General features: G+C 52.7%; 35 protein-coding genes (1 of these 35 only partly in view). 21 read left to right on the top strand and 14 right to left on the bottom strand.

Features of this window, described 5'->3' with window-relative positions; translation table 11 throughout:
- The first annotated feature begins 592 nt into the window (after nt 1–592).
- Nucleotides 593–9,178 carry an autotransporter-associated beta strand repeat-containing protein gene (locus QET40_RS06210; protein ID WP_280126309.1) on the top strand — a complete coding sequence of 2,862 codons (8,586 nt, stop codon included), beginning with the start codon at nt 593–595 and terminating at the stop codon, nt 9,176–9,178.
- Nucleotides 9,179–9,254: 76 nt separating this feature from the next.
- Here QET40_RS06210 and QET40_RS06205 read toward each other — a convergent pair whose 3' ends face one another.
- The 4 genes from QET40_RS06205 to QET40_RS06190 form a co-directional block, all read right to left on the bottom strand.
- Entirely contained in the window at nt 9,255–10,073 is an 819-nt protein-coding gene (locus QET40_RS06205; RefSeq protein WP_280126308.1) for a nitrilase-related carbon-nitrogen hydrolase, read from the bottom strand.
- A gap of 29 nt (nt 10,074–10,102) precedes the next feature.
- Complete coding sequence (locus tag QET40_RS06200) at nt 10,103–10,633, bottom strand: hypothetical protein (protein ID WP_280126307.1); 531 nt, start codon at nt 10,631–10,633, stop codon at nt 10,103–10,105.
- A gap of 28 nt (nt 10,634–10,661) precedes the next feature.
- Nucleotides 10,662–13,490 carry a DNA polymerase I gene (polA, locus tag QET40_RS06195; protein WP_280126306.1) on the bottom strand — a complete coding sequence of 943 codons (2,829 nt, stop codon included), beginning with the start codon at nt 13,488–13,490 and terminating at the stop codon, nt 10,662–10,664.
- A 100-nt stretch (nt 13,491–13,590) separates the two neighbouring features.
- Nucleotides 13,591–15,216 carry a beta-N-acetylhexosaminidase gene (locus QET40_RS06190; protein ID WP_280126305.1) on the bottom strand — a complete coding sequence of 542 codons (1,626 nt, stop codon included), beginning with the start codon at nt 15,214–15,216 and terminating at the stop codon, nt 13,591–13,593.
- 129 nt (nt 15,217–15,345) lie between these two features.
- On the opposite strand from QET40_RS06190, the gene serS reads away from it, so the two are divergent.
- Nucleotides 15,346–16,614, top strand: coding sequence for a serine--tRNA ligase (gene serS / locus QET40_RS06185; protein WP_280126304.1), 1,269 nt, complete (start codon nt 15,346–15,348; stop codon nt 16,612–16,614).
- Between the two features lie 166 nt (nt 16,615–16,780).
- On the opposite strand, the gene QET40_RS06180 is transcribed toward serS, so the two are convergent.
- The 3 genes from QET40_RS06180 to carA all read right to left on the bottom strand — a co-directional run bounded on the left by QET40_RS06180 (nt 16,781) and on the right by carA (nt 19,970).
- A complete protein-coding gene (locus QET40_RS06180; RefSeq protein ID WP_280126303.1) occupies nt 16,781–17,374 on the bottom strand; it encodes a type 1 glutamine amidotransferase family protein in 594 nt (197 codons plus the stop codon).
- 104 nt (nt 17,375–17,478) lie between these two features.
- Nucleotides 17,479–18,753: an adenylosuccinate synthase gene (locus QET40_RS06175; RefSeq protein WP_280126302.1), complete on the bottom strand. Its 1,275-nt coding sequence runs from the start codon at nt 18,751–18,753 to the stop codon at nt 17,479–17,481.
- A gap of 56 nt (nt 18,754–18,809) precedes the next feature.
- Nucleotides 18,810–19,970 carry a glutamine-hydrolyzing carbamoyl-phosphate synthase small subunit gene (gene carA / locus QET40_RS06170; protein ID WP_280126301.1) on the bottom strand — a complete coding sequence of 387 codons (1,161 nt, stop codon included), beginning with the start codon at nt 19,968–19,970 and terminating at the stop codon, nt 18,810–18,812.
- Between the two features lie 152 nt (nt 19,971–20,122).
- Here carA and rpoN point away from each other — a divergent pair, with 152 nt between their 5' ends.
- On the top strand, nt 20,123–21,556 hold the full coding sequence (rpoN, locus tag QET40_RS06165) for an RNA polymerase factor sigma-54 (protein WP_280126300.1): 1,434 nt from the start codon (nt 20,123–20,125) through the stop codon (nt 21,554–21,556).
- Between the two features lie 21 nt (nt 21,557–21,577).
- Here rpoN and gmk read toward each other — a convergent pair whose 3' ends face one another.
- From gmk to QET40_RS06150, 3 genes are read right to left on the bottom strand one after another with little or no spacing between them, the layout of a single operon-like run.
- Nucleotides 21,578–22,174, bottom strand: coding sequence for a guanylate kinase (gene gmk, locus QET40_RS06160; RefSeq protein ID WP_280126299.1), 597 nt, complete (start codon nt 22,172–22,174; stop codon nt 21,578–21,580).
- 31 nt (nt 22,175–22,205) lie between these two features.
- Complete coding sequence (locus QET40_RS06155; protein WP_280126298.1) at nt 22,206–23,084, bottom strand: YicC/YloC family endoribonuclease; 879 nt, start codon at nt 23,082–23,084, stop codon at nt 22,206–22,208.
- Nucleotides 23,085–23,104: 20 nt separating this feature from the next.
- On the bottom strand, nt 23,105–24,382 hold the full coding sequence (locus QET40_RS06150) for a valine--pyruvate transaminase (RefSeq protein ID WP_280126297.1): 1,278 nt from the start codon (nt 24,380–24,382) through the stop codon (nt 23,105–23,107).
- Between the two features lie 158 nt (nt 24,383–24,540).
- Here QET40_RS06150 and QET40_RS06145 point away from each other — a divergent pair, with 158 nt between their 5' ends.
- The 6 genes from QET40_RS06145 to QET40_RS06120 all read left to right on the top strand — a co-directional run bounded on the left by QET40_RS06145 (nt 24,541) and on the right by QET40_RS06120 (nt 35,735).
- The gene (locus QET40_RS06145) at nt 24,541–24,885 is read left to right on the top strand and encodes a hypothetical protein (RefSeq protein WP_280126296.1); all 345 of its coding nucleotides are present in this window, start codon (nt 24,541–24,543) and stop codon (nt 24,883–24,885) included.
- A 19-nt stretch (nt 24,886–24,904) separates the two neighbouring features.
- Nucleotides 24,905–26,326 carry a hypothetical protein gene (locus QET40_RS06140; protein WP_280126295.1) on the top strand — a complete coding sequence of 474 codons (1,422 nt, stop codon included), beginning with the start codon at nt 24,905–24,907 and terminating at the stop codon, nt 26,324–26,326.
- Nucleotides 26,327–26,378: 52 nt separating this feature from the next.
- On the top strand, nt 26,379–27,332 hold the full coding sequence (locus QET40_RS06135; protein ID WP_280126294.1) for a hypothetical protein: 954 nt from the start codon (nt 26,379–26,381) through the stop codon (nt 27,330–27,332).
- A 116-nt stretch (nt 27,333–27,448) separates the two neighbouring features.
- On the top strand, nt 27,449–28,771 hold the full coding sequence (locus QET40_RS06130; protein WP_280126293.1) for a hypothetical protein: 1,323 nt from the start codon (nt 27,449–27,451) through the stop codon (nt 28,769–28,771).
- On the top strand, nt 28,768–34,104 hold the full coding sequence (locus tag QET40_RS06125; RefSeq protein WP_280126292.1) for a hypothetical protein: 5,337 nt from the start codon (nt 28,768–28,770) through the stop codon (nt 34,102–34,104). Before QET40_RS06130 ends, QET40_RS06125 begins: the two co-directional genes overlap by 4 nt.
- Before the next feature lie 5 nt (nt 34,105–34,109).
- A complete protein-coding gene (locus tag QET40_RS06120) occupies nt 34,110–35,735 on the top strand; it encodes a hypothetical protein (RefSeq protein WP_280126291.1) in 1,626 nt (541 codons plus the stop codon).
- 7 nt (nt 35,736–35,742) lie between these two features.
- Here the strand turns inward: QET40_RS06120 and QET40_RS06115 are convergent, their stop codons facing one another.
- Nucleotides 35,743–36,972: a PA14 domain-containing protein gene (locus QET40_RS06115; RefSeq protein ID WP_280126290.1), complete on the bottom strand. Its 1,230-nt coding sequence runs from the start codon at nt 36,970–36,972 to the stop codon at nt 35,743–35,745.
- A gap of 163 nt (nt 36,973–37,135) precedes the next feature.
- Between QET40_RS06115 and QET40_RS06110 the strand changes: the two genes are divergently transcribed.
- From QET40_RS06110 to QET40_RS06065, 10 genes are all read left to right on the top strand, one after another.
- Nucleotides 37,136–37,612: a hypothetical protein gene (locus QET40_RS06110; protein WP_280126289.1), complete on the top strand. Its 477-nt coding sequence runs from the start codon at nt 37,136–37,138 to the stop codon at nt 37,610–37,612.
- Nucleotides 37,613–37,693: 81 nt separating this feature from the next.
- Nucleotides 37,694–38,311: a TetR/AcrR family transcriptional regulator gene (locus QET40_RS06105; RefSeq protein WP_280126288.1), complete on the top strand. Its 618-nt coding sequence runs from the start codon at nt 37,694–37,696 to the stop codon at nt 38,309–38,311.
- Nucleotides 38,308–39,318: an HlyD family secretion protein gene (locus tag QET40_RS06100; protein WP_280126287.1), complete on the top strand. Its 1,011-nt coding sequence runs from the start codon at nt 38,308–38,310 to the stop codon at nt 39,316–39,318. Before QET40_RS06105 ends, QET40_RS06100 begins: the two co-directional genes overlap by 4 nt.
- Nucleotides 39,319–39,348: 30 nt before the next feature.
- The gene (locus QET40_RS06095; RefSeq protein ID WP_280126286.1) at nt 39,349–40,890 is read left to right on the top strand and encodes an MFS transporter; all 1,542 of its coding nucleotides are present in this window, start codon (nt 39,349–39,351) and stop codon (nt 40,888–40,890) included.
- Nucleotides 40,887–42,329: an efflux transporter outer membrane subunit gene (locus QET40_RS06090; RefSeq protein WP_280126285.1), complete on the top strand. Its 1,443-nt coding sequence runs from the start codon at nt 40,887–40,889 to the stop codon at nt 42,327–42,329. Before QET40_RS06095 ends, QET40_RS06090 begins: the two co-directional genes overlap by 4 nt.
- A 133-nt stretch (nt 42,330–42,462) precedes the next feature.
- A complete protein-coding gene (hisS, locus tag QET40_RS06085) occupies nt 42,463–43,734 on the top strand; it encodes a histidine--tRNA ligase (RefSeq protein ID WP_280126284.1) in 1,272 nt (423 codons plus the stop codon).
- Nucleotides 43,735–43,776: 42 nt separating this feature from the next.
- Complete coding sequence (gene aspS, locus QET40_RS06080) at nt 43,777–45,597, top strand: aspartate--tRNA ligase (RefSeq protein ID WP_280126283.1); 1,821 nt, start codon at nt 43,777–43,779, stop codon at nt 45,595–45,597.
- Nucleotides 45,598–46,208: 611 nt separating this feature from the next.
- Entirely contained in the window at nt 46,209–47,339 is a 1,131-nt protein-coding gene (locus QET40_RS06075; RefSeq protein ID WP_280126282.1) for a radical SAM protein, read from the top strand.
- 4 nt (nt 47,340–47,343) lie between these two features.
- Complete coding sequence (locus tag QET40_RS06070; RefSeq protein WP_280126281.1) at nt 47,344–48,309, top strand: hypothetical protein; 966 nt, start codon at nt 47,344–47,346, stop codon at nt 48,307–48,309.
- 145 nt (nt 48,310–48,454) lie between these two features.
- The gene (locus QET40_RS06065) at nt 48,455–50,524 is read left to right on the top strand and encodes a glycoside hydrolase family 3 C-terminal domain-containing protein (protein ID WP_345783058.1); all 2,070 of its coding nucleotides are present in this window, start codon (nt 48,455–48,457) and stop codon (nt 50,522–50,524) included.
- A gap of 102 nt (nt 50,525–50,626) precedes the next feature.
- Here the strand turns inward: QET40_RS06065 and QET40_RS06060 are convergent, their stop codons facing one another.
- A complete protein-coding gene (locus QET40_RS06060) occupies nt 50,627–52,741 on the bottom strand; it encodes a glutamine synthetase III (protein ID WP_280126279.1) in 2,115 nt (704 codons plus the stop codon).
- Between the two features lie 220 nt (nt 52,742–52,961).
- Nucleotides 52,962–55,973: a beta-galactosidase GalB gene (gene galB / locus QET40_RS06055; protein WP_280126278.1), complete on the bottom strand. Its 3,012-nt coding sequence runs from the start codon at nt 55,971–55,973 to the stop codon at nt 52,962–52,964.
- Between the two features lie 140 nt (nt 55,974–56,113).
- Here galB and thiM point away from each other — a divergent pair, with 140 nt between their 5' ends.
- Together thiM and thiE are read left to right on the top strand one after the other, a co-directional pair.
- Complete coding sequence (gene thiM, locus QET40_RS06050; RefSeq protein ID WP_280126277.1) at nt 56,114–56,938, top strand: hydroxyethylthiazole kinase; 825 nt, start codon at nt 56,114–56,116, stop codon at nt 56,936–56,938.
- Nucleotides 56,922–57,554 (top strand): thiamine phosphate synthase, encoded by a 633-nt coding sequence (thiE, locus tag QET40_RS06045; protein ID WP_280126276.1) that lies wholly within the window; start codon nt 56,922–56,924, stop codon nt 57,552–57,554. Before thiM ends, thiE begins: the two co-directional genes overlap by 17 nt.
- A gap of 78 nt (nt 57,555–57,632) precedes the next feature.
- On the opposite strand, the gene QET40_RS06040 is transcribed toward thiE, so the two are convergent.
- Nucleotides 57,633–57,671, bottom strand: the end of a protein-coding gene (locus tag QET40_RS06040) for a sulfide-dependent adenosine diphosphate thiazole synthase (RefSeq protein WP_345783057.1). Its footprint extends 729 nt past the window's final position; 39 of the gene's 768 nt are visible here — the last part of the coding sequence; the start codon falls outside the window, past its right edge; it ends in the stop codon at nt 57,633–57,635.

Here is a 57,671-nt window from a genome sequence, read left to right as displayed (position 1 = left end):
ATTCTTCTTCTTATGAGAAGAATGATTGACAGCGGATGATCAAATCGATGGTTTTGCACCAGATTCTCTGTGAAAGTTCTGTCGTAGCTTAAGGAAGAGATAGGGGATGTCGAAGAGTTCCGCATACATTCTGGCTGTGACAAAGCGAAACATATCGGAGAACAGTCTCATAACATCATCCTATGGAAAGACGAATTTATGAAGGAGGTCGGTATGAGATTTGCCGCATAAGGGAACTAGCATCCTGCTTTTACCAGCAAATCTGAATTACAGGTCGAGAAAGATCCTGGAGTTTAAAATATTTGCTGAAGAGAAATTTCTCTCGTATTTGATAAAATTTTGTATTATTTTGATAATGCAAAAAACGAAAGATGTATAGCGGATTACTCATCCGCTCAAATTCAGTACCACATATTGATAATAATCATGTAAAATGAATGATGATAGATTTATTTTTTATGCCTGTAAAAACAATCCGTTTTGTAAAATACTTATTATCATATAATTATACTTTTGTTTCATTGTAAGAAGAATAGTTGACAGCGGATGAGTAAATCGATAGATTGAGATACTACCATCTTCTCTTACTCCTATGAAACTGAGACTTCCTGTTTACCTTCTATCGTCTCTTCTCTCCTGCTTATCTGTCACCTATGCAGCTGATAAGTCATTGGACTTAAGTGGTAATACCAAGACGGCTACTTGGAATACTACGACTGACTGGAACGATGGCGCCGCCTGGGCTGATAGTGATTCTGCAACGGTCAAGGCGGCTGCGGACGGTTCTACTCTCAGCATTACGGATGAGACGGCCATTGCCGGTACCAATTTGACATTGTCCGAAGGAAAACTGACTGTCGATTCGACGGGAACATCCGAGACTACCCTCCTGAATTTGACGGGGGCGCTCACCCTGACCACAGGAGAATTGATTTTTAACAATGTCAAGACGACTGCCGCTACCGCCACTATGTCAGGGGCGACGTTGTCTCTCTTTGCCGGGTCGACGATTACGACAATGAATCTCACATCGGGAACCAACGTTCTCAATACGGCTGGTACTACGATCACGACATTGAATTTGAATGGCGGCTCGGCGCAATTGAATAATGGAACTTTCGGGGGGATTTACGTAAGAACGGCAAATGCGACGACGGCGTTTGACCTGACCGGGAGCGCAACGGTGAACGGCTCGATGACTATGCACACCGGAACTCTGAATTTTTCGGAGAATACGGATGTGTCCCTGAAGACTTATTTAGGTTTGGGACAGAATGGGGGAGGAGCGATGACGCTTAATATGAACGGAGGGAAGCTGACTGTCCTGGGGCATGATTCCCACACTAACAGTGGTACGACGTTTTCGATTCAATTGGGCAATTGGGGGAAAACTTCCACATTGAATTTGGTATCGGGGAGTATCCTTCTGGAGGATATGGTGATTTTAGCGCAGGGCGCGTGTACCGGAACGTTACATGTATCCGGCGACGGTTTTATGGGGGCCAAGGGCATTTATGTCAATCGCGATACAAATGGTTCTGATGGCGTGTTCAAGCTGGACGGAGGAACGGTCGTTCTTGGCGCTAATGGGATCCGGTATGCCCCCAAAAATTCAAAATCATCCTATGCCCTCAATCTTTCAGGAGGCACTCTGGCTGCCTCTGCCGATTGGGAATGCGCCTTGAATATCAATCTTGTGGAAGGAAGCGGAGCTCCCGTCAATTTCGACACGACGAAATATGATGTCAACAGTGAGACTCAGGAACGTACGCAAACCGCGGCGACAGCTGCTCAGATTACTCTTTCCGGAGTTTTGTCAGGTTCGGGCTGGTTGAGTACCAGCGGTGCGGGATCCCTTGTTTTGACGAGTGAGAACAAGCATACCGGCGGTACGATCGTCAGATCCGGTGGTACTCTCAAAATAGCCTCCGTAGCAGCTTTGGGAAATGGAGTAACGACGATTTACCGGGGAGGAAATCTTGCCGCGACCGAGAGCTTTGCCAGTCCTGTTCTATCGCTTGATGCCGGTAAGAGGCTTGATATTACCGGGACGGCTGGAAGTGCCAATCTCTCGATGGGATTGGCGTTGAATACGGGAAGCATGCTTACCGTCGATGTCGATGCTCTAGCCGGGTTGAAAGGAACCGATACGGCCTTGCTGGCCGTGTCGGGCAACATTACTTCTTCCGGAGTATCCAGTTTCAGCCTGAGCGGAGATTTTGACCCGCTGGTTCATACGGATCTGGATGGTACTTACGTTCTGGCCACCGGGACACTTGACGTTGCATCGTGGGCGTCCGGCGCATTGTCTACGGCGTTCCTGAATTCGTCGATTGCCCAGAACTACACATATTCGGTGACTCCGGAGGCCAACAAATTGGTTCTAACCGTGGAAAAAAACAGCGGAAGCCTGTTCTGGAATCTCGATGGGGGAACCGGAATCTGGGATACGACAACTTCCAATTGGCGAGATTCGTCGGGAACGGCCGTTCAGTTCCAGAACGGCAATGTCGTGACATTCGGCGATGTCGGTACGCTGCCTGCTGCCAATACGGTTGAAGTGGCATCGAATATTGCGCCAGGAATCGTCACCTTCGACAATAACCAGGATACTTACGTGCTCAATCAGAAGAGCGGAACGAACGGAGCATTGTCCGGGAGTTTTACCATGTATAAGAATGGAACCGGCACGGTTGAGATCAATATGTCGAATCCCGATTATACCGGTTCCGTCGTTCTTTCCGACGGTAAACTTGTCCTTGGTGCAGCCAATGCGTTGGGAACCCACGCCAGTATCAACTTTTCCGGCGGAATTCTCGGATTGAAGAATGATTTATATCTGGGTAAGACGGAAGGTACGGGGGATGTCCTCGTCGAAGTGGGATCCGGATTGAGCGTTACTTTGGAATCGACGGACGAAACGCTTTATACACATAACATTACGAAGTCCGGTGACGGGAATCTGACATTGAACGGTACGTCGTATTCCGGTGTTCTGACGAGCAGTACCGGATCGATCATTCTCAATACCAGTGCGGCAACGACATTGACGGCTACTTCCAAGTTGGCCGGTTCGTTCGTCAAGACGGGGGATGAGACGCTCAATTTGACTTCCGCCGCTTTTAGTAATTCATCCGGTTCCACGCTGACCGTCGAGAAGGGAACTGTTGTCTTGGGAGAGGGTGCTACTTATTCCGGGACGTTGAATATCCACCTGAAAGGAGAGGGTACGCGATTGAGCGTTACAGGATCAGCAACGAACATTAGCGGAACGGGAACGTTGACGATGGGAGACCAGACTCGCCTTTCCCTGGTGAATGGCAATGGTTCTTCCCGCAGCAACAATCTTTCGATCGTTCTAGATGCCGGAACCGGCGGAACCGTCCGTATTGACGGATTGACATACGGTACGATCAATTACGACAAAACGATTACGGGAACTGGCAATCTCCATATCGTCAATGACCAGGGAAATAACACTTTCCGGCAACGGGGAGGCTGGATCACCAACTCTTATGTAGGCGATACCAGTTTCTACTCCGAAAACGACAAGGTTAGTTTGGTCGAATATAATGTAAACAATGTTGTTTTGACGGAGGGGCAGACGTTGACGCCCTGGGGGACGGGGAATGTCTATATCGGAGGTACGGATTCTACATACAATGCGAAGAATTGTGCGGTCAATTTTTCCGGTCTGCCCGCTGCCCAGACAACTTTCGGCTTTGTGATCAACAATGATATTTTCCTGAAAGCCAGTGCCTCGGCTACGACGCTTCAGATTTTTTCGGGGGCTTCCTCCTCCATGACTTTGAGTGGGCGTGTAACGGCGGATTTTGGCGGTGAGGGAGGCTCCCTGACATTAAAGGGCTCCAGGGAATTGATTTTTGCCGGCGGGCTTGCCGGAAACGGTCCATTGGCGATCTCTCTCAATGCTTCGGCAACGGGTACGCGAGTGATGGCATTTACCGGTGATTCATCGGAGTACACCGGGCAGCTGACTCTGACCGATGTCCAGAAGGTGCGCTTTGCATCCCAAGTGGGCTCTAGGACTTTCGGAGGCAGTATCAATGCCGGGAATGCGGATTTCGTCGTGGCGGAATCCCTGCAGGTTATTGACGGTTCTCTGTCGACGGGGACAGGCAATTTGAGTATTTCCTCCTCGTCCCTGATGTCCGGCTCCAACGGCGCCGCTCTGACGATCAACGGTTCCTTGAGCGTTGGAGAAGGATTTACGGTGACGCTGGATAATTCCGGAGAAGGAGCCGTGATCCCTTCGTCCGACGGGAAGTATATCCTCTTGAGCGGACAGTTGAACGGTACAACATATGATGCGTTGGCCGCGTCCGCTTCATGGGCGACTGCTCTGGATGAAAGTATCCGGAAGTACTATACGTTTTCCAGTATCAACGACACTCTTTATCTGAGTGTTCGCGGCCTGACGTCGCTGAGCTGGACGGGAGATGCGTCCGGAAATGGGACATGGAGTACCAATGTTGCAGGTTGGATGGATGGTTCCGAGCAGTTCGCCAATTCCAAAGAAGCGTATTTTGCGGATATAGCCGGAGTGGCTTCCTCCGAGATTACGATCGGAACCGGGGCGGGGGACAGTGTCTCCCCAGGAAAAATCATTATGGATGCCGAATCCACCGATTATACGTGGACGGGGGAAGGAACTATTGCCGGAACAGGCATGCTCGACAAGAGCGGTACGGGAAAACTCACTATTGATCAGAAGGCTGCCAATACTTTCTCCGGCGGAGTTACTCTTGGCGGCGGGGAAATCGTTCTTGTTTCTTCCGGCGGTTTGGGAACCGGCTCCATTGTCCTGAATGATGGGACATTGACGCTAGGTTCTGCCGGTGATCATATGCTGACGCTGGGTAACAACCAGAAGATATCGTTCAATGGAGGAGTCCTCGATTATGGAACTACCGGCAATCAGGATATTTCCGGGATCCTGGGCACCCTTTCCAAGAGCGCGGTAAAAATCTGCGTTGGCGGCGATGTCTTGCATAACGTCGTCTGGGCAACCGGGCTTGCCGAGTCGGGACTTGCTTTGGAGAAGACGGGGGCGGGCATGTTATCGATTATGTCGGGAGGATCCATGACAAAGAATTTGACCGTGAAAGGCGGCGCCCTTCTCTTGGATTTGGGGAATGATTCTCTGGACATTTCCCTCCTGAAATCGGATGCCGGAACACGTACGATCCTGAAAAAGGGGACAAGCGGGGCAACCAGCCTGACGGGAAGTTTTTCCGGATTCTCGGGTGAACTTGAACTTCGGTCATCCGTATCGCCCCCCGGTGTCCTGACGTCGAATAACCTGTTCAATGTTGGAAGGGCATCGTTCGATAACGCTTCGAAGCTTATTCTTGACGGTGCGGCTGTCTTCTTCGGCAACGCATCGGGACTGGCTAATGTGTCCTCTGACATTGAGATCGGTGCCAATGGAGCGGCATTCCTCGCGAATGGCGGCGCGGCCAATGGCATTGTGTTGTCGGGTACATTGACCGGGAACGGCATGCTTTCCGGGTTGGATGATTCCGGAATTCACGTGACATTTTCCGGCAATGTCAGCGGATTTGCCGGAGATATGAAGTTCTCTGCGTCGCAGATGGTTTCATTCCTGAACAGCGACGCCGAGGCCTCCGTACTTCTGGGGCAGGCCGTAGAATTGGGGGGAGGAGCCCAGTATGTCGTCAATTATGCCGGAGACGCCGAACTGGGCGCTTCCGTAACGGGGAGTTCCTCCTTGCGTCAATCCGGTGAGGGAACGCTTACCCTGAGCGGCAACAATACATCGTCCGGAACTTTAACGATCGATGGAGGCAAGGAAGTCCGTCTTGGCAACGGAACGCAGGATAGCACATGGCTTGGTTCGATCGAAGGGGACGGCACTCTCGTTGTGAACAATGCTGGAGCTACGGATTTGTCCCGTGTTTCAGGTGTCCTGAACCTGCATGTAACGGGAACCGGAAAAGCTGTCCTCAATCACGATACTCCTTCTTCCTACACGGGAAGTATTACGGTTTCAGGCGGAGGGCTGGATTTTTCATCTCTCGCCTATTCCAATACCATCGTTGTCAATGGAGGGAATCTCCACCATATGGAGAATTACTCGGGAGGAAAGAACGTCGATGTCCTGACTTCGACCGCGTCGGATTTGGGCAATCTTGCCGGTTCCAATATTAAATCCCTGAATACGAAAGCCGGAGGTTCCATTTCCGGTGTCGATGGGAGCATCAGTCTTGATGCTGCAACATTGACGCTTGGAGAAGCCAACCTGTATACGCAGGGAAATCCGATGGCTCTTCCCATTGTTAAGTTCAATAATTCCTCCAGCGAGCTCAATCTGGGGGCGTTGACATTGAATGTTTCCTCCATTGAATCCTTCCTGACAACCCAGGTGGACCAGTACTACGTTATGCTGACAAATGGTATCATTACCGGATCTGTGACGGATAGCGACATTGCCTTCGATCCCTATCTGGAAAGTCTCGGATACCGCTTCCTGGGACTTGATAGGGGTACCGTTACCATTTCGGGAAAAGATGTTGATTATCCTTATATTGTCGGAAAGGACGACGACAAAGTTATCCGGACTCCCGATACGTTGTCGCCATATCCCTCACTCTTTGTCAACGGTCATCTTACTCTGGAACTCGAAGACGGCCAGAGACTTGTCGCCAAGGAACTGAAGAGCGATACCTGGGCCACCGGAGCTTTGATCGATACGGGGACATCTTCGGCCATCACCGTTGAATTGAAGAATGCGGTGATGGATACGGATTATGCCGGAAGCATGAGTGGGGCGGCCGCAATTGTCAAAACAGGTGAATTTTCACTGGATATCGCCGGGGATGTAAGTGCTTCCAATCTGACTGTCCAGCAGGGGGCGTTGTCCATTGGCGGCGTTTCGTCGGTTTCCGGCGATCTTGTGGTAGAGGGAACGTCCAATTTGTCTCTCGGCAGGATGACGGAAGTAGGAGGCCAAACTATTGTCCGGGATCAGGGAGAGCTGAACATCGGAGGTGAATTGGCAACAGGCAATCTGGTGATGAGCGGCAATACGACGGCAACGCTGCAAGGAGGAACGATTCTCCTGACCGGAACGGACAATTCCAGCAAGCTGGGTAATTCCGCCTCTTTGAAGGGGACGGGGACAATTGTCATGGGAGAAGGAAGTTCGTTGCTTCTTTCGGAAGGCTCCGTTCTTGAACAAGGCATTGCCATTAAGACGGGAAAGAGCTGGTATATCGATGCCGGTTCCGATTTGTCACTGGCCGGCATGAACGGTTCCCGTCAGTCGGGACTGATTTTGAATGAAGGTGTTACCGTGACGATCGATACGGATGAAGATGCTGTTTTCGAAGGTAAATTGTCCGGTGAAGGAACGCTTGTTAAACTGGGGCAAGGTACTCAGTTACTGAATCTTGACCGGAGTACAGGTCTCTTGGATCAGAATTCTATTGAGCTTGATGTTCGGGAAGGCGGCCTGAGTATCGATCCTGCCGGAGCGGCTTTCCAGAATATGACGGTGGGATCCGTAGAAGGGAGTAAGGCGGTTCTTTCCCTGTTGACCGATACTTCGGCGAGGGAACTGACTGTTCGTTCGGGGAGCAGTTTGATTCTCGGGGCGACCGATCCCGAACTGGCTGTGGCATCCGTTACGCTGAAACTGGAAGGAAACGCTTCATTCGGGCAGGGGAGTACATTCGGAATGGTTATTCCATCCGAAAAGGGAGGCCTCACCACGACGGGAACTATTTCCCTGTCCCGTGAGATGAATCTCAGTTTAATCAACCATGATTCCGAAGGCTGGAATTTCCCCCTGGAAGACCTTGTGATCATGTCGGCAGGCAACGGTTTTCTGGATACTGCCGACAATCACGCGATTGCCGCCGGAACGGTCATGGATCAATGGAAGGTTTCTCTTGAGAAGAGTATTTCTCTCTTCTACTCGACGGCGACCGTTTTCGTCGGAGCCGATGGAAAGACGTTGCTTGCCAATCCGGTCCATAGCGACAACAACAAGCTGCTCGACTATGCCCAGAGCGATACAGCCAGAGTCGGGGCCGAACTTTTGTGGAACGCCGGATTGCAGAAGAGCGGCAGCAACCTCGACCTGATCCTCTCCTCCATCATGGACGACGTGAAGGCAGGCGATGCTTCCTCGGCCAGTCACAAGATGGCAGCCGCCGCCGGCAGCACGGTAACGAGCCTTCTGGGGGCCCAGCAGGCGGACTACCGTTACCAGCAGACCCTGCTGCGCAACCGGATGACGACCATGGGACTTCCCGAAGGGTACAATTACGACGGCGAACTGCCGCTGTGGAACGCCTGGGTACAAGCCACGGGGACATACAATCGTCTGGCTGATTCGGGGGACTTTGCCGGGTTCAAGTACAACACGTGGGGCGGAACCTTTGGTGTGGACACGAACCTGAGCGAAAGGCTCACGGTGGGGCTGGCGATGTCGGCGAGCTATGGCAAACTGACTTCTGAAGGAGCCGACACTTTGAGCGGCGACCTGGACATCTACTACGCGAACCTGTTCGCCCGGTACCAGAAGGGCAAATGGGGTCACAACTTGATCGTGACGGCGGGTTGGAGCGACGGAACGGTCGACCGTACCGTCAACTACGGAGAAGGCAGTTACACGGGACACGGCTCGACGAGCGGTTCTACGTATGGAGCGATGTACGAAGCGACCTACGACATTGCCTTGAACGAGGAGAACAATGCGATCTTCCAGCCCTTGGTCAATGTGAGCGTGATGCGGAGCGAAGTTGCCAATTACGATGAGACGGGAGCCGGCAATGCAGGGCTCCGGGTGAGCGGTCTTGAAGGAACATCGGCGACGGTGTCCGTGGGCGGTCGCCTGATGGGAATCGTCGGCGGGAACGTGTTCGGTCGCGAATCGCTTGGAGAACTCCGGGTACAGGTGGCGCAGGATCTGGGCGACACGCGCAGCGAAGGCAACGTAGGATTCCTGTCCAATCCCGGCTTCAGCCGCAAAGTGAAGGGGAATAAGGCAGGGACGACGGGGCTCCAGTTCGGGGCAGGATTGAGCCTTCCCTCGGGCGACCAGGGGACGATATTCGTGGATGCTACGGCGGACATCCGCAGCGGGATGACATCGGCGAGCGGCAGCATCGGCTACCGGTACAACTTCTGAAGTAGACGCAATACAATAGGAACACCCAGGGAGTGGAAGGGCTGTCCCGCCGGAATGAGGCTGGGGCAGCCCTTTTTCATGATTCCGAATCGGATGATTTTACAGATATTCCTGAACAGAAGGATGTTGAAGGAGTGGATTCCATCCAGTTGCGCCGGGCAAGACGCAGAGCTTTGGAATCGATCGGGCAAGTTCCCGTCAAGAGGATTTGGGTACGTTCGATGACGGGAGGCGAAACATTGGCGAAAGCCTTTTGCGCCGGATGGAAGAATTGGATGTCGCCTATGGCTTCGGCCTTATTGCCGGGGGGAGTACCCAGGAGAGGGCAGATGGCAGTGTAGCATCCCAGTTCGATGGACCGGGCTTCCGCACAAACGGCAATACGGCGTATTCCTTCCTCGTCTTCTACGCAGAAGGGAACGAGCAGGATATCGACGGATTGCTGTTTGAGCAGAGTTCCCAATTCGGGCATTTCCACGTCCATACAGATCAGGGTGGCAATACACAATCCATTGATAGTAAAAAGACGGATGGCGTGTGTGGAAGTCATGGATGCTTCGCGGGGAGCCAGAGCGATCTTGTCCTGCAGATACCATTGGCCGTGGCTGAGGATCAGGGCGGTATTGGAGGGAGCTTTTCCCTCGGAACAAACGATTTGCAAAGTTCCCGCGAGGACGAATAGTTTTTCCTTCTTGAGTGGAGAAAGGAGGGATTCGAGTAACGCGGGAGTGGCAGTATTGACATCGGAACAGAATGCCCAGAGGTATTCCGGCCAAAGGATGACGGATACACCGTGTTGATGAGCGGAGAGGCTTTCCCGAACGACGAATTCAGCCATGGAACGAATATCGCAAGGCGCTGAACCGGGGAGAGGGGCAAGGCAGCAGATCAACATGGAGAATGGTACGGAGGGCTAGCCGGATATTACCGGGGGGAGAGCTCTCCCTTGATGACGACGTTATTGTTGTTGAGGAAACGCAGGATGGTATCCCAGTCCCCGCGACCTACGTCATTTTGGGAGAACCAGAGGGCAAGTTTGTCACCGATAAGGAAGAGAACGAAGTTTCCCGTGAGGCGGACTTCCGTGAATTTTTCCAATGGAATGGTGACGGTTTGGGCTCCTTCATAGGAATATTCAAGATGGATCGGATAAAACCGGTAGGTTTTTTCCTTGAAATAAGAAGGAAGCTTTTTATTGGCATTGAGGGCCATGGTTGCCAGAAAAGGAACGTAGGCGAATGCGGCAAGGAAAGAGAGGCAGGCACCCCCCAGAGCCAGCCATGTGAAGAAGGGAACCGGAGTCTGCATGAACGAATAGATGGTCATGGCCGTAAAGAAAGTACCGATGCAAATATCGGCCGGTAGTTTCCATTTGGGACGTGCGGCTTTGAACCATTCGATGAGAATCCGTTTGGTGGCGGCGTCGGAAGGGGTGGGTTTGATAATTTCGATCATAAAGGGAGTGGGAAGGGTAGATATGGATTCAATGGGCTTCCAGCCAGTTTGCTCCTGTCTGGGCCTCTACGGAGGCTGGGACGCCATGCGGGAGGACGAGTGCAGTCCGCATGGTTTCTACGATGGGGGAGACCAATTCCTGCTCTTCCTTGTGGAGATCGATCAGAAGTTCGTCATGAATCTGCAGAATCAAGCGGGAACGGGTTTGTTCAAGCAGGCGATGGACGCGGATCATAGCGATTTTGATCATTTCCGCCGCCGTGCCCTGAATGGGGGTATTGATGGCCGTTCGTTCGGCGGAAGAACGGATATTTTTGTTGGCGGACTGGAGATCGGGGAGCATGCGCTTCCTGCCGCACAGTGTCTCGGCATAGCCGAGGCGGGTGGCTTTTTCGATCAAGGTGTCCATGTAGGCTTTGACTCCGGGGAACTGGGTGAAATAGTTTTCGATGAGGGCGGCTGCTTCCGCGCGCGGACAACCAAGTCGCTGGGAAAGCCCGAATGCCGAGATGCCGTAGATGATTCCGAAATTGACCATTTTGGCGGCCCGGCGCATGTCCGAGGTGACGTCTTCCCGGGCGACTCCGTAAACGCGGGAGGCGGTTTCGGTGTGGATGTCGCGATTGTCACGGAAGGCATGGATCATGGCTTCGTCTCCGGAGAGGGCCGCCATGATGCGCAGTTCTATCTGGGAATAGTCGGCGGAGAGGATGAGGTATTCATCCGATCTCGGGACGAATGCTTTACGAATCAATTTACCCTGATCGGAGCGAACAGGTATGTTTTGCAGGTTGGGATCCTGCGAGGCGAGACGCCCGGTAGCAGTAAGCAATTGGTGGAACTGGGAGTGGATGCGTCCGTCTGCCGGAGAAATGAAACGGGGCAGGGCATCGAGATAGGTACCTTTGAGTTTAGCTGCTTCACGGTAGGCGAGAATGTCACGAACGACTTCGTGCTTTTGCGACAGAGTGGAGAGGGTTTCTTCATCGGTGACGAATTGCCCGGTTTTTGTCTTCTTGGGTTTTTCGACCAATTTGAGTTCTCCGAAGAGCAATTCTCCGAGTTGTTTGGGGGAATTGAGGTTGAGCGGGTGCCCAGCCGCTTGTTCGACCTTTCGGATGAGATCTTCGAGGTATCCTGTCATGGCATCGGAAGCGTCTTCCAAGGCTTTGGGAAGGATGCGGACTCCTTCGAATTCCATGTCGGCAAGGACAGGCAGGAGAGGCATTTCGATCTCCATAAAGAGAGGTTCCATACCGCTTTCACGGACTTCCTTACGAAGGAGGCCAGCCAGTTGGAAGGTGATGTCTGCATCTTCGGCGGAGTAACGAGCCATGGTTTCGATAGGGACAGCGGCGGTATCCAACACTCCCTTGCCTTCTCCGGGAGGGGCAATATCGGCAAGTTTAATGGTCTGGTAGGAGAGCATGGTTTCCGCGAGAGAATCCATGCCATGCTTCAGTCCGGGGTTGACGAGGGCATGCGCCAGCATACTGTCGAAGAAGGGGCCCGCAACCTTGATGCCGGCCGCCCGCATGACTTTGATGTCGAATTTAAGGTTATGCCCGATTTTTTCCGCAGGTCCGGCAAAGACGTTACGGAAGGGTTCCAGATCGGATGGATCGGAAATAGAGACATACCATGCCTTGTGGGGTTCCATGCAGAAGGCGATACCGAGCAGGGAATCCGTCAGAGGATCCAATCCGGTCGTTTCCGTGTCGAAGCACCAGGAGGGAGCCTGTTCGAGGAGACGGGCAAGGCGGAGGCGTTCTTCCTCCGTGTTGATGAGGATGTAGTCGTGGGGGATATCGTTGACGGTTTTTACAGGATGGTCCTCGAACAGCGTAAGCTGCCCATCGGACTGTACCGTAACGGGATGATCCGCAGAATCGTCGAGGGACTCGGAAGCTGAACGGACCGGAGCAAAGAGGTCGTCTGGGGGAAGATTGGCGGGAGCGTTGCGCGGGGGATTTTTGCCGAAGAAACGTGCCTGGATGGTACGGAGTTCGTATTCCTGAAGGAAGTTGCGCAGAGCCGGCTCATCGGGAGTTTGACGAACGAGGGCATCCAGTCCGACGGAAAGCGGTACGTGACGGTTGATGGTGGCCAGTTTTTTGGAGAGGATGGCTTTGTCGGCATTGGCCTCGACGTTTTCCCGGCGTTTGCCTTTGAGTTGATCCGTGTGGGCAAGGAGGTTTTCAACAGAGCCGAATTCTTCAATGAGGGTTTTGGCCGTTTTTTCTCCGATGCCGGGGATGCCGGGGATGTTGTCGGAAGCATCTCCCATGAGGGCGAGAATGTCGATGACCTGGGAAGGTTCCTTAATATTCCAATGTTCAAGCAGAGTGGGGACATCGATGATTTCATGTTCATTTCCCCGTTTGCCGGGACGCCAGAGGAAACATGAAGGTGAAATGAGCTGGCCCAGATCTTTGTCCTGCGAAACCATGTAGGAGGCAAAGCCGTCCGTTTCATCCGCCATGCGGGTGAGGGTGCCGATGGTGTCATCCGCTTCGTAACCGTCAATCCGGAGAATAGGGATACGGAAAGCTTCCAGCATGCGGATGATTTCCGGGATTTGGGCACGGAGATCCTCCGGCATGGATTCCCGGTTGGCCTTGTATTCCGGATAGATGATATGGCGTTCCGTAGGAACCGACGTATCAAAGCATGCGGCGAGGTGGGTAGGGGCTTCCTGGTCGAGTATGGAGAGAAGGGTGTTGGCAAATCCGAAGATAGCAGACGTGTTTTGCCCCTTGGAATTCCGGATGGGATTGGTGATAAAGGCAAAGTGGGAGCGGTAGGCCAGGGCCATGCCATCCAGCAGGAACAATCGGTTGGGGGCGGGATCACTCATCTTCGGCAAGATTATCAGCAGGACTCCGGAGGTGCAATACCCGAGGTTTCCGGGAACGCAATTAGCACGTTCCCGGAAATACCTTGTACGGGAGAGAAAATCAGTCCCGGAAATCCATGGGTATGACCTTGTTATCCTTGTTGCATCCGACGGGTTCCGGAGTACGGGACGGGTCGCGTTCGTCAAAGTAATAGATACCTTGCTTGTCGAACGAGGCGTAGGCATTTTCCATGCGTTTGCGGAAATTGTCGTAGTTTTTCACTTCCGGGGCAGTCCATCCGGATTCTGCGACGGCGCAGAGGCGTGGCCAGATCATGAAGTCGAGGCGCTTGGGCGTGTCAATGCGTTCCGTCCAGACATTGGCCTGGACACCCATGATGAGTTTTTGCTGATCGGACGGGATTTTCCACTGCTCCAGGCCTTTGTCCGGGAATTCATAGACGTCCTGAAGAGGGCAGAACCCGTTCCATGTGCGTCCCCATTTGTGGGATTGATGCTGGGTAAAATCGAAATACAAAGGACGGCGCGGAGAGAGGATTGTCCTATAACCGGCCTCAAGGGCTTTCTTCAGGACCGGAACCCGGTCATGGCGCCACCACATGAGGATTGTTTGATCCTGTGGAGCGTGGACTTCTAACATTTCGTCCCAACCGATAGCGGTTTTACCGATTTTTTTATTGAGATTGTCGGTCATGCGATGGACAAAGTAGCGTTCGACATCCTTGTTGGATTTGAGCTTTTCTTTCTCTTTGAGTTGCTGTACTTCAGAGATATCGTCCCAGGATTTACTGGCGAAGGCGACTTCATCACCGCCGAGGTGGATGTAAGGTGAAGGGAAGATGTGAGCAACTTCCTGCAGGATATCGGTCAGGTAGGAGTAAGTTTGTTCCTTGCCGGGATTGAATGTGTACTCGGGGTGGTCCTTGGTACCGCCTCCGGAGTATTCGGGGTAGGCTTTGTTAGCGGCAGTGGCATGTCCTGGCATGTCGATTTCAGGAATGATTTCGATGTGGCGGTCGGCGGCATACTTGATAATATCGCGAATTTCAGCCTGGGTATAATAACGGACGTTTTTGTCATTGGGGCGGCTCCAGGATCCCTGGCCGCCTACTGTGGCAAGCTTGGGATACTTTTTAATTTCCATGCGCCAGCCGGGTTCGTCGGTGAGATGCCAGTGGAATTTATTGAGTTTGTATTTCGCCATATTGTCCAGGATTTGAAGAACTTTTTCCTTCCCGAAGAAATGGCGTGCTTCATCCAGCATGAATCCTCGCCATCCGTAGCGGGGAGAATCCTCAACGATGCCGCAATCCAGATTTTTTATACCTTTGCCGGAGGCGTCCTCCATTTGCTGCAGGAGGGTCTGGATACCGTAAAAAACACCTGCCGGATCGCTTCCCCGGATGATGACCTGCCTGGGTGAAATAGTTAGTTTGTAGGCTTCCTTGCCGGGGATGTCTCCTACCTTGAGAACAAATCGTGCGGAGGTGTCCGGCGCGGTTTTGACCTGTAAGCCGAATTTTTTGAGAGCAGTTCCCAGGAAAATGAGTTCATTGTGCAACTCTTTGCCGGCGGCGATGGTAGCCGTCGATGACAGATTGAACTGCCCCGGAGCGTCCGTAACGGAACGCGGCTGAGGAATGGAAACGATGTCGAGAGCTTCGACTCCGGAAACCAGGCAGCAAAGGGAACAAGAGAAAAGAGCAAAGTTTTTGACGGTGATCATGAGTACAACAGTTACGTGGTATGGTTTTATATCCTATCAATTTTCCCGTGGAAAAGAAATAAAATTGTCCGATGAGAAACGGAATTCGGACTTGCTTCGTGGGTGTGTGAAGTGCAATCTGAGCGGGCTATGCTCGATATTCGCATAATTCGTGAGAACCCTGAAATGGTCAAGGAACGCCTCAAACCGCGTGGCGGCGAGGCATGGATGCTGGTGGATGCCGTCTTGAAGTGCGACGAGTCCCGCCGCAATGCCGAAACGGAAAAGCAAAGTTTACAGTCCGAACGGAATGCCACTTCCAAGAAGATTGGCATGATGAAGAAAAATGGCGAAGATTCCTCCGAGCTGGAGCTTCGCATGCGTACCATAGGCGAGCGAATCAAGGAGCTTGACGCTATTGCTGCTCAGGCTGCTCTGGAACAGGAAGAGCTTCTGATGGGTATTCCCAATATGCCTCATGAAGGATGCCCGGTCGGTCTTGATGAAACGTGTAACCCCGAAATTAAAAAATGGGGTGAAAAACCTGCAATCGCCGAACCTAAAGACCATGTCGAACTTGCCACAAAGCTGGGAATGATTTCTTTTGAAGATGCTACCCGCATCACGGGCTCCGGCTTTGTCGTGTACCGTGGCGCAGGAGCCCGGCTGGAACGTGCCCTGATCAACTTCCTGCTGGATACCCAGACCCGTGAACACGGATACCAGGAAGTGGGGGTTCCTTTCATGGTGAAGCGTGAGTGCATGGAAGGCACCGGTCAGCTTCCGAAATTCGAAGATGACATGTACGGTACGGAAAACCAGCAGTATTTCATGGTGCCGACGGCGGAAGTTCCCGTCACGAACCTGTACCGCGACATGATCGTTTCCGAAGACCAGCTTCCCATCAAGATGACGGCTTATACGCCTTGTTTTCGCCGTGAAGCCGGCAGTGCCGGGCGCGACAACAGGGGGATGATCCGCATCCATCAGTTTGACAAGGTTGAATTGGTCAAGATTGTTTCCCCCGAACATTCGTTTGACGAATTGGAATCTCTCTTGGCCGATGCGGAAACAATCCTGCAGAAGCTGGGACTTCACTACCGTGTGATTGAGCTGTGTACGGGGGATCTCGGTTTCTCGTCTGCCAAGACCTACGATATTGAAGTCTGGGCGCCGGGACAGGGCAAGTATCTGGAGGTTTCCTCTTGCTCCTGCTTTGTCGATTATCAGGCTCGCCGCATGAAATTGCGCTACAAGGATGCCGACGGAAAAAACCGTTTCTGCCACACGTTGAATGGTTCCGGAACGGCTCTTCCCCGCCTGTATGTCGCTTTGGTTGAATCCTATCAACAGCCCGACGGTTCAATCCGTATCCCGGAAGCCTTGGTGCCGTACTTCGGCGCTGAAGAAATCCGCTAAAGTAACCGGGGAACTGGCCGGCGTCGTGAGGGCTGGCCTTCACCCGGAATTTGATCTCCGGAACGGAGACAAGTTGTTTTAATCCAATATATCCAAGCCGGCAGAAGAGGGGTGTTTCCCTTTCTGCTGGTTTTTTTGTTGGATGGTGGAGGGAGAGTCCCGGATGTCAAGGTATCCAAATCCCCGTTTTGTACCTTTGGTAATTCTTTTCGATCATCTCCGGGGTATCGGCCTCCAGTGCGGCAAGGATGGCTTTGCTGAATTCAAGGGGATTGAGACCACTGGCTGTGATGATACTGTGGTCGCTGACAACTTGTTTATCGAGGTAGTTGGCGGTGCCGGTGTAATTGGTTCCGGCAAATTGTCTCAGATATTCCAATCCATTGCTGGTGTGCTTCACTTCATTGAGAAATCCATGCATGGCAAGGAACACAGAGGCGTTACAGATGCCCGCCACGATTTTGTTGTCGTCGATAGCAGTCTGGACGAAAGGGACGATTTTCACGGTTTCGGGTGTGAACCAACTCATGCCGCCTATTAGAATCAGCCCTGCGTAGTCTGATGGTGCATCCTCTAAACTGTAATCGGGCAGAACCTTGAGCCCGCCGATTGACACGACGGGTTCCTTGCTGAGCGAAAGTGTTTTGACGGTGTATTTTGCGCGGCCTGGTTCCAGACCGAAATTCAGGAATGCCGCGATGTAGGCGATTTCCCAGTCGGCAAAGTCGGGGAGCAGGACAAAGAGAACTTCTTTTTTCATTTCTGAAGCAATGGTAAGGAAGTCGGAAGAAAATGAAAAGCCGTTTCCTCCTGCGGGCTGGGGAAACGGCTTTGGGATGATTCAAGAATATATCGTGTCGCCAATCAGGCTTCGACGGCAATTGTCTGTTCGCGGTCGGGGCCGACACCAATTGTAGTGATCGGAGTACCGATGAGTTCGGACAGGCGTGCGACAAACTTCTTGGCGTTCTCCGGGATTTCCTTCCAGGAACGGCAGGAAGAGATGTCCTGCATCCAGCCGGGCAGTGTTTCGTAGACCGGTTTGCAGCGTTCCCATTCTTCACAACGGGCAGGGGGATATTCAAGGATTTCACCGTCGAGGTCGTAACCGACGCAGATTTTGATCGTCTTGCACTGGTCGAGCCCATCAAGGTTGGTCATGGCCAATTCGTCGAAACCGTTGAACATGGCGGAAAAGCGGAGAAGGATGGCATCAGCCCAGCCACAGCGGCGGGGACGTCCGGTCGTAGCTCCGAATTCGCGTCCGAGGCCATGGAGGTAGTCGGCGATTTCAGCATCTTCCGTGACGAAAGGCCCGGAACCGACGCGGGTGGTATAAGCCTTGCAGACGCCGATGATGCGGTCGATCTTATGGGGCGGCACTCCCGTTCCGGTGCATGATCCGGCAGACGAGGTGTTGGAGGAGGTGACGAAAGGATAGGTACCAAAGTCAACGTCGAGGAATGCGCCCTGGGCTCCTTCGAAGAGGATACTCTTGCCTTCCTTGATCGCCTTGTTCATTACCGGGATGGTGTTGGCGATGTGGGGACGGAGCACCTTGGCTGCCGCTTCTACTTCGGCGATCATTTTGTCTTCGTCCATGGGAGCGGCCCCCATGTTTTGGAGTTCGATATTGGCGCGCTGGATACGGTTGCGCAAGACTTCTTCAAAGATTTTCGGGCAACGCATGTCTGCTACGCGAACGCCGATGCGACGTGCTTTGTCGGCGTAGGTCGGGCCGATGCCGCGCTTGGTGGTACCGATGGCCTTTTTGCCGAGGGAGGATTCGGAAGCGGCGTCCATCTCCTTGTGGAAAGGAAGAACGAGGTGGGCGCGGTCGGAGAGAAGGAGGTTTTCCGAGTTGATGACGATACCCTGCTTGCGGAGGGTTTCCATTTCTTCAACGAGGCCGATAGGGTCGAGGACAACACCGTTGCCGATTACACACAGTTTACCGGGCCACAGGATGCCTGAGGGCACAAGGTGCAGGATGTATTTCTGACCGTTGGCAATGACTGTATGCCCTGCGTTGTTACCGCCTTGTCCGCGGGCAACAACGTCTGCGGTTTCTGTTAAAAAGTCGATGAGTTTTCCTTTTCCTTCGTCCCCCCATTGGGAACCGATAATGATGGTGTTCATGGTAAAAAAACCAGTATGGTCGTTATTTTTTGAGAATCAATTTTTTTGTTGTCGCTTTAAGCCCGGTTGCTGGAACCGGAACGAAAATCTTCGATAAGTCCGGCGAATTCGGCGAAGAAGTAGTTCGCGTCATGAGGACCGGGTGCGGCTTCCGGGTGGTATTGGACGCAGAAGACGGACAGGGACTTGTGACGGATGCCTTCGATTGTGCCGTCATTGAGGTTGATGTGGGTGACTTCAACATCGTCCGGCAGAGTATCGGGGTCAATGGCGAATCCGTGGTTTTGGGAGGTGATGGCGACTTTGCCGGAGCGAAGATCTTTGACGGGCTGGTTGCCGCCGCGGTGGCCGAACTTGAGCTTGTAGGTTTTGGCCCCGAAGGCATGGCCGAGGATCTGGTGGCCGAGGCAGATGCCGAAGATAGGCAGTTTGCCAAGCAACTTGCGGATTTCCTCATGGATGTAGCCGAGAGCAGCCGGATCGCCGGGCCCGTTGGAGAGGAAGAGGCCGTCTTTGTCCATTGAGAGGATTTCTTCGGCCTTGGTCCTGGAGTTAACGACGGTTACGTCGAATCCTGCCCTGCGGAGACTGCGGAGAATGTTGCGCTTGATTCCGAAGTCGTAGGCGACAATGTTATATTTGACGGGAGGCAGTTTTTCGTAGTTGCCGGATTGCCCGGCGCAAACGTTGGGCAATACCCAATTACGGGATTCGTCTTCCCAGTGGTAGTTGAATGAAGTGGAGACTTCCTGAACGAAGTCGCTGCCTTCCATGGGAGCGCTGTGACGGGCGGCTTCCACGGCTTCGGCAGCGGAAAGGTCGGTGGAGATGCAGGCTCTCATGGCTCCCGCGGAGCGCAGATGCTTGGTAAGTTTCCGCGTATCGACGCCTTGGATACCGAGAATGCCGTGGCGGGCGAGCCAGGTATCAAGGCTTTCCTGTGAACGCCAGTTCGAGGGAATTTTAGAAAGTTCTTCAATGACAAAGCCGCGGACTTGAGGGCCGGAGGATTCGTTGTCTTCTTCATTGACCCCGTAATTGCCGATCATGGGATAGGTCATTGCTACAATTTGTCCACGATAGGAAGGATCGCTGAGTATCTCCTGATACCCTGTCATGGAGGTATTGAAGCAGGATTCCCCGGTTGTCGTGCCGGAGGCTCCGAATGCTATACCCTCAAAAATTGTACCGTCTTCAAGTGCGAGGATTGCCTTCATCAGTTTTAAGCCGGGACAATCTAATGGCCCAATTCATTCATTGCAAGAGAATCTTGATCCATTGGGGGACTTTTCCATGAAAGCGGTCATGAATTCCTCTGTCCAACATCGATCTTGCACAGAATCTGCGTTACGGATAGGCTTCCGGGCGTGTGAGCGATGGATCCCTGCAGCAAGGAATGACCCAGCGCATGGTTGCCGGAACAGCCATGCAGATGGGGGTGCGTGTCCTGCAGGCATCGTCCATGGAACTGGGTCAGATTGTCCGGGAGGCTCTTGAGAGCAATCCAGCATTGGAGGAAGAACGTCCGGATGATCTTGTTTCTCTGGAAGAACCCTTCGATGAAGGACGGGATGACTGGTCGGACGGTACCGGTGACGACTGGGAATCGTATATGACCGATGATGCAATGGATCGGGATGAGGAAGCGGGCGGATATGACAGCGATGCCGTTGCCCGTCATGATTTTGCATACGATTCCATTGCCGGATCTCAATCCTTGTCCGGTTATCTGCGCGAGCAAATCCTTCGGGAGTCCTTACCCGGTGATGTGGAACGTGCCTCTTTGTTACTGGTTGATTATCTGGATGAGCGTGGTTTTTTTTCGGAGGATCCGGAGGAGATTGCCGAAGAGAACGGGGTGTCGCGCAAGACACTGAAGGAGGCTTTAGAAGTACTTCGGGGGCTGGAACCCGACGGGGTCGGTGCTCGCGATTTAAGGGATTCCCTGATGATTCAATTGGAGCATGGAGGTGCGGGGAAGTCCCTGGCTTTTCGGATGGTGCGCGACTGCTGGGACGATCTGGCTCGGCATCGTTACCGCGAAGTTGCCGAGAAGCTTAGGGCAACAACGGATGAAGTTACCGAGGCCATGGAAGAGGTCGCCAGGATGAATCCCAATCCCGGTGCAATATTCAGCCGGGAGACGAATCCCTACATTGCTCCCGATGTGCTTGTTGAAGAAGATGAAGACGGTTCGTTTGATGTGTTGCTAACCGGGGATTACGTTCCCCGCCTGCGTTTGGACGATTCGTATAAAGAGGCATTGTCAGAATACGGAGGAAATGCCGAAGTACGGGATTATTTGAAACGGTGTTTTCGCGAGGGGCGCAATTTGATCAGGGCTATTGCGCAACGACAGGAGACGATTCTTCAGGTGGCCCGTGTGCTGGTGCGGAAGCAGGAAGCTTTTTTCAGGAAAGGAGACCGTTTCCTTGTCCCGCTGGGTATGGAAGCGGTTGCGGACGAACTGGGAGTTCACGTTTCGACCGTATCGCGCGCTGTGGCGGGCAAGTACCTTCTTTGCAAATGGGGCTACAGGGAGTTGAGAAGCTTTTTTGGCTCGGGCGTTCAAGCAACAGGAGAGCATGGAGGAGAATCCGGTGACGGAGATGCTTTGGCGGCGGTGGCGGTCCAGACCGTTATGAAAGAAATTCTGGAGGGAGAACCTTCTTCCAAACCGTACAGCGATGCTGCCCTGACCCGGGAATTGGAAAACCGGGGTATCCGGATTGCCCGCCGCACGGTGACGAAGTACAGGGAGCAGATGAAGGTGCTTCCTGCGTCGCTACGCAGGAAGGGATAAAGGTGGGATGTGGGGGCCGCCTTACGGTTCCAATATAAGCGTTCTGCGTAGACCGAGAGCGATGAGAAGGGATGAGAAGGAAGCGTAGTCGGTTTCCCGGTCGGAGGAAGTCAGCACATATTGGTAATTGCCGATGCAGGCGTCTTCTTCGGCAGCATTGCAGAGGCGCAGGGCGATGATATCGTCTGAGTCCGTATTGCGTCCGCGAAGCCTGGCTTCGAGTTCTTGCTGGGGAACATGGATGTACACATCGGCATAGGCTTTGCGGATGATGGGGTCATCGCAGGCGCGTACCTGGCCGGCACCCTGGACGTCGATGTCCATGACAATGTTGATGCCTTGTTGAAGGAGGTCGATGATGTCCGATTTAAGCGTGCCGTAACAATTGCCGTGGACGGTGGCGTGTTCCAGGAATTCTCCGGAGTCCGTCTTGGCTGTGAAGGCGTCCATGGTGAGGAAGTGATAATCGAATCCGTTACGCTCTCCTTCGCGCGGATGGCGTGTCGTGCAGGAGATGGAGTAACGGCAGAGACCGGCATCGGTGGCCCGGCGGCAGAGGGTTGTTTTACCGGAACCTGACGGTCCGGAGACGACGAGGAGGGATCCCAGTTGGTTCATGGAGAGAAAAGATAGTAGGGGGGAAAGTGTGTTATTCGATGTTTTGCACCTGTTCGCGGATTTTTTCCAGATCCGTTTTAGCGGCGACGACGAGATGGGCCAACGTGGCATCGTTGGCTTTAGAGCCGATTGTGTTGAATTCGCGGAAGATTTCCTGACAGAGGAAATCGAGCGGTCGTCCGGATGGAGTGGATGAATCGCACAGGGCTTTGAATTGGGAGAAATGCGAGGCAAGGCGAGTAATTTCTTCCGTGACGTCACACTTGTCGGCAAAGACGGCCAGTTCGCGGATGATGCGGTCATCACCGAGGTCCACAGGGAGGCCTGCTTCTTCCAGGCGCTTGACCATGGAGTCGCGGAGACGGGAAGGGACGGAGGGGGCCAAGTCGGCTATTTGCGAACGGAAGTTTTCGAGGTTGGAGAGTTTTTCCAGAAGGTCTTTTTTGAGATTTTCTCCTTCGACGGAGCGCATGGAGAGGAATGCGTCCAGGGCTTCGCGCAAAGTCGGTTCCACCAAAGGCCATAGTTCTTCGGCGGATTCTTCCGCATCCTGGGTGGTTGTCATAACTTCCAGACGAATCAAGTCCGATACGGTGAGGGGAAGATCTCTGCCTGCTACTTCCGAGGCTCGGTCGAGAGTTTTCATGCATCCGGCGAGGCGTGTTTCATCAAGGAACATGGTATTTTCCGAAGAATCCGGATTACGGTCTACTGTGATCGAAACGGAGACTCTGCCTCGCGAAACGGCATTCTGGATGACGGGACGGATGGATTGCTCCCATTCGGCATATCCCCGGGGAATATTGATGGCAATTTCCAGCTGCTTGCGGTTGACTCCGGATAGTTCGACTTTGATGGAGCTGGCAGCCGTTTGTATCTGTGCTCGGCCGAAGCCGGTCATGCTGTTCATGGTGAAGTTGGGAAATAGCGTTAGTGTTGTTCCGAGTAAGCCTTGATGATTTCTTCGGAAAGGATAGTCAATCCGCGGCGCAGGATGTCGTCTGACTGGGTGAAACTGATGCGGATGCATTCCTGTGTGTGAGGCCAGGAGTCGTATTCCTCCTTGTCCATGGCAAAGAAGAAATGATGGCCCGGATTGATGAAACAGCCGCGTTCCCGGCAACGTTCATAGAGTTCCTGGGAGGTGATGGGAAGGCCTTCCATCCACATCCAGAGGAACATGGCTCCTTCGTTTTTGTGGAGTTTCCAAGGCAGGTTGTCGGGCATGAGTTCGTGAATCAGCCTGATGGCAAACTCTGCTTTTTGCTGATAGAAAGGTACGACGAGCGATTCGCAGATGCGCTCGATGGAACGGTCTTCGATGTACGGAGCAATGAGTTTTTGTCCGAGATTATTCGGACAAAGGGCGGATGTCGTAACTGTGCGGACGATGGCGTCGATGATTTCTTCCCGGGCGATGATGATGCCGGTGCGCGTACCGGGGAGGCCTATTTTGGAGAGGCTCATGGTCAGGATGACATTTTCGTCCCAGACCGGGGTAGCCTTGACGGAACAAATGTTGGGCAGGGGAGCCCCGTAGGCTCCATCCACCATGAGAGGCACGCCTGCTTCGGCGGCTAGCTTGTGAAGGCGAGCCATTTCATCATCCGTGACGACGTTGCCCGTCGGGTTGGTGGGCCGTGACATGCAAAGGGCTGCTGTCTCAGGCGTAATCTTCAGTCGCTCAAAATCGATACCGTACTTGAACGAGTGCTTGTCGAGAATCGTGATTTTGGGACGGATTCCGCGGAAAACAGCGGCCCCGAAGACGGACTGGGGCTGGTAGCCGATGTAGTCCGGACAGATGGGGAAAAGTATTTCCCGGTATCCTCCTCCGGTTGCCGGTCCCCCCAGAAGGTTGAAGAGCAGGAAGAAGGCCATTTGACCGCCCTGTGTGACGGCGATATTCTTTTCCGTCAATTGCCAGTTATATTTGTCATTGAGATAATCGACCAGCACCCGGATGAATTTGGCGTCGCCGCGAGGGTGGGCATAAGTACCTACGAGGGAATCGAATTCCCCGGAGGCGGCCATTTTGTTGAGGCTTTCATGCCAGAGGGCGCTCACTTCCGGGAAGAAGGCGGGGCTTCCGCCGTTGAGCTGGCAAATATCGGGATTTCCCGAGTGGATAGCCTTGTAAAGGTCTTCCATTAAATCGTCGATGCCAGTGCGGATGATCAGGTTTTGGCCGATTGTAGAAAAGTCCATGGTTAGTAGGGCTATTGTAGGGAGATGACGGGGAGGGCACCAGAAAATTCAGGTGGGGGCTTCGAAAAGGAGGAGTAAGTCAGAAAATTAGAAGGATTTTTGTCTGCTGTTCGACCAACCGATTGACTTGCATGGTTCTTTTCCTGCATAATACGGACATGAGCTATCTTCAACCATCTCTCAAGGCACTGCTTTGGGCAGGAGTCGCAGTCTGTACACTGACGTCCTGTATGGAAAATGAACAGAAAAAACAGGAGAAGCTTTTACTGATTGAAAAACAGACGCAGGAGATGCTTCAGGAGATCAAGATGATGGAAACAGAGGCTGCCAAAGTCGTTTCTATCCCACATATCGACAAACTTTCCCTGAGTTATGAAAAGGATATTCAGATTCTGTCCCGCAAGGAAAAGAATTTGGATAAATATATTGAAGCTCTGACGCTTCGGCGTGATGCTCTCCGCCTTAAACTAGAAGAATTCCGCGCAAGCCACCCCATTGATTAATTTTTAATTGCCTTATCAAATGTCCCGCAAGGAAAATTTACAGGAACGCTTCCTCGACAAGCCATCGGAAAAACTGGCCGATCTGGAGAAGGAAATCGCAAGGCAGGATGCCGAAACGGCCAAGGCGCAACAGGAACGCTCCGCCCGGCAACAGAGCAGCGAATCCAAATACGCACCCAAGAACAATTTCTTCAAGGTTGACTTCCAGCCTGCCTCCAGTGGTCAAACAATTGCTCGGAAAACGGTAGCATCGACTGGGGCAATGGCTGCTTCGCCGTCGGAACCAGCATCTTCTTCGTCCTCATCTCCTCATCGGGAAGCTCCTGTGCGCCAGCCGGCTGCCGAGGTAAAAAAGGAACCGGTACGTGTTGCTTCCTCTCCTGTGTCCGAGGATGTGAGAGTCGCTCTTTCTTCTCCCTCTCCAGTTGAAAAAAAATCGGTTCAGGCTCCCATTCCTGTTGCTGCAGAAGAACCTCCTTCGCCTCCCGTGCCCCCTTCAGGTTCCGATGAGGATGCTCTTGAGGATTCGGGCAACAAACAACCGGAAGTTTCTGGGGCTTCAAGCAATTTTTCTTCCGTCCTTTTCTGGAATATTTGCATCATTCTGGGTATCGGCCTGGTCGGAGGTATGGGCTATATGATCTACGAACAGTCCAAGATTATGCCGGAGGATCCGTTGACAAAGGCCAATAATGAATTCGAGCAGGTGCGGAATGAATATAACAAGAAGAAACTTGAATTCTTCGATGTGGAAAAACGGAAAATTCGCAACAAGGCTCTGATTGAAAAAGGGGAGGCAGTTACTATCCTCGAACAGAACGTCGATCTGAAAAACAAGAAAATCAGTGATCTGGAACGTGAAATTCTAGGGGTCCGGGGTGAAATGCGTTCTTACTTCCAGCGCTATAAGGCTGATACGCGCCGCAAGGCCCGCAATCTGCACTTCGACACGATCATGACGGAGAAGACGAAGAAGACCTATTTGGACGTTAGTATCCAGCGTGTGACGGATTCCTATATTTCGATCGTTCATGCGGGAGGGGCTACACGTTTGGATCCATCCGATCTTCCGGAGGCTCTTCAGAATCGCCTTGGATTCGGCGATCCGCTCGGACTGAAATTAATGGAAGCGGAAGTGGCACAGGAAAAGCAGGAAAAAGAAGCTTTGGACAAATATCTTCCCGCCTCGCACAGCCTTCAGGAGCGCCAGATGCTTACTGAGCAATTGACGGAAATAGTCACTCCTGTTCAACAACAGGTAGATCAGCCTGCTGCCCGGCAGACCGCCTCGTCCGCATACCAACCTGCCGCTAGACCGGCTCCCGTACCCGCCAGCGATATCGAACCGGCTTCCGGCAAGCCCCGTGTGGATACATCGGGTCATAGCCTTGATGACAACTGGGTGCCTCCGGCGGCTCCTCAGCCATTCCCCGTGGAATGAGTCGCGGACGCAGAACGATACATCATGCCATTTTTTGCCAATACCTCGGATAATGAGTTTAAGATCCCAGCTGGAAGAACTGTTGCCTGAAATCCTTCCGACTGACCCGAAAGAGGCCATCAAGGGGACGGAGTTGATCCGGCTTGTCCGCATGCGCCTGGGTGGAGACTATTCCGATGCTTCCCTGCGTTACCATTTTTCTTTCATGTCGGCGGAGCCTGATTCCGGCATTGCCAAAGTGGAGCGAGGACAGGGGTATTACCTGCGTATCCCTTCCCGGGAGAGGGACACAAGTATGTCCCCTAAGGGGCTTTTGCCTTTGTTCCTTGGAGAAACCCAGACGGATATGGAATCCATGAAGGCGCGAGCCCTGGCTCTTGTCGTACGACAGTATGATACGACCGGACGCGGTGTGTTCGTATTTGCTCCCGGTGAATACGGTCCGTCGTGGAATAAACCCGAATTGGCAGTTGTGGATTGGCCGGAAGGCGAATGGGAAGGATCTTCCCTCGTCTTTGACAAGAGCGGTCTGGAACGCAGAAGAATGGTGGGAGCTCCTGTAGTTGAGTTGCAGAGTGTTTGTGTCGCCTACATGCCGCAGGCCGATTCCCTGCGAAAAGAATTTTTCCGGGCCTTGTCTACGTCATGTTGGGCGCAGACGGGAGAACTGATCATTGTGGGAGAAATGCCGGATGACGGCGAGGTGGCAGAGCTGCGTCGTTTGGCGGCAGAGTTTGGAGTTGGGGTTGTCTGCATGGAAGTTTCCGAAGAGCGTTTGGCGGAAATGCCCGGAGCAGAGGAGATTTTTCGCGCAGACGATGCCCATTGTGCTCTGTTGCTGGCCGGTATGGAGCCTGTACGCCTGGCGGCGGGACGAGCCAAGCCACGTGGTGCGGAGATGGGAGAGGTCGTCGGTGGCGAGTTCGGAGCGCTTTTTGACTGGATGGCTGCCTGCTTGGAACGCGGGCGAGTGGAAGAATTTGAATTTCGCGTATCAAGTTATTGATTTTTAAGCTGTCGTGATTTTTATTGTATCCCTGTATTATAGGGGAGATGAGTCATCATCCCGTTTTGGACGGGATGACGGGGTCATGGGAATGTGTTGTATGTGGAGCCATCGTTATGGCAATTCACATACAAGACTACGGAATGGCTGCTTCCGGTGCACATGGCGGGGGACTGATTCCCCTGCAGGACGCTCATGTCCTGGCCCAGGGAGCATCAAGGCTGGCGGATGGAGTAACCGATGCCGTTGCTGGTTCGGCGGCACTTACCGGTAAAATCGAGCAATTGAAGGTTCTCGGAGAACGGGCAGAAGTGAGAAAAGGACTTGAACGCTTCCATCGGGAAACGATGGCCGCTTTCCAATCGCGGAATGACTATGAGAATTTTTCCCGCGATTGGGAAGATGCCGTTGCCACGAAACTGCCCGATTATTTTCCAGGAAATCTGAGCGAAACAACTCGGGTGGATTTGGATGAAACCATCCGGCAATTAAGAGTAACGGGTGGCATTGAAGTCCGCGAAATGGCCCATCTGGGCATGGTAGAACGAGCACGTTCTTCATGGAAAGCCGGTATGGAGGTCGCGGCCCGGAGCGGGGATTCTCCGGCTTTGGAGAAAGGACTGGAAGAAGGAACCGGGGTATTCATCCCTGTTTCGGCAGGGGAATCCTACAAGAAAGAGCTTTTGCTGGCGGGCAAGGACTCAGGCATTGAGAGGGAGAGTCTTGGGAATCCTCTTGTTGCTTTGCGCGAGCTGGATGATGGACGGCACCCATTCTCGAACAGGAAGGATAAAGTCATTGATTTGGAAGCGAAATGCACGGAGCAGGCTCTTGTTGTCAAGGAACACCTGGGGGCTTTCTATGCCAATGCTCTGTCACACGGAGAGCCTCTTGATCCACAAAGTGTTTACAATGCAGAACAAAGGATGTTTTTGAAACCGGAACAGGTACGCAGTCTGTTGGACGGAGAGGCTCAAAAGAGAAGAGAGATGATGGAAGGAGTCCGTTTCAAGGCACCGGAGGCGGACTTGTGTGAATGGCGGAGAAGAATCGACGAAAGGAATGTGACTCGCGAAGGCGAAGCGGAGTTTCTGATTTCTCTGGCGACGGCGGGATTGCCTCGTCGCGATTTTGTTGCGCTTCATGAACGTTTCCTGAAGACGGCTTCTGTACCGGACGGAATCCGAAAACACGTTTCGCGTGAATTGAGTGCCATGTATAGAAATGGTTTATGGGGAGCTCCCGGCGATGACGTGGCTCTTAAAGCCTGGAGACGCATGCAAGATGAGGTGATGGACGCGATTGTCCAGGAACCCTCGGATACGACTCGGGAAAAGGCGGATGAGTTGATTGATAGAGAAAGGATGAAACAGGGGGCTTCATGGGTGGATTTTTCCTCCATGCAAGCGAAACAAGATAACAAAAAAACGAATATATGAACGAGTCGGATGAAAATATGACGGTCTTGGAGTCCGAGAACGGGAAACGTGACATGGAGCGCGAGGAGTACTGGAACCGGGTGTTGACGGGTGATGTCTCTACGATTCCCCAAGATGTCCGTGAAGCTTCCGGTATTGTCTTGCCTGCCGGAGAGGATGATGAGGAACGGCTGGCTGGGCATATCGTGCGCTCCTGGGCGGTGGATCATACGCGGCATTCCAAAGAGAAAATCATGTCGGACTGGGGGGAAATCCGGAGAGAAATTGCCGGAGGCAATGGGACGCGTGCGAGTGTTTCTGACAGGGAGTTGTTTTATGTCTTGTCGGAAAAAGCGCGGGTGAAACGCAATGACAGGGAACAACTTGGAAAGTTGTATGTCGAAGCCTATGAAAAAGCCTTGCAAAACCGGGAAGGAACCGATGATGAACAGGTACGTTTTTGGAAGGCCTCCCTGCCAGAAACTTTGCATGAAGTCGCTGAACAGGTCATTCGCCGCGGGCTCCACGAAGGAGGGGATGACCGCCGACGTCTGGAAACGTCCGCCAACCATGTATGGGAAGGCATGAAGAGCTTTATGCTTTATGAGGGCGTCGATGTGGACGAAGAGGACAAGAACGAAGGCATCCTCTCAAAGATAGCTTACAATCCTCTGATGCGAGCCCTGTGGCATACTCCGGATATAGGGAAGGCGACGGAGGTTCTCCAGTCTCTGAATGAGGAGGACAGGCAGAAGGTTTATAGCATGCTGGCTCCCCGGATGAAAGAACGGGTATCTTTACCGGAAGGTATAACCCGGTCCGTGAATAGAGGGCTGATGAACACTGCCTACAATGCTTATCTGGCCAAGGTTAATTCTGATGCCTTATTTTGGTTAAAACAAAAAGATTCCTGGGAAAAGGCTTTTCCCGGAAGTAGCGCCAAAATAGAAAAAAAGGGAAATGAAATTGCGGAAAAAGCCCGTATTTTCAATGAACTGCGCGCAATGACCCAAGACAGAATGTTCCCCGTTCATGCCAAGGATGCCAGCTGGATTGATGATTTGCTCGTGGATGGCGCCTACAATGCCGCGCCGGCAGCACTGGCTTTTGCCGGCGGGGCAGGTATCGGCCTGTTGTCCATTGCCGAAACGGGGAGACAGATGGAGGAAGCCCGCGAGATGAACCCGGATGGAGACTACGAAGCACAGATGCGCGGAGCTACCGGTTCCGGATTGGCAAGTGCTTTATTGTCTCTGGGAATGACGAAGCTGGGACAGAAAATGGCTGAAACGGCTTTCCATACGTTCAAGTCGGTACGCGGGATGGCTTCCTCTTTAGATAAGCTCCGTACGATAGCCGGAGAAGGGGGAAATATAGCCCTTGATACGGGGATGATGGTTGCTGAGAACAAGCTTCAAGAGCTGGTTCAGTATGGAGGCCAGGAAGCTGCGGCATTGGTATCGGGGAAAGAATCCGGCGTGCCCTGGGAGGCCTGGAAAGAAAGGAATTTGTCTCTGGACGACCAGTTGAAAGAGGCGGCCACCATGTTCCCATACATTCTGTTGGGAGCAGGCAAGATCGGGCTGCGGCATTTCAGGAATCCGGAGAGCATTCTCAACAACAGGAAAGCTTTAGGACGATTCGGGATTTCTGAAAAAATAGCGGATCGAATCCGTCGCGAACCGGACATGGATACTCAAACTTCCATGTTGAAACATGCTATTGCAACACGTCCGGTTTGGGGAACAGTATTTCTTGGTAAAAAAGCTTATGAATGGGCCTGTTTGCTGGAAAATCCCAAACAACCCCTGTTCTCGTCTCCCGATGAAGTAAGGGACTTTATGGACATGACCCCGGTAACGGTCGAAAAGCCATGGAAACCTTCCGGTGAACTGGCTGACTTATGGTACGGCAGTCGGAAAGATCCCGATGAAACCATGGCTATTCATGTGGCGAGGGAAAGATGGATGATTCGTGCCGGTTTGCCGGACATGACCGTTCGTCGCGATGGACAGCGGAAAAAGGGAAAAAGGTTTCTTCAGGAAACCGATGACCATTCTTTGACGGACTGGTTCCGGAAAGAACAGGCGGCCGAACAGAGGAACCTTTCCATCCTCAATTCTGATCCGAACCAGTCGGTTCTTCCTCTTGCTTTGCGGGAGGGAGGAGGATTCCACCCCAATTTGCAGAAGGCTCGGTTAGCGTTTTTGGACGACTCCGCGCAAACGCTTGTCAAACATGCCTACAGGATGCTCCTGTTGAAATATCCGGATCCTGATCTGGTCCCCGATGTTGTCCAACGCAAACCGGAGGCATGGGATAAATGTACGGAAAATATGCAAGCCCGGCTCAAGACAATCGTTCTCGACGGAGCCTTGCAGCTTGCAGACGAGCGATCGGTTCCCCAAGTGGATTACGATATTACCAGGAAGTTCTGGCGTACATGGGTTGAGGATGCCTCTCCCAGCCAAGTCCAGGAAATGACGAAGTGGATCGATGAACTGAACAGGAAATGTCCGGAAAGCTACCGGGACAAACTGGGGCTTTGCCGCGATTTCGATCCTTCCGTCGAGAGATCCGGGGAACAGATGGTGGATTACCTTGTCGTTGCCGAGGACTGGGCCTCTGCCGTTCCCTCCTCTGTCCGGGAACTCATGCCGGAGAATTGGAAGGCGTTAAACCGGATTTCGTGGTCTCTCAAAGCACATGCGCGCACGCTCCGGGAGATGATCCCCGGCTTGCAGGACTTTGACTTGACTGTAATCCGTGGCATGCTTCCGCGTGATGGCTATGCTGATCTCACTCTTCGAGAACTGCGTTTGAAGCCGGAACAAATCCATAAGGATTTTTTATCTTCATCGATTTCGCGGAGTAAGGAAGAATTGAATGTTTACCAATTTTTCGATTATATGAAACCCGCCGTTAAGTATTTGGAGATGCTGACTCCCGACTTCATAACGGTAAGGCGGATTGGGAGCAGATCCCAATTCTTCAGGGTACAGTATCCGGATGGGAATCTTTCTCCCTGGCATCCCAAGAAAGAGTATGCCATCAAAGATTTGGCGGCTCATATGGCCATCATGTTTTCTCCGGAGGGTAGTGTTAAATGGGACATGTCCAGGAAATGGGCGCTGTTTGCAGTGGAGAAGGGGATGGTGTTCCGTATGGACGACTTCAATGTGGTCCGGCTCAAGTCTCCGAATATCAGAGGCAGTCTGTATGAGCAGCTTACTGCGCATGCTGTGGCGGAATTGGTAGAAGCCGGATATGGACAGCGTTCCTTCCGTTCTCCGGGTGAAAAAATTATTATCGCCCCGAATGATACGGGAAGCAAAACCGGGCTTTTGAACCAGACTCTGGAAAAGATGCGCAAGGAGATATACCGCAAGTATGTCGGTCCCGTGAGAGACATGGGATGTGCCGCAGCCAATGGCATGGGATTCGGAGCGGACGGCATTTTGTGGAATAACATTGTCCTCTATGATCACCTTTCTCCTCTGGCAATGATTGAGGACAAGGCGGAAGTTATCTGGAGCCGTCTGCTTGCCACCGGGCAACTGCCTGTGGATGAAGGCTGCAGGATCCTTGCCCAATGCGGCAGAACCATGATTCCGGAAGCGGAATTTGCCAGGAATGCCCATCTTCTGGTCGAGGAATTGTCCCAGTTGTCCAAGGAATACTACATGGCTCATTTGGATCATGCCAGCATTCCCCAATCCGTACCTATGTGGCTTAAATACACGGCTGTGCGACCATTCCCCGACAAGAGGGAAATGTCCCGACTGCAAACCGCCGTGGAAGAATGTGCATTTGTGCCCGATGATAGCCTGACGTTCGCTCAAAAAGAGCAGTTGCGGAGATGGGCTATGGCAATGGACACACGGGAAGTTAGAAATCTGGTCGATGCGGCACAAATGAAGACATGGGAGAAGCCGGGACTTCCCGGATTTTTTGCCGGCATGATTGCTGACTCGACGGGGATGAACAACATTGTTCGTTCGGAACGCGTTTGGGCATTGGACGGTAGAGGAAAAGACTCTCTGCTCAATGCGCTGGCGGAAGGATACAGAGATGCGACGGGAGCGGAATTCCATTATTACCCGGCCATGGAACGGTATGTACACGCGATTCTGGGAAACAGGCTTCCGGAGATTCTACCGGGTCATATTCTCGGTGATTTGAAACTTCGTCTGACGGAATTGCCTCCGGTACCCTCCAAGGTTGCTCTGCCTGGGTTGGATCACGGAGAAAACCTTTTGGCCAATTTGTCTATCCAGTTGGAACGCATGCCGGAACTTTCGCTCTGGAAGTCCCGGAGCGATGGAACGTATGCCGTTTTGGGGGAACTGGGGGAGGCGAATGCTTCATTTCCGACTCTGGATTCGGGGAATTGGGACACGCCTGTGACGGGCAAAAAAGTGATGAGCGGCTACGGTCCGCGCGTTGGCAGGGATTATACCTTGGACGTGCGCAATACATTGCCGGACAGGATTACCCAATCGCCATCAACCTTGTTGGCATTCAGGACTCTTGAGATGATTCGGGAGGAATTTGCCAGCCGTCCGGTTCCGACCTCCGCCGGTATTGTCTGGGGGGAACGCTTGTTCCTGCCGATAGGCGAAGAACGCCCATATGGGATTTCTACGGATTGGGAGGCCCGTCCCGTTTTCTCGGAAGTGCTGTCCCGGTGGGGAACATTGCCTCCAGGGGAGGTTATTGCAGGTATAAGAGTTCCTGATTCTGGAGGAATTTCCGCCGAGGAACTGCAAGCCTCGACGGGGTCCATGTGCGTGCTCCGGGATCCCGAAGATCCCATGCATACGGTACGTCTCATGCCGGGAATTCCGCATGCTCCTTTACCGGAAGCCAGAGCTCCGTTTGTCGTTCACCAGTACCATGGCGTGTTTCTGGATGCGGAAGGAAGACCGGTTTTTCCGGAAGAACCGGGACGCAGTTATATTCCTCTGGAATGTTTTCGGGGGGCGAAGGTCGATTGCGACATGTCTCCCGGAGAGTTGGATGTCTGGCGCCGCATGGCATTCCACCATTATCTGGAGGAACTTGGAGATGTGTCTCTGCACCAGCGCCGTTGGTGGACACCGGGGATGGGGGACAGTTCCTATCAGGAAGCCGTGATTCGCCTGTACGAGGAACTCGGAATCGGCCATGCCGTCGAGCAAGGGAAGATGATGGGGGACGATCCTCGCTTCATCCAAATGCTGCGCATGATTCTGCCGCTGATGAGCAAGCCGGGGTATTTGTATTCGTTCGACCAGTACGACGGAAGCAACCACCAGTCGGCCATCGGAGACGGAGCCGCTCTTTACCAGATTTATTCAGATAATCCTTTATAGAAGCGATGACGAAAAAACAGGAAAAGGAAGATATTCCGGGAGCTTGGCTCGAACATCTTGCCGATCAGCAATGGAGGTTGGAACATCTCTATTGGATTGAAAACAAGACGGGCAATTTGCAACGATTCCGAATGAATTCGGCGCAACGGCGGTTACATGCCAACCTGTGGTTCCGCAATGATGTCCTGAAAGCCCGTCAGTTGGGGATTTCCACCTATGCGGCTCTGCTGATGTTGGATATGTGCCTGTTCAGAAGCAATTTCCATTGCGGCATTATTGACAAGACTCTGCCGGATGCCCGGCAGAAACTCTCTAAAATCCGTTTTGCCTGGGATCATCTTGATTACATGCCCCAGGACGGGAACGAAGAGGAATTGATTCTTTCCCGGCTGGGAGAATGCGTGAAGGAACGGACCGGTATTCCCGGCAAGTCCGGATGGAAACTACCCGTCGATACACGGACGGAACTCGGGTTGAGCAACGGCAGCGATATTCGTATCGGAACCAATCTGCGAGGGGGGACAATCCAGTTCCTTCATGTTTCGGAACTGGCACATGTGTCCGTCCATGCCCCGTGGAGAGCCCGCGATATCCGCACGGGTGCGATCAATACGGTCCCGTCCGGCGGATACATACTGAAGGAAAGCACCCATGAGGGAGGCAGGTTCGGGGTGAATTACGAATTGACGCGCCAGGCAATGGAAAACAACGCCAAGGAGGAATTGTCTCCGCTGGATTTCCGATTCTTTTTTTTCAGTTGGTTCGACCATGAAGGATATGCCCTCTCCGGAAAGGAACGGTGGAATAAAGATTTGGATATCTATTTTACGGAATTGGAGACCAAACACGGAATTCGTCTGGATGCGGATAGAAAGAGGTGGTATGCCCGGATGAACCGCGTTATGGGACGGGCCATGAAGCAGGAGTATCCCAGTACACCGCAGGAGGCTTTCCTCTCGGGGGAAGAGGGGATTATCTATGGCTCCGTCATGGCGGCTATTCGCGAACGCGGACAGATCGGCGTTGTTTGCGAAGGTGATCGGAAGGATCCCATGTTCACGTCGTGGGATCTCGGATTAAGTGACCACACGGCTATCTGGCTGGTGCGTCTGGCGGGAGGAAAACTGTACTGGCTGGATCATTATGCCTGCAACCAACAGGGAATTGCCCATTATGCAGAAAAAATGAAGGTATGGGAAAAAGCGTATGGTCCCGTTGTTTGGCACTTTTTACCACATGATGCTTCCAAAAGGGATGCCCATGGGCAGTCGTATGTGGAAAATCTGGCCCGTGAAGGAATCGAGAGAGTGCGAGTTGTTCCCAGAACGACAGATATCTGGCTGGGAATCAATTCTCTGAGAGAGCTACTGGAGTCGAGTTTCTTCCACGAGAGGACTCTGACTCGCCCCGTGAATATCAAAGGGGAATCGGAGCCTTCCGCTCTGGAGCATTTGGAACTGTACCATTCCAGACCACCCGGAGTTTCCGGGACTTTGCGGGAGGAACCCGTTCACGACGAACATTCGCACACGGCAGATGCGGCAAGAACTCTGGCAGAAGCATGGTCCCATGGTTTCATGACTTCCATATCCCCCGGGACAGTCGGAAGACGCAGAGCCCGGATGAGATAAACCTGAATTACCTGACGCAGGGCCAAACGATGCCGATCGGGTCGAATGGAGGGCGGATCCCTTTATTGGAAGCGGGGTCGGGCAGGGCGTAATTTGTACGGAACAGAGGCAGGATCGGGTTTCCTTCTTTGTCTTTCTTCATATCCTTGGTTCCTATTTCTTCGAGCAGCAGAAACGCTGAAAAACCGCCGCCGGGAACTTCGGAAATCAGAATTTCAATAGGATAGACTTCATTGGCCGTTACCGTGAATTCCGCTCCGGCAGCCATGCCGTTGAGCCGCGTATTGTAGTGCCCCATGGTTTTATACTTGTAGAAAGTCACCGGAATTTTATAAACACCGGAACGTTGAATTTGTCTTTTTAGGACATCGTTTTTCGTCGTACCGTCCATGACCTTGAAGTTTTTTCCATTGGCCATATATAGCCCGAGAGACGCATAGGAATACCCATGATCGAAGACTTCCTTGCCGTTGAAGCGAACGGTGATCGTATCGTCAGCCATGCCGACAAAACGGAATGTACCGGATTTGGGCGCTACGACTTTTCCTCTGTAGATAGCGATCCAGTGACTGGGTTTGACCTTGTCTTCGCAACCGTAAGCTTTAGGAGCTTCATTGGCGCTTCGATGGGAAATGAAGATGTGGGAATTATAAAGTTTCTTGGGGGCCTTGAAGTATCTCGACAATGTGCTTTCCCTCCATCCGGAATCGACGAATTTTTTCATGATAGCATAGTGCTCTCCGTCCGTAATTTTAAGCGGTTGGCCGGAAGATGTTTGCTTGAGGTCGTAGAATGTACCAACCAGAGAACTCCCTCCGGGAGAGTCACTGCCGAATCCTCCCCCTTCCGCTCCGAGGTCATCTCCGACTCCGGCACCGAAGTCCACGCCGAGTTCAAGACTTTGCCCCAGATCCGAGATATCGGGCGTATCAATGTCGACCGAAGCTATGGCAACATCGCTGACAGAGTTGGAGGTAATGATGCTGGCGTGGTTCTGGACGGATGCCACCGGACGGGTCGTGATTCGCTCGGGCGTTACGGGAGAATCGGTGGGGGGCCCGTCCTCATTGGATGCAACATAGGCGACGACTTCCGGTTTGTCCGGTTCGGCGATGACAATAACGACTGCGTATAGGAGAAGACCGAAAAGAACGGTGGCTAGCAAAGCTGTGAACAGGGCCGCAAGGAAATTACGCGTTTTTTGGGAACGGTACGCCTTGTCAGCGTCCTCCGTCATACTGATGTGGAGACTCATAGAAAAGAAAAAGATCAATTTAAAGATATGAAATTTAGTGCCGTACATCAAGGAGTAAAACGAGAAAACGCTTTCCCGCCTTCCGGGATTTCATCACGTATCAGGCGTGATGAAATCCCGGAGAAGGGTAAGTATGTTTTTGCGCATGGGATTTGAACCAATAAGCGCTACTGCTGCGGTAGTAGCGGCATCACAGTTGGCGGGAGGCGCGGCATCGGCGCTTTCACAGTATCAGGGAGCAAAAACAGCAAAGGCCATTGGACGAGCCAATGAAGAGAATTTGTCCGGACAGTCGCGCTTGACCATGGACGAACAGCGGGAAAATACCTCCCGGCTCAGGGACAATGCTGCCTTGGCTATGGGACAGCTGCATGCCGATGCGGGGAAAAGCGGTTTGGCGACCGAAGGTTCGGTGGCCGTCAGGGAACAAGCCGTAGCTAACAGGCTGGAAACGGAAATCCGCGATCAGGCGAGGCAGTCGTTACTCAAGGCTCAGGAACTGAGGCATCAGGGGCGGTTGGCTGCATGGGAGGGAAACGTGCAGGCACGGGCGGGAAAACTGTCGGCAGCGGGTTCGTTGCTGGGTAGTTTCGGCAATTCGGCCAATTATTTGTCGAAATAAGAATGCTGCCAGAAGGAAACCTGGCTGCAGAAACATAGAGGATTGACTGCTCAAAAATGTCCGTTAGACTGACAGACATATATGGAACAAATGTCCCCAACCCAGCGGAATACGCAACGTAAGATTGTGGAGGCTGCAATTGAGTTGATGAGCGAAAGGGGATTCCACCGGGTCAGCGTACAGGAGGTCGGGGAAAAGGCCGGGATTTGCGAAAAAACGGTTTTCCGGTATTTTGCCACGAAGAAATCCCTGTTGGATGCCATCATCAAGTACAGGGAGTACGCCAGCGAATTGAAGGAGGAATTCGAACGGAAGAGGACCTGGAATCTTGATCGAGACCTTCACCTTGCGGCTCAATTGTATTTCGAGGCGACGAAAAGCAAAAGGAACGCCTTCCGTGCGTATTTGAGTGCATTGGATTCCGTAGATACAAACGGAGACGATTATCTGAGGAATTCGCGGGAACTATATGATTTCCTGTTCGACTACTTGTCCGCCATGCAGGAGCGAGGACAGGTAAAAGCCGGAGATACCGGTACGATGGTGCAGGCATTTGTCAACACCCTGCACGGATACATGCTCATGTACTGTCTGAATGACGATGAAAAAGTCTGGAAGGTGAAAATGAAGTCCATGAAATGGATGATTGAGGTGTTTGTGCATGCCTATTCTTCCGATACAAAGGCCGACGCGAAATGAGCAAACATTTGAAGGCTATTTCTCTGGGCAGCATGGCATTGGTCGCTGCGGGAGGTATCGCATGGGGTATTTGGCATTTCCGCGAAGGTCATTTTTTATCGACGAACGATTCACGGGTGGAGGCGAGTATTGTTTCCGTCGGTTCCAAACTTGCGGAACGTGTGGTGAGCGTGGATGTAGAGGAAGGCGATTCTGTCAAAATCGGGCAAATTCTCGCCCATCTGGATGAAAGGAGTATCCGTGCCCGCCTGATGGCTGCCCATTCGAAGGTTGCTTTGAAACAAGCCCGTTACGATGAGATGATGACGGGATTCAGACCGCAGGAAATCGAGTCCCAGCGAGCCAAGACGGTCCAGGCTTCTTCCAATCTGGAACATGCCCGCCGCGATTATGAACGCATTGAAAAACTTGTACGCGACCATGCCGGGATTAGTTCCGCGGACCGTGATGCCGTCCGGGCCGCTTATCTGGCAGCCCAGGCTCTGGAAAAGGCGGAACAGCAGAATCTGGGTTTGAAGATCGAGGGATACCGTGAAGAGGAAAAGCGTTCCGCGCTGGCGGAACTGGAATCCGCCAAGGCTGAATTGCAGGAACTGGAAGTCTTGTGCGAGGAATGTATTATCAAATCACCCGTGGAAGGCATTGTTGCGCGCAAGCTGGTCAATAACGGGGAATTGGTAAGTGTCGGACAAAAGCTCTTTTCCATCGTAAACAACCGCGATATCTGGCTCAACATCCGTGTGGAGGAAACGAAAATAGGCCGTATCCATGTGGGGCAGGATGTCCAGTTTACGTTGGACGGGTATTCCGGCAAGATCTTCCATGGGAAAGTCTATGAGATCGGCGCCGCAACATGTGCGACGTTTTCCCTGATTTCGACCGAGAATGTCAGCGGCTACTTCACCAAAGTGATGCAGAGATTTCCGATTAAAGTGAGTTTACCGGACGATACGTCGGATGTCGTCTTCAGGCCGGGGATGCAGGGCACGGCCAAAATCGATTTTTGATCACGAGAACACATGAGCAATCCGGTTTCCATGGAAAAAGTACCTCGTCTGCATGTACGGATTCTCGTGGCGATGGCTTTCGTATGCTCTGTTCTGCCATTTTTGAACATGGGATGTATTGTAGCGGCAACGCCTGATTTGTCGGGGACGTTTGTCGTCGGTACGCTGGATGTGTCGTGGTCGGGGGCAGCTTGTCCGCTTGGGACGGCATTGTCGTTTACGGGAGCCGCCTATTTGTGGTCCCGCATTGGGTTGAGGCGAGCATTGAGGCTGGCCCTTCTCCTGGTTGCTGGAGGTTCTTTGGCTGCTTTGGTTGCCGACCATTTCATGATCATGATCGGAGCCAGGTTTTTGCAAGGGATAGGCGGGGGACTGGCTCTTGCCTACGGAACGGGTTTGATCAATGCCGCCCTGCCTCAAGAATCGCGCAAACTGGCCATGGAACTGAGACTGTGTTCCATTGGAGCTATTTCCTGTGTCAGTCCCATCGTGGGGTGTATACTCGTTCAATACTGGAACTGGAGGGGGCTCTTTGTCATGGTGGGACTGATTTCCATGGTTCTGGCTATTCTGACGACTCTTCTGGTTCCCAACCAGAAAGTGCCTAAAAACGGAAAATTCGACTGGTTTTCGTTTCTGGCTTTGGGAATGGGGTGCATGTGCATCCTCATGGTGATCATTTACGGTGAAATCGACGGATGGACGGCCCCGAATGTTCTGGTGTGGATGTATGGGGGATTTTGTGCGATTGTTCTGGTTGTCATTTCCTGCATGAATCATTCAAGCCCGTTGCTGGATTTCCGGATCCTGGGCAACTGGAGGTTTTCTTTCGGGCTGCTGGCGTCTTTGTGCAACATATTTTGCGTATGCTGGTTGAGGTCCGGCACCGTTCAGTTTATGCGCAATGTGATGAATTATGACCCATTCATGATCGCATGTGTCTTCATGATTCTCGTGGCCGGTTTTTTTGCGGGAGCAATCATCGTTCTCCCTCTTCTGCACCGGGGCGTACTTGCCCTGAGGGTGGGTATGATGGCTGGATTGATGGGGTTGGGCAGTTCTGCTTTTTTCCTGGCCCGTCTGAATTCCGGCTGTTCGTGGATGGACGTGGCATGGCCTTTGGGCGTATTCGGCATCGGGTATGCGTTTTGCATCAATGTGGGGACGCCTCTTGCCCTGAGGGGAGTCCATCCCCGTTTGCTTGCCTCTTCGTCGAGGTTGCTGAATACGTTGCGCTATGTGTTTATAGCCATGTATGTCAGCAGTGTGAGTACAGTGCTCGCCCACATGAGGGAAGATTACAGGTTTACCGTCGCTGAACGAACCCGCGACGATGCTCCCGGAACGCTTTCTACGCTGGACCAGTGGCAGGATCATTTTGCAACGACTGGTGCCACACCTTCTGAAATTCATTCGGAGGTTCATGCCATGGTACAAAAAGCCGTTTCCTTGCAAAGCCAGGTGTTTTCAGCCGATTACTTTTATTTATGTGCCATGATGGTTGGGGCGGCGGGTATTTTATTTGCGTTGTTTTGCATCAAAGTCAACCAGGAACGAACGAGCAATTCATGATTCAGAGATCTATCCATCTTTTGATTCCGCTCTTTGCGGGGACCTGCCTGTTGCTGGGTTCCTGCAGGGTACCGGCTGTGTTTGAACGACCTGCGATGGAGTTGCCGACCGGTTCGCCGGAGCAGGGGGACAAGGTTGCCAATTCTCCCGTCGGGACCGGATGGTGGCGTATTTTCCACGACCCGGTACTTGAACGGCTGGAGGAACAGGCTCTGGCGTGTAACCGGGATTTGATTCGTGCGGCTGCATTGGTTGACCGTGCGGCGGCCATGTCTGCCGAGACCGGAGCGTCTCTGGCTCCTCAGGCCGGATTTCAAGCCGGAGCGAAAAAGCAGGAGCTGACTCAGGGACAGAGCTATTCACAGAATTTGTCGTACCGGGGAAGGGATGTCTGGGAAATGTCGGGGATTTTATCGTACGAAGTCGATTTATGGGGGAAGCTGCGTTCACGATCCGAGGCGGCAAATGCGGAATTACTGGCCTCGGCCGAGGCACGGGATGCCGTATTTCTTCGCCTGACTGGGGAAGTGGCTTCAGCTTATATCGACGTCAGGGCATGGGAAGAAAAATGCCGGATCATCAAAAACGTTCATGCTTCCTATGAACAAACGTGTTCCATGTATGAAAAACGTTTCCAGCAGGGGCAGTACCCTGAATTGGCCCTGAGGCGTGTACAGGCGGAACGTTCCAAGACTTTGGCCCAGCTCCATTTGGCAGAAAATGAACTTTCCAGGGCGGAAAGCGTTTTAGCTGTTCTTGTCGGGGATAGTCCCCGAAAGATTATGAAAGGAAGTAGTCGGAGAGGAGGGAATCCGTCCCTTCTGTCCTCCCCTCCTTCCATACCGTCGAACATTCCCAGCGATGTCATTGAGAGGAGACCGGATATTTGCGAGTTGGAGTCTCGTCTGAAATCGGCCTTTTACGGAAAAGAAGCAGCCAAGGCGGATCGGTTGCCGTCTCTGATGCTGACGGGATCCATGGGGCAGCTCAGTACGGATCTGAACCGTCTGCTCAACCAGCCATCACGCCTGTTCGATGCCGGTGGAAGCGTGATGCAAACCTTGTTCGACGGAGGAAGAAAGAGGGCTGTCGTCCAAATGGCGGAGGCTGACTATGCCGCTACGGAAGCCGCCTATGAACAGGCTGTCCTGAATGCCTTCCGGGAAATCCGGGATGCTTTGGTAGAACGGCGCAAAAGTGCGGAAATTTACGAATCGACCAGAAACGAGGTGGAATATCTTCGTCGCAGCTGGGATATTGCTTCCAAGCAATATGAAGCCGGGTATGTCGGTCTCATGGATACATTGGATACGCACCGCAACCTTTTGAGTGGAGAATTGGACATGGCAGATGCTTCTCGCATGCGACTCAATGCCATCGTCAAATTCTGCAAAGCGCTTGGCGGAGGCTGGAAACGACCTGCTGAAAAACGGCCATGACGGGCGTGCCTTGTTTTCTTCCTTTGCGTTTTTCCAACATGGAACAGGATTTTCTCGGAAACATGCACTTGCCATTGGCTGAAAATGCTGTAAGTTTTTCGTCCTTACGTTTGAACTTATCGTATTGATCACTATGCCAGACGCACGTTTCCAACCATTGCCGGGATTCCGCGATTTTGCTCCTGCGGAATGCGCTGTTCGCAATTATTTGTTCGATACGTGGCGGCATGTGGCGCGCAGGTATGGATTTTGCGAATGGGAAGCTCCGATGGTCGAGGCAACTGAACTTTATTTGAAAAAGACGGGCGGAGAGTTGCCTACCCAGTTGTTCCGCTTTCAGGATCAGGGGGAACGCGACATCACACTACGCCCGGAACTGACTGCTTCCCTGGGTAGAATAGCTGCCGGTTACCAGAGGGAATATCCCAAGCCCTTGAAGTGGTTCGAAATCGGTTCCTGCTTCCGTTACGAAAAGCCTCAGAAGGGACGCATGCGCGAATTCTATCAGTTCAATGCCGACATTCTGGGTGAAGCCGGATGCGGGGCTGACAGCGAATTGATTTCCCTGGCTATTGATTGCATGCGCGAACTCGGTTTCAGGGAAGGGGACTTTATCGTTCGCGTGTCCGACCGGGAAGCATGGCTGCGCTTTGCTGCCGATCATCATGTTGCCGAAGAGGATGTGCCTGCTTTCCTTGGCGTGGTGGATAAATTTGAGCGGGACCGCCCGGAAGAATGCCAAGCTAAATTGGACGCTTTCGGTATTCAACGCAACGAATTGGTCTCCTTCATCGGGAACCCTCCAGCCGGAGTTTCTCCCCGCTACGACGAATTGGTGGCGGATCTGACGGACAGAGGACTGGAAGCATATGTCAAACTGGATCTTTCCATCGTCCGCGGGCTTGCGTACTATACTGGTCTTGTATTCGAGATTTTCGATTCTTCCCGCACGCTTCGTGCTGTGGCCGGAGGCGGTCGCTACGATGCCTTGATTGCCGGTTTGTCCGACAATGCGGTGGACATGCCCGCCACCGGTTTTGCCATGGGGGATGCGGTGATTACCCACCTGATTGAACAAACTCCGCATGCCAAGGCGTTGATGGATGCAAGTATTGCTTCGTCCGGTTGCGACTTGTATGTCCTGCAGGCGGATGATTCCCGCCGCCGCGAAGTGCTGTCCCTTGCCTCCGCCTTGCGTGACCTCGGCTACCGCGTCGATATGCCTTTATCTCGGACGAAGATGGGAGCCCAGTTCCAGCGGGCCGAGCGTTCCGGAGCCAAATACGCCATCGTGATCGGACGGGATTACCCCTCAATCGAACTCAAGAACATGGCCGACCGTTCGGCTCAGACCGTTCCGGCAGACGAACTCCTGGATATCCTTTCCGGGCTTTTAGACCGCTAATCCTCCTTCATTTTTACATACTCCCCCAAAAAATTTACTGATATGAACAGTTACCGTACCCATACATGCAATGATCTGCGCCTGTCCGACGTGGGAACCGATGTCACCCTGATCGGCTGGGTGGATTCCGTCCGCGACCACGGGGGCGTGATTTTCATCGATCTTCGCGATCGCTCCGGCATCACCCAAGTGGTGTTCCATCCCGACATGAATGCGGAAGCAGCCAAGGCGTCCCAATCCCTCCGTTCCGAAGACATGATCCAAATCACCGGCAAGGTGATCGAACGTCTCAAAACGGATACCGTCGATACGACGAACGACGATCTGCCGACGGGGGCTATCGAAGTGACGGCCACCTCCCTGAACGTGATCAACAAGTCCGAAGTTTTGCCTTTCCAGCTGGATCGTACGGTTTCCAACGAAGACATCCGCCTCAAGTACCGCTATCTTGACTTGCGCCGTCCGGAGATGGCCCGCAACATGATGATCCGTCACCGTGCTACCAAGTCCATGCGAGACTATCTGGATGAAGCAGGATTCCTTGAAATTGAGACTCCCGTCCTTTCCAAGTCTACGCCCGAAGGCGCACGCGACTTCCTGGTACCCTCCCGCCTGTCCCCCGGTAAATTTTATGCTCTGCCCCAGGCTCCCCAGCAGTACAAGCAGTTGCTGATGGTTGCGGGGATGGAACGTTATTTCCAGATTGCCCGTTGTTTCCGCGACGAAGATTTGCGCGCCGACCGCCAGCCGGAGTTTACCCAGATCGACATCGAAGCCTCGTTCATTACTCCCGAAGACATTTATGCCTTGACGGAAGGCGCTCTCAAACGAGCTTACAAGGAAGCCATCGGCGTTGACATTCCCACTCCGTTCCCCCGCATGACGTGGAAGGAAGCGATGGATCAATACGGTTCCGATAAACCGGAATGCCGTTTCGACATGAAGTTGACGGACGTGTCCGACATTTTCACGTCAAGCGGATTCAAGGTGTTTTCCGGTGCCGTCAAGAATGGCGGAGTTGTTAAGGCGATCAATGCCAAGGGATTTTCCAATCCCTCCGTCGGTCAGATTGATTCCCTTACAAAGACGGCCATGGAAGCCGGAGCCAAAGGGTTGGCCTACATCAAAGTACGCGAAGACGGCTGGAAGAGTCCGATTACGAAGTTCCTTTCCGAAGATGAAATCAAGGCTCTGACGGAACGCCTGAATATCGAAACGGGCGATCTTGTCCTCTTTGCCGCCGGAGACTGGGAACAGTCTTGCAATATCCTCGGTCGCGTTCGCCTCCAGTGTGCCGATTTCATGGAAATCCTCAAAGGCAACACGGAACGCAATTTCCTTTGGGTGATTGAATTCCCGCTTCTCGGCTGGGACGAAGAAGAACAGCGCTGGGCGGCCATCCACCATCCCTTTACGCGTCCTGTCAAGGAAGACGAGGAAAAACTCCTCAAGGGAGAACTCAGTACGGAACTCCGCGCCCAGGCCTACGACGTTGTTCTCAATGGCGTCGAACTTGGCGGCGGTTCCATTCGTATCCACGAACGCGATCTCCAGGCGGCTATGTTCCGCGCTCTCGGAATTACGGAAGAACAAGCAACGGAACAGTTCGGTCACATTCTTTCCGCATTCTCCTATGGTGCGCCTCCCCACGGTGGTCTCGCCCTCGGTCTTGACCGCCTGGTGATGATGATCTGCGGAGCTGAGTCGATTCGTGAAGTGATTGCCTTCCCGAAGAACAACCGCGGTGCCGACCTGATGAGCGATTCCCCAGCGACGGTAGACTTCAAGCAACTACGCGATATTCACATTCAGGTTAAACTGCCTGAAAAGCTCCTGAAGGAGCAGCAGCACAAGGAAGCCTGAGGCTTTTTTGCCAATCTTGAACGCCTGAGCCGTTTCCGGATACCCGGGGACGGCTCTTGTGTATCTTGATGATTTTAAAACGTTGGCTTGCGCGGATAGAATTGTTCTTGTAGATAGGAGACAGAATGAAATCTGGAATTCGCCATGGCGATAATGATCAACCTTCCTATCCCGCTTGGAATTCATTGTCCAAAAGTGCATTAACAGTGTTGCTGGCTTCTTCTTTTATGGGATGCTCTCAGCAGGAAAAAAGCCTGGGTCTTCCGGGAGTACCTCCTCTTTCTCCCGGTCAATCTGACGGAAATTCTGCTGATTCCGAGGGAATACCTAGGCACCCCCCCATTCGATTAATGGGTAAGGTTCGCTCTGATCCACTACAGCCTGACTGTAAGGATCAACAATCATCGTCCAATTGAATCATGATAAAGATTCGATATCTAAACACCCACAAAAAATCACACTATCCATCCTTGACGTCGGCCTGTGAATTGAGCGAGTAGTCAATGAAGTCATTTGGCTTCTTCATGCCGTTCCCCAAACCGGAAAAGTCATGAAAGCCAAGGATATGGCCGTCAATTCTCAGGAGTAACAGTCCCATCAATCATGATTCCATGTATTTGACCCTTTGCCTGACACGTGATTGCAACTTGCGGTGTGGCTATTGCTACGCAGGCCGCAAGTTTGCCCGTGCTATGGAATGGGATGTAGCGCGGCGAGCCATTGATCTGGGGATGGTCGAAACTTTGGCTCAGGCGGGAAAAACGGGCAGGGAACCGAAGATGATTCTAGGTTTTTTCGGGGGAGAACCCCTCCTTGAATGGGATCTATTGCGACGCTGTGACGACTATGCCAGCCAGTGTGCCGAACAACTGGGTATCCACATGCGACATACGCTGACGACGAATTTGACTCTGGTTACCCCGGATAAGAGCGCATGGCTCCATAGGCACAAGTACCACCTTGGTTTGTCTCTGGATGGTTGTGCTGCCATGCACAATACTTGGCGCAAGTATGCCAGTGGGGAAAAGAGCCACGGGGATTGCCTGCAAGGTTTGGAGTACGTCAAGGAGTTATCCGGCGATTGGGCGGAGATAATTATGGTGGTGGATCCGCGACAGGTTGGTTATCTATCGGAATCCGTACGTTTTCTGGGCGGTATTTCTCCCTACGGAATTGTGGTGAACTGTAACTTTTCAGCAGATTGGTCCGAGGAGGCCTGCTCGACGATGAACCGGGAGTTTGATCACATGGGCGAGCTCTGGCTCAATTGGTTTCGCGAAGGAACTCCACGTAGGATTAACGTGATCGACTCCAAGATCAAGACTCACCTTTGCGGTGGGTACCACGAAAAGGATCATTGCAAGATGGGCGAAACGGAACTCACTGTCTCGGTCAATGGCAATTTCTACCCCTGCGAACGTCTTGTGGGCGACGACGATCGGGAAGAACTTTGCTTCGGCAATGTCTTTACTGGTTTTGATATAGCACGGAGACTGTCCATCATCATGAGCCGTGGCAATAGGACGGAAACCTGCCAAAGCTGCCCTGTAAAGGAACGTTGCGTCAACTGGTGTGGTTGCTCCAACTATGCTTCGACGGGCAGGCTGGACGAAGTATCACCCTTCATGTGCTTCCACGAACGCCTATCCATGAAGGTAGCCGATCGTGTAGGCGGAATTTTATGGGAAGAGAAGAACCCATTGTTTATCAATCTATTTTACGGGAATCTTAAGGAGGGTTAACAGAATGGACAGCAACTCTACATGGATGCGGAAATGTTTGAGGCGCTGGGGGATGTCACTCGTTATTCCTGGAATTGTAGGTTTGATCTTCTGGATGGGAGTCAAATGGCCGATTGATTCGAAGCTACCAGCTGAACCTTTGCAATTACAGGGGCTTGACGCAGATTGGCCTTCTCCTCTGGATTTGCCGGATGCCATGCCTTATGACAAGGTTGTCTGGCTCTGTTCGCACAATGCCATGAGCAATGGAATGGATGGCTGGGTATGTCCCAATCAGAACTGGAATATCCCCTCTCAGCTCCAAGCCGGAATCCACGCTCAGATGTGGGATGTATGGCTTCAGGGGGAAGAACTTGTCTTGCGCCATGGCAATGAAACGGCATCCTTTCCCGGTGCGATTCCTCTGCGGAGGGCTTTCGGAATGGTGGGGGAGTATTTGCGAAACAATCCGAGGGCGATTGTAACGCTGATTTTGGAATCCTACGTCCCGAATGCATCTATCCGTAAAGTTGCGGGAGAAGCCGGCGTCTCTGATTTCTGTACCGTCCTGCCAGTGAACGGGTCATGGCCTACTTTGGGCGAAATGAGAGCTCAAGGAAAACGCTTGGTGATGCTGACGGACAGGCCGGATGGTGTCGGACAATGGCCGATGCCCGTTTGGGAACATTGTGTGGAAACTCCGTGGAAGAATAAATCCGCGGACGCCATGGACGATGCTCCCGGGCGGGGAAGAGAGAAAAACCGTTTTCTCATCGTTAATCACCTGGTATCGGCTTTCCGTCCTTCGCGAGCGACAGCAGAAACAATCAATGCTGCAGGTGTTCTACAGGAGCGGATTCGGCGAATTCAGGCGAGGTGGGGGAGGCAACCCAATTTCTGGGTGATGGATTTTGTCGATATAGGGGATGGACGAACATGTGTTCACGATTGGAATAAAGCATGGAAAGCCGGGAATCCCCCAAATTCCTGAAAGACCCATTTGGAAATGGGCGTATAATTTCTATTCTATCGACATTATGAAGAAGAAGCATTTGACAACATGGAGCCGAAATGCCCTTGCCGGAGCCGCCCTGGTCGTTTCCGGTTTGGCACTGGCTCAGGAAAAGCCCGTTTACATGGATGAATCCAAACCGGTGGAGGAGAGAATCCAGGACGCTCTTTCGCGGATGACTCTGGAAGAAAAAGTAGCCATGTGCCATGGTCAGGCTACCTTCAGCAGTCCCGGTGTCCCACGCCTCGGCATTACGGAGCTTTGGATGAACGACGGTCCGCACGGTATGCGTGCGGAAACAAACTGGCACAATTTCGGACGTGCCGGATGGACGAATGACAAATGTACCGCTTTTCCGGCTTTGACTTGTCTGGCGGCCACTTTCAACCCCGACATGTCTGCCTTGTACGGGAAATCTATTGGAGCGGAAACCCGCTACCGTAAAAAGGATGTCTTGCTTGGTCCGGGGGTCAATATCTATCGTACTCCTTTGAATGGCAGAAACTTTGAATATATGGGAGAAGACCCTTTCCTGTCCTCCGTCATGGTCGTTCCATATATCCGGGAAGCACAGAAATTCGGAATTGCCGCCTGCGTCAAACACTATGCCTTGAACAATCAGGAAACCCACCGCAGCGGTATTGACGTTCAGGTAAGTGACCGAGCCCTGAATGAAATCTATCTCCCCGCCTTTAAGGCTGCCGTCACTAAGGGAGGAGCCTGGGCGATTATGGGGGCATACAACCGATTCCGCGGTGATTACTGCTGTGAAAACGACCTCTTCCTGAACAAAATTCTCAAGGGAGACTGGAAGTTCGACGGTGTCGTGATCAGTGACTGGGGAGCGACCCACAATACGAAAAAGGCGGCGGAAAACGGGCTGGACATCGAAATGGGAACGAGTACGGATCCCAATAAAAACTTTATGGGTACCCCCATGCTGGAAGCCGTCAGGAAGGGTGAAATCAAAGAGTCGGTCGTCGATGACAAAGTGCGCCGCATCCTGCGGCTTGCTTATCGGACGGCGTTGAATCCGAACCGTCCCTGGGGCAGTTTTGCTACCGATGAACATGCCGATGCTTCGCGGAAGATTGCCGAAGAAGGTATTGTGCTGTTGAAGAACGACGGTCATCTGCTTCCTGCTGATCCCGGCAAGGTGGGAAAAATTGTTGTCGTCGGTGAGAATGCCGTGAGAAAAATGACTGAAGGCGGCGGCAGCTCCGAACTCAAGGTCAAGGAAGAGATATCTCCTCTGGACGGAATCAAAAAGGCTTTCCCGAAAAGTCAGGTCGACTATGTCCCGGGTTATGCTTCCAATGGCAAGGATACGGAAAAACTCCGCAACGATGCGGTGAAGGCAGTTGCCGGAGCCGATGTCGTGTTTTTCTTCGGAGGATTGAACAAGAACGGAGGGCAGGACAGCGAAGGGGCCGACCGTAGAGGTTATGCCCTGCCGTACTATCAGAATGAATTGATCGAAGCACTTGTGGCAGCAAACCCGAAAACGGCGGTCATTCTCATTTCCGGCAATGCCGTGGAGACTCCGTGGATTGATCAAGTCCCGGCTCTGGTGCAAGGGTGGTATGGCGGTTCCCAGGCAGGAAACGCCTTGGCGAATATCCTTTCCGGCAAGGTGAACCCGTCCGGCAAGCTCCCGATGTCCTTTCCGGTAAAATTGACGGACATAGGCGCCCATTCTTACGACGAGCTTTGCTATCCCGGCAAGGATGGCAAGGAGGAATACAAGGAGGATATCCTTGTCGGTTACCGTTGGCTGGATACCAAGAAGATCTCGCCACGCTTCCCGTTCGGACACGGACTTTCCTATACGACATTCAAAATCGACGGATTGAAGACGGACAAGGATGCCTACGGTGTCGACGAACCGGTCAAGGTCACTTGCAAGGTGACGAACACCGGGGCGGTTTCCGGTGCAGAGGTTGTCCAGCTTTACGTACATGACGAGGAGTCGTCGGTGCTTCGTCCGGAGAAGGAACTCAAGGGGTTTTGCAAGGTTTTTCTGAAGCCGGGTGAAAGCCGTGAGGTAATCATGGAACTAGGCAAGGACGCTTTTTCCTATTACGACGACAAGGAGAAGACCTGGACGCTGGAGGGAGGTCGATTTGAATTGATCCTCGGTAATTCGTCCCGTGATGCCTCGTCTGTAAGAAAGAGCATTCAAGTAGGCCGGTAATTCAATCTTTCTGTTTCCGAACAGAGAAAGTACGACAAAAGGGCAGGGCCGCCTCGCCGGAATTCGGGACGGCCCTGCCTTTAAGTTATTTTGGAAAGCCTCTTAACGCTGCAGGAAGAGAAGCTCGGAATAAGTCGGAACAGGCCAGAGTTGAGAATCCGTGATTATTTCCAGAGAGTCGATTGCTTTGCGCAGGGCACTCATGCCGAATTTCATGGCGTCCGTGTCTTTGGCTTTGCGGGCTTCCCGGAGAGATTGAACCCATCCGGGGATGGAATCGTAGAGTTCTCCGATACGGGATGCACGTTCGATTGCAGTATTGAGTCCGGCTGTGAGTCCGGCTTTTTTGAGGCGGACAATGGTGTCGGCCAGTTCGGAAAGCTGTTTTGCGACAGCCGGCATGTACATGGTTTCAGCCATGAGGATGGCCGTTTCCGTTTCGATGCACAATTCCTTGAGGTAGATTTCCATCTGAACTTCGTAGCGGGCATGCAATTCGCTGGGGGACATGACCTGGTACTTGTCGAAAAGGGAAACGGCTTTTTCTTCTTCCAGAGCGGCCAGGGCTTCAAGAGCTCCGGGACGGTTGTACAGGCCGCGGCGTTCCGCTTCCTTGACCCATTCCTTGCAGTATCCGTCTCCGCTGAAGAGAATGCGTTTGTGACGCTTGATGATGTTCCGGAGGGTTTTCTGGAGGACTTCATGGAATTCGGGTTTTCCGGCCACGGGTTCCAGAATCGTGGTGACTTCGTCCAGGGCTTCGGCCATGATGGTATTGAGAACAGTCATGGGCCAGGCACATGTCTGGGAGGAACCGACGGCCCGGAACTCGAACTTGTTGCCGGTGAAGGCAAATGGACTTGTACGGTTACGGTCCGAGGTGTCCAGGGGAAGGTCGGGAAGGGAATCGACTCCGATATTCATGACTCCCTTCTTGCGGGCGGAACCGGAACCTCCGTTTTCGATCTGCTTGATAATTTCGTCCAGGAGATCCCCCAGATAGATGGAGATAATGGCTGGCGGAGCTTCGTTAGCCCCAAGACGATGTTCGTTACCCGCTTTGGCCACGGAAGCCAGGAGGATGTCGGCATGCTTGTCGACGGCCATAATGATACAGCAGAGAAGCGTCAGGAAAATAGCATTTTCGTGAGGGCTCTTGCCCGGGTTGAAGAGACTGCCGAAACCGGGTGCTCCGAGAGACCAATTGTTGTGCTTGCCGGAACCGTTGACTCCGTCAAACGGTTTTTCGTGAAGCAGGCAGACGAGACCGTGCTTGTTGGCAGTCCGGCGAAGGACTTCCATGAGCAACATGTTGTGGTCTACGGCCAGGTTGAGGCTTTCAAAGATCGGGGCGATTTCGAACTGGCAGGGAGCTACTTCATTGTGCCGGGTTTTGGCTGGGATGCCAAGCTTCCAAAGAGCTTCATCCACATCGACCATAAATTCCAAAACGCGATCTTCAATAGCTGCAAAATAGTGGTCCTCCATTTGCTGGTGCTTGGGAGGGATGGTGCCGAAGAGTGTTCTCCCGCACATCATCAGGTCGGGACGCTTGCTGAAGAGTTTCTTGTCAACCAAGAAGTATTCCTGTTCGGCGCCGAGGTCGGGCGTTACGCGGATATCGGGAGATTCCCCGAAACAGGCAAGCAAGCGCTGCGTTTGAAGGGCAACGGCTTTCATCGAACGGAGAAGGGGCGTCTTCTTGTCTAGCGCTTCTCCTTTGTAGGAACAGAAAGCCGTGGGAATGCACAATGTCGCCCCGTGTCCGGTACGTTTGATAAAAGCGGGGCTGGTAGGATCCCATGCCGTATAGCCGCGGGCTTCAAAGGTGGCGCGGAGACCGCCGGAGGGAAAACTGGAGGCATCCGGTTCGCCTTGGACGAGGTTCTTGCCGGAGAAGGATAGTTCCAGGTTGCCTTCATTGTCCACTTCTACAAAGGAATCGTGCTTGCCGGCTGTGGAACCGTTTAACGGCTGGAACCAATGCGTGTAGTGGCTGGCCCCTTTTTCAAGAGCCCACTGCTTCATGGCGACAGCGACATCGTCGGCAATGTCGGGATCAAGCTTGTGGCCTTTCCTGATCGTAGCAAGGAGCTTTTTATAAACATCCTTGGAGAGGTAGTTCCTCATTGTTTTCAGGTTGAAAACGTCTTGACCGTAAATGGACGAGATGAGTTGCGAGGCATTTTCCAGCGGGGAGGGAAGAACGGTTTTCATGTGAAGGGAAGGCCTTGGAAGACGGCGGAAAAATAACATATCCGTCTGGTAACGCAAGGCTCAAGATAGACTGATGGCTCTTGTCTTTGTCAGGATTTTCCTGTGAGGGAGAAAAAAACTTTGTCCGGTTCCGCATATTGTGGACGGAACCGGACAAAGTGGAGAGAGAGGGAAAAAGCGGACGAAGAGTCGTTTTTCCCTTGTTTCATAGCGTAGTCGGCTATTTCTTTAATTGTTCGGGAGTTGCCTCCCGGACAATTACTTCGGTTTGCGAAGGCTTGAGTCCTTTGGAGATGACCTGGAGGATGGCTTTGCCGCTCTGTCCCCGTTTGGAACGCAGGATGACCTGGGCCAGTCCGTGAAAGGCTTTGATTTTCATAATGGAACTGTTATTCGGGTTGGACATGACGGTGAAGTCGGTAGGGTCTCCGTTGCAGATGCCTGCAATGTCGGCGGCTCCCGTCACTTTAACCGCGAGTTCGTTGTTGGCAGTCGGCACGATAAGACCATTTTTGTCACGCAGGGAAATCGTGATATAGGCAAGATCTCTTCCGTCGCCGACGATACTGTCGGTTTCCGGACGAACTCTGATCGAGGCCGGTTCCCCGGTGGTGCGGACGGTTTCCTGCGCCCATTCCTTACCGTCTTTGCGGGCGACAACCTTGAGTTCTCCGGGCTGGTAGACAACATCATTCCAGACGAGGCGGTAACGGTCCTTTTCACCCTTGCCTTTTTTACGGACTCCGAGGGATTTGCCATTAAGGAAGAGTTCCGCTTCATCTCCGCTGGTGTATACATGGACGGGAGTGACAAGTCCCTTGCGTTCCGGCCAGTTCCAGTGGGGCAGGATGTGGGCGACAGGAAGTTCCGGGCGCCAATGGGCTTGATAGATGTAGAAGCGATCCTTGGGAAAGCCGCAAAGATCCACGATGCCAAAGTAGGAACTGCGGGAAGGAGCCTTGTTGCCCATTTCCTTAAGAAGCTTCATGTAGGCTTCCCGTTCCTTTTCATCGGTGAAGTTGGCTGCGTTGGTTTGGTCGAGATTATAGGGAGTCGGTTCACCCAGATAATCGAATCCTGTCCAGACGTATTCTCCGGCTGAGGTCGGGCTATCTTCCTGAGCGGCGAATTCTACGTCGGGACGATAGGCCCAACCCGGCGCAAACAAGTCATAGGAACTGACCTGGAAGTTGTAAAAGCCTTTGTTCTTGTCCCAATTCTCCGGTACTGGGAAGAAATATTCCCCGCGTGTACTGACACAGGAGGCCGTTTCGCTGCCGTACACGGGCTGGTTCGGACGGTCTTTGCTGAATTTGTTATAAGCCCACGGTTTGTAATTGAACCCGTACACGTCTACCGTGTCACCGAAGCCGTTGCGGGCTGCAGCTTCGACATTGCAACCGGCGGTAACGAGGCGGGTCGGGTCTTCCCTGTGGAAAAGATCCGTGAGCATTTGGGAATACTTCGGTCCGTCTGCCGTATGCTGTTCGGAAATTTCGTTACCGCTGCTCCACAGGACGACAGAGGGGTGGTTGCGGTCACGGTGGACGAAGTTGATGAGATCGCGTTCGTGCCATTCGTCAAAGTAGTTGTGGTAGTCCTGTCCTTTTTTGGGTTCATGCCACATATCGAAAAGCTCGTCGATTACAACGACGCCGTTCCGGTCGCAGGCTTCCAGCAATTCCGGGGCTGGCGGGTTGTGGCTTGTTCGGATGGAGTTGACGCCCATTTCTTTGAGGATACGGACCTGGCGTTCGTAGCCGGCCTTGTGCACGGCAGTACCGAGAGGCCCGAGGTCTCCATGCTGGCAAACGCCTTTGAGCTTGATTTTGTCGCCGTTCAAGTAGAAGCCGTCCGGTTTCCATTCCACCGTACGGATACCGAAGTCCGTGGTGCGTTCGTCCACTTGCTTGCCATCTACCATAACCGTTGTACGGATGGTGTACATGTGCGGAGATTTCATGGTCCACAATGCGGGATTTTTGACTTCCAATCGGGTTGCTACCGATCCCTTTTTCCCGGGAGAAATTGGGGCTCCTTCGGTTTCCTGGGAGGCAACAACGTCGCTTCCCTGAAGAATTTCCTCTTTGACGACAGGGGTTACGACTGCATCCGTTTGGTTGACAACGGAAGTTTCCACATCGACCTGTGCCAATTCCTTTCTCACTTCGGGCGTTTTAACAAAGACACCCCATTGATCGATATGAACCGGATTGGAAATGTTCAGCCAGACATGCCTGTAAATGCCGCCGCCGGGGTACCAGCGCGATGAATGGGGTGGATTGTCTACCCGGACGGCAATCGTATTTCTTTGTCCGACACGGATATACGGAGTAATATCGACGCGGAAGGAAGAATAGCCGTACTTCCATTCCCCGGCGAGTTCTCCGTTGACATAAATCTTCGGACGAGACATGACTCCGTCGAAATCAAGATAAAAGCGATTGCCGGAAGTCTTGGCCGGAATATCAAGCGTTTTCCTGTACCAGCCAATACCGACCCAGGGAAGCTTTCCGGTTTCGTTTTCCAGTTCCATGCGGAAGGGCCCTTCAATACCCCAGTCATGCGGCAGGTTCAGGGAACGCCACTGGCTGTCATTGAAAGAAATAGACTTCGGGTGATCTTTGTCCGCGTTATTGCCCGATACCTTGGGCAAGAGCGGTTGATCTTTCTCGTCAAGCAGGGAAATCTCCCGGACGCTGGCCCAGTTGGCTCCTCCGTTGCCTTTAACTGTCAGCTTGTAGTAACGATAGGTGCCGCTAATCTTTGCTGAATCCTCCTGGGTTTGATTGTCACCGGAAGAGACTTCAGCCAGCTTTTTCCAACTGCGTCCGTCGGTGGATCCCTCCAGAGTGAAAAGATGTTTGGCTTGTTTTTCCCAGATGATTTTTACTTCTTGGGGAGAGACTGCACGCCCCATGTCAATCGTCAGATTGTGACCGGATTTGTTGTCTGCCGCGCACCAGCGGGTACTGCGGTCTCCGTCCATGGCGTTGGAGGCAGGATTGCCTGATTCTTCGCTATCGGCAATCAGCATGGAAGCCGACTTGCCCGGCTCTTGCTTGACCGTACCGTCAGGCATTTTGCCGAAACGAGCGAATTTCCATCCGAAATCCAGTGTTTCCGTTTGTGTTGCATCTACGGGTGCTGCGAAAGCCTGGGATACGCACAGGGCTGTCATGCACAGGGCAATATGGGATAGGGAGAACTGCATCACCAACTGCTGTATCATAAAAGACGACCTTGAGGCAAGGTTTTCTATAATATAAAAAAGGAAACCCTGGGGTTTCATTCACCCGTCCGGATTATAAACCGAAGGCAGGGAATAGACTTGTGGAATCTGCACATCCGGGGTAGGAGATAAAGGAAATTATGGACCTTGACGCCAGCAAAGCCGGAAAATTGATCGACGATGTACGGGACAATAAACCGCTCGTCCACCATATCACAAACTATGTGACTGTGAATGACGTTGCCAATGCGGTGCTCGCCTTGGGCGGTGCTCCCGTGATGGCCGATGAATTCGAAGATGCCGTAGAGATGGCCGGGATGGCTTCTTCTTTGGTATTGAATATGGGGACGTTGAACAGGCGGACAATCGACTCAATGGTCGCAGCCGGTAAACGGGCGAATGAACGGGGGATCCCCGTGGTATTCGATCCTGTTGGTGCCGGGGCGACATCCTTGCGCAACGAGACCGCACGAATGCTTCTGCAGGAGGTTAAGATGGCGGTTGTGCGAGGTAACTTGTCCGAGATTTCGTTTATCGCAGGGTTGAAGGCCGTAACTCGCGGTGTAGATTCCGGAGAAACCGAAGCCGGAGCAAATTCGTCTGCCATAGCCCGGACAGCGGCAGGAATGTGGAATTGCTCCGTCGCGATGACAGGAGCCATTGATGTGATTACGGATGGAAGGAAAACGATTGGCATTGCCAACGGTCATCCGATGATGGCCCGTGTGACGGGAACCGGTTGCATGGCTTCCGCATTGGTCGGTACCTGTGCCGGAGCAACGGATGACATGCTGCTGGCTGCCCTGGCCGGAACGGCTGCCATGGGAATTGCCGGAGAACTTGCCTGGGAACGGACGGGGGATAAGGGCACCGGATCATTCCGTACAGCGCTCATGGATGCCTTGAGCATCATGGAGCAAAGTACAATGGAGCAATGGGCAAGATTTCATGAAAATTTCTCCTGATTATTCCCTCTATCTTTGTACGGATCGCAGCCTGATGTCATCGAACTCTCTTGAGGCATGCGTTGAACAAGCCGTTTCCGGAGGATGCACGGTTGTCCAATTGAGGGAAAAGGATTGTTCGTCCCGCGAATTTTACGATCTGGCTTGCCGCGTGAAATCGATCACGGATGCCCATGGCGTCCCGCTTATTATCAATGACCGTGTAGATATAGCCCTGGCAGTTGAAGCCTCCGGGGTGCATGTCGGGCAGAAGGATTTACCCGCTGGAGCGGTAAGACGGATTATGGGAACGGATGCCTTAGTCGGAGTGTCCGTCACCAACCGGGAGGAGGCTTTGGAAGCCGTATGCGCCGGGGCGGATTACTTGGGCGTAGGGGCGATGTTTACTACCGGGACGAAGAATGACGCCGCACTTGTAAGTATGGAGGAGCTGGTGCGGATCAGGGAAGCTGTCTCTGTTCCTTTGGTGGTTATCGGAGGAATCAATGCTGCGACGCTTCCTTTGTTTCACGGCATCGGCATTGACGGAATTGCCGTTGTTTCCGCCATTGTTGCCCGGCAGGATATAGTCGGGGCTGCATCCTCTCTGGCAAGGATGTTCCGTGAATTGAAATAATTTCAAAAAACTTCCCTGTGCTTCACGGAGGAAACACAGGGAATAAATCAAACGATCCCGTCGGGGGACCTTCGGGTATTACTCCATTGATTTTATCATCAATTCCGACACCTTCTT

It is taken from the genome of Akkermansia sp. N21169, assembly GCF_029854675.1.
Lineage (GTDB): Bacteria > Verrucomicrobiota > Verrucomicrobiia > Verrucomicrobiales > Akkermansiaceae > Akkermansia.
This window is presented reverse-complemented; position numbering and strand designations above follow the sequence as displayed.

What these genes read in the sequence shown, in the direction of transcription:
- QET40_RS06210 (WP_280126309.1), top strand. Translation starts at nt 593, where the DNA reads ATGAAACTGAGACTTCCTGTTTACCTTCTATCGTCTCTTCTCTCCTGC.
- QET40_RS06205 (WP_280126308.1), bottom strand. Translation starts at nt 10,073, where the DNA reads ATGTTGATCTGCTGCCTTGCCCCTCTCCCCGGTTCAGCGCCTTGCGAT.
- QET40_RS06200 (WP_280126307.1), bottom strand. Translation starts at nt 10,633, where the DNA reads ATGATCGAAATTATCAAACCCACCCCTTCCGACGCCGCCACCAAACGG.
- polA (WP_280126306.1), bottom strand. Translation starts at nt 13,490, where the DNA reads ATGAGTGATCCCGCCCCCAACCGATTGTTCCTGCTGGATGGCATGGCC.
- QET40_RS06190 (WP_280126305.1), bottom strand. Translation starts at nt 15,216, where the DNA reads ATGATCACCGTCAAAAACTTTGCTCTTTTCTCTTGTTCCCTTTGCTGC.
- serS (WP_280126304.1), top strand. Translation starts at nt 15,346, where the DNA reads ATGCTCGATATTCGCATAATTCGTGAGAACCCTGAAATGGTCAAGGAA.
- QET40_RS06180 (WP_280126303.1), bottom strand. Translation starts at nt 17,374, where the DNA reads ATGAAAAAAGAAGTTCTCTTTGTCCTGCTCCCCGACTTTGCCGACTGG.
- QET40_RS06175 (WP_280126302.1), bottom strand. Translation starts at nt 18,753, where the DNA reads ATGAACACCATCATTATCGGTTCCCAATGGGGGGACGAAGGAAAAGGA.
- carA (WP_280126301.1), bottom strand. Translation starts at nt 19,970, where the DNA reads ATGAAGGCAATCCTCGCACTTGAAGACGGTACAATTTTTGAGGGTATA.
- gmk (WP_280126299.1), bottom strand. Translation starts at nt 22,174, where the DNA reads ATGAACCAACTGGGATCCCTCCTCGTCGTCTCCGGACCGTCAGGTTCC.
- QET40_RS06155 (WP_280126298.1), bottom strand. Translation starts at nt 23,084, where the DNA reads ATGAACAGCATGACCGGCTTCGGCCGAGCACAGATACAAACGGCTGCC.
- QET40_RS06150 (WP_280126297.1), bottom strand. Translation starts at nt 24,382, where the DNA reads ATGGACTTTTCTACAATCGGCCAAAACCTGATCATCCGCACTGGCATC.
- QET40_RS06145 (WP_280126296.1), top strand. Translation starts at nt 24,541, where the DNA reads ATGAGCTATCTTCAACCATCTCTCAAGGCACTGCTTTGGGCAGGAGTC.
- QET40_RS06140 (WP_280126295.1), top strand. Translation starts at nt 24,905, where the DNA reads ATGTCCCGCAAGGAAAATTTACAGGAACGCTTCCTCGACAAGCCATCG.
- QET40_RS06135 (WP_280126294.1), top strand. Translation starts at nt 26,379, where the DNA reads ATGAGTTTAAGATCCCAGCTGGAAGAACTGTTGCCTGAAATCCTTCCG.
- QET40_RS06130 (WP_280126293.1), top strand. Translation starts at nt 27,449, where the DNA reads ATGGCAATTCACATACAAGACTACGGAATGGCTGCTTCCGGTGCACAT.
- QET40_RS06125 (WP_280126292.1), top strand. Translation starts at nt 28,768, where the DNA reads ATGAACGAGTCGGATGAAAATATGACGGTCTTGGAGTCCGAGAACGGG.
- QET40_RS06120 (WP_280126291.1), top strand. Translation starts at nt 34,110, where the DNA reads ATGACGAAAAAACAGGAAAAGGAAGATATTCCGGGAGCTTGGCTCGAA.
- QET40_RS06115 (WP_280126290.1), bottom strand. Translation starts at nt 36,972, where the DNA reads ATGACGGAGGACGCTGACAAGGCGTACCGTTCCCAAAAAACGCGTAAT.
- QET40_RS06110 (WP_280126289.1), top strand. Translation starts at nt 37,136, where the DNA reads ATGGGATTTGAACCAATAAGCGCTACTGCTGCGGTAGTAGCGGCATCA.
- QET40_RS06105 (WP_280126288.1), top strand. Translation starts at nt 37,694, where the DNA reads ATGGAACAAATGTCCCCAACCCAGCGGAATACGCAACGTAAGATTGTG.
- QET40_RS06100 (WP_280126287.1), top strand. Translation starts at nt 38,308, where the DNA reads ATGAGCAAACATTTGAAGGCTATTTCTCTGGGCAGCATGGCATTGGTC.
- QET40_RS06095 (WP_280126286.1), top strand. Translation starts at nt 39,349, where the DNA reads ATGGAAAAAGTACCTCGTCTGCATGTACGGATTCTCGTGGCGATGGCT.
- QET40_RS06090 (WP_280126285.1), top strand. Translation starts at nt 40,887, where the DNA reads ATGATTCAGAGATCTATCCATCTTTTGATTCCGCTCTTTGCGGGGACC.
- hisS (WP_280126284.1), top strand. Translation starts at nt 42,463, where the DNA reads ATGCCAGACGCACGTTTCCAACCATTGCCGGGATTCCGCGATTTTGCT.
- aspS (WP_280126283.1), top strand. Translation starts at nt 43,777, where the DNA reads ATGAACAGTTACCGTACCCATACATGCAATGATCTGCGCCTGTCCGAC.
- QET40_RS06075 (WP_280126282.1), top strand. Translation starts at nt 46,209, where the DNA reads ATGTATTTGACCCTTTGCCTGACACGTGATTGCAACTTGCGGTGTGGC.
- QET40_RS06070 (WP_280126281.1), top strand. Translation starts at nt 47,344, where the DNA reads ATGGACAGCAACTCTACATGGATGCGGAAATGTTTGAGGCGCTGGGGG.
- QET40_RS06065 (WP_345783058.1), top strand. Translation starts at nt 48,455, where the DNA reads ATGGATGAATCCAAACCGGTGGAGGAGAGAATCCAGGACGCTCTTTCG.
- QET40_RS06060 (WP_280126279.1), bottom strand. Translation starts at nt 52,741, where the DNA reads ATGAAAACCGTTCTTCCCTCCCCGCTGGAAAATGCCTCGCAACTCATC.
- galB (WP_280126278.1), bottom strand. Translation starts at nt 55,973, where the DNA reads ATGATACAGCAGTTGGTGATGCAGTTCTCCCTATCCCATATTGCCCTG.
- thiM (WP_280126277.1), top strand. Translation starts at nt 56,114, where the DNA reads ATGGACCTTGACGCCAGCAAAGCCGGAAAATTGATCGACGATGTACGG.
- thiE (WP_280126276.1), top strand. Translation starts at nt 56,922, where the DNA reads ATGAAAATTTCTCCTGATTATTCCCTCTATCTTTGTACGGATCGCAGC.